This is a genomic window from Halomonas sp. SIMBA_159 (genome assembly GCF_046536035.1).
GTDB lineage: Bacteria > Pseudomonadota > Gammaproteobacteria > Pseudomonadales > Halomonadaceae > Vreelandella > Vreelandella venusta_A.
In genome coordinates this window covers 1-48,280 of sequence record NZ_JAWJBT010000028.1, presented here as the reverse complement: position 1 = coordinate 48,280, position 48,280 = coordinate 1, and the positions used below count along the sequence as shown (strand labels likewise).

Sequence of the window (48,280 nt, the reverse complement as noted above, 5' to 3'; positions counted from 1 at the left end):
CGCTAGGAGGTCTTACTCCCAGCGTCTATGCGGCGAACAGTTAACCCCAAGTGTCTACAAAAATGGGGCCATACCATATTCGAGACGGGTGAACGCTCTTGCAACGCTTTTATATGCTATTGGGCAATGAAGAAGGTAGTGACATGGCAGTAGAAGTAACAGAGACCAGCACTGCCCACTGGTACGTTATTCAGTGCAAAGGCAGCGAATCTTTTCGCGCAGCGGAGCATCTTTCGAACCAAGGTTACGAGGTGTTTCATCCGGTGCTGGATGTGAAACGCAAACGGCAAGGGAAGCTCACCACCGTCACTGAGCCACTGTTCCCCTACTACCTATTTATCTGCTTAGACCAAGTCGTCAGCAACTGGCGACCCATCCGCTCCACCCGGGGCGTACTGCGCCTACTCACCTTCGGCAACACTCCCATCGCCGTGCCCGACGCACTCGTAGAGACCCTCCGCGCCCAACCCCACCGCCAAGAAGGTAGCCACAGCTACTTCACCGCCGGAGAAAAAGTCACCATCACCGTCGGCCCCTTCAAAGACCTAGAAGCTATTTTCACCCGCTGCAAAGGCGAAGAGCGCGCCATCGTGCTACTCAACGTCCTCCAGCGCCCACAACACGTTGAGCTTTCCGTAGAGAGCTTGGAGAAGCAGTGATGGCGGCAACGCGCTCTGCCCACACGAAGCCACCCTTATAATTAATGAGACACCGATGCGGAGGTATCAGTTATTAAAGTCGAGCAGGATGTTTCCCTGACATAAATAAACTTTAGCTATCTCTTCACAATCAGCAGGTGCCGCAGGATGAATTGAATAACTAATGTCCTCATTCATACCAAAAGTATATAGTACTCGATTAGTCCATCGCCAATCATTATTAACAATCTGCGGAACTAGCACATCGATGATAGCACTAGCGTTAGTGACACTATTCGTAAGAGGCGCGTAGGGGATTTTTGATACAATGAGTAGCTCATTAGCTTCAGTCTCTCTATGCAACTGATTTATTTCTTGCACGGCCTGCGCTATCCAAAAATTCTCGAAGTCTTTTTGGGCTGACAGAGCGTTTCCATACACGACACTTGTTTTAAATGCATAAAAAATAAAAACAGCAACCGACACCAATAAAGCCCGTCGCACCCAGCTTGAAGTACAGAGTTGATAACAAATAGCAGCTGTTAGAGAAACATAAACCCCAGCCGCAACGAGTATTCTAGGATAAACCCTGACATTCTCTAACAACACTACTGGACCAAAAACAGCCAGTAGTGCAGCAAAATTAAAAGCACAAAAAAGAACTGCATACCACACACCCCATTGCTCATTAAGCTGTCGACAACTAACTACCAGGGCAACAAAAGATAGCAGCAGAGCAATAATCAACCAGATGCCTGCATCCACACCTAGCCATTCATGAGCATGTTGAAATATCAGGTGAAAGTTTTCGAAAACTTTTGGATAAAGCTGACTTACTTCAATAGTAGAAGAGCGCTCATTGCTGTAGTCTCCTCCGGAAAGAAGCTGCAAACTAACCCTATACAATACAAATGCCAAGCATGCCGAAATAAAACCTGATATAAAAACAAATAGCGACCTTCTCACATCTTCCTTAAAAAGGAGATAAGAAGACATTAAGCTTAGCGAAACCAAAAATACATTTAATGAAATTTGGTATGCATGCAATGATAAAAAAACCAACACAGAAGAAATCAAAAAAGAAGACAAATCTCGGCTTTTGTTAGTAGATAAAAGCATTACAGCAAAAAGAGAAAAAGCAACGCTGGCAGTCATCGCCACTGAATCAAATACGTAAGATATATTTTCTAGAAAAAAGTGATTCGCAAAAACTGGAAGCAATAAAATTACCGCAGCCAGCCTATTCATGCATAGCTTAAAACCTATGAAAGAAGTAACCAAAGCCATTATCACTAATGACAGTAGCTGTGGAATCGGCCAAACATCCAAAACCCTGCCATCTATTGTAAAAAGATTAATAAGATAATACGTGAAATATCTACCATCCACATCCCAATACAAATACCCAAAAAAAGCACGGTGGCGATCATCAACGTACAGATAATGAGCACTTATAATTGCAATAAAAAACAAAGAATAGCATAGCAAAAAAGCATAAAAAGTCGCTTTATGCTGCTTCCAAAATACAGAATCAACCATTATCACTTCCTTCACTAAACTCTTCTACTATATAAACTGGCCGCTGTTTAGACTCAATATAAAGCCGCCCTAAATACTCACCTAGAATGCCCGTTGAAATTAGCTGAACAGAGCCAAAAAACAGAATGGCAGACATCAAAGATGCATAGCCAGGCCAGTCGACTCCAAACGCTATCGTTCTAAAAATGATGAAAAGCATATACAGTAAACTGATGCTAGCGATGACTGCGCCAATATATGACCAAACTCTCAAAGGCCATGTTGAAAAACCCGTTAGCCCATCTAAAGCAAAATTCCATAACTTCCAAGCATTCCATTTTGTGTTACCAGCAAACCGGCCAGGACGGTTATACTCTACACCGATGGATGTAAAACCAGGCCAAGCAAACATACCTTTCATAAACCGATTGCGTTCTGGCATTTTCTGCAAGGCTTCTACAACTTTACGATCAATAAGGCGAAAGTCACCTGCATTGTGTGGAATTTCCGTATGAGACAGCCAATTAAAAACCCGATAAAACATACCAGCTGAAGCACGCTTTCCCTTGGTATCCTCTTCCCTAGAAGTTCTTAAACCAAAAACGGTGTCATAACCTTCTAGCCAAAGGCGGTGGAATTCGAGGATTAATTCAGGTGGGTCTTGCAAATCAACATCCATGGGCACAACCGCATCGCCGCGTGCGTAGTCAAACCCAGCTGTCATGGCGGCTTCTTTGCCGAAGTTTCTAGCTAATTTCACATATCCTACACGACTATCGTTTTCTTGCAGCTCACGAATAACATCAACAGTTTTGTCAGTAGAGCCGTCATCTATGAATATAATTTCTAATTTAGCTTCTAAACTAGACAGCTTATCATTGATTGCGCTTATAAACGGCCGTATCGATTCTTCCTCATTAAGCACTGGCACAATCAAAGAAACCAAATCACCTCGTTCTTTCTTAACATTTTCCATTTGTCTATACCCTCCCGTTGAACGCCCATAAAGATGATGCCAAGTATGTAATCACCGGCACACTTAGCGTAGCGATAGTTAGTGAGACCATATCTCTCAATCCGAAAAAAAGCAAAATAGATAATATAAAATTGTTTATTAAAAAACCACTTATAGCCACAACAAAGAACTTCCACATAACGCCATCAACTTTAAAAGTCAAATATCGATGACCATAAAAAGAGAAAAAGAAAGCAAGTAGAAATGCAACCGTATTAGCTAAATAGGGTGATGTATCGAAAAACCACAACATAGTGTTAGCAACAAATAAATGCACAACAGTGGCAATTAAACCCACTAACAAAAACCTAAACGGCTTTAAAGCATCTTTGTTTAAAAGCTCAAAAACACGGTTCATACAACACCTCACTCCCGAAAGCCAATTTTTGCATTGATTTATCAACTGTCAAAATAATCACTTACTTTTCGCCTATACCAGTACATTCTGAAAATATTCACCACCCCTAAAACTAAAGGCAGTGTATATACTGCATAAACTTCTAGCAGGCCCAGATCAAAGAAACCAACTAAAACAAATGACGTGACTACCAACGCAAAAATAAATAAATTGAAGTAAAATGCCAGACGCTCATAACCACATAAATTCACCATAACAGACTCAACAACCCCAAATTGAGCAGAGGCTATATAAAACCCTAGCGTAATAACAAAAAGGCCTGCCGCCACGTAATTGACTATATCATCTAAGAAAAATAGATACATGTAGATAAAAACCGTCAAGACAGGAAATAAGATAGCAATAATCTTTTTTACCTTCTTCCTCAAGCTAAAAATCAATAGCTCATCAGCTTTAGTCTCGCTGATCATCTTGGACAATTGCGCCATTGCGTTATTAACGACCCCTCTAGGAACTGCAGCCACAGAACTAAAAACAAGAGCCGCAATGGAAGCTACAATGGCAATTTCCTCGCCACCTGTCGCAGCAAACAACGAAGGTAAAATAAAGCTAACCCCTCCGCTGGCTGCATTTGAGAATCCAATAATCAAACTTGAAGCAATATCATTATTTTTTAAAAGAAAAAAGCTAACGCGTGTGTATGAATCGTATGAACCTACACCTCTCCAACACAGTATAAAGGCACAGGCTAAGAAATAAGAAAATGACAACAACAAGAACAAAGCTGCACTATCAACCTCGATACCCATTACAAATAAAGAAAAGTAAAGAGCTAAAAAAGCCACACCCACCAGCACATCATTAACTAAAAGCTTAAAAAAGTCTTTCTTAAAAATTAGATAATTTCTGAACACTTGGTAAACAGAAGAAACAACCGTTAACAACAACACCTGCTTTAAGTCAGGAACCAAAAGGAAAAAAGAAGCAACATAAATACTAATACCTGATATCAACCCACCAACAAAAATGGAAGAAGAGCCATAACTAAAAAGGACACCAACATCTTCTCTTACGGCCATCTCTTTAACTAACACAGTAGAAAAACCGACACCACAAATCATAATAAAAAACGACACTAAAGCATACTGCGTCGAGAATAATACGGCTTCCTCACCGGCTAATAAAAACATGGCAAAAGTAATCACGAAAACTCTAAACGCACCGGGTGTAGCAGCCGTAAGTATAGGCATGCAACGGGTAAGAAAGCTTGGCAGCTGTGCCATGTTTTGGCTCCACTACATTCATTAAATAGATAATTGTACTACCTAAATCATAGCCAAGTGAAATAAAACAATAATGTTGATGCGGCAGCAACCTTGACAGAGTCCCGCCAATAACATTACGTCAAGCGCCGTCTTTAATAGCGAAGATAACGGTCATCCATGGAGGAAGCTCGCCCTATTGTCTCTCAAATTAGGCCTTCATGGCTATTTTACAGGGCAGATTTCATCAGAAATCATAGACCATTTTGATCGGGTAGCTTTTCATAAACCAGCGCAACGAGCGGTGAAGAACCGACCAACGAACGACGCGAAACCCCAACCGAAGGTAAAACACGTAGGCACGAGGATTATCACTCCACACCTCTAGCGTCACTTGACGTATGCCCTGTGCCTTTATTAGGTCGAGCCAACTCAACATCAAGCAGCGTCCTACACCACAGCCTCTATAAGGCTCTTTGACGATAACGCGGTACGCATACGCCTCGAAACGCTGAAAGCGATAACTCATCACCTTATAAAGCAGAAAACGAAAGCACGCTTCGCCTACGCCAAAAACAGCGGCAAAGTCTCGATAGCTAGGATCATGTGGGCCGTCCCCCCTCATATAGAACTGCAAGTACCCTGCAATTTCGCTTCCAGAGCGAATAAATAGCGTGCGATTCCAGTTAACACTCGGAGTTAGCACCTGCTGCCGCCGGCTTGCTGGCCCTAGAATAGGCTTCCAAAAGGCAGGCGCACCGGAAGCGAAGCGCTGCTCTTCATCCGTCGTAAAAACACTGTATCGAGAGCAGGTCACGGTAAGCTCAGGCGGTACCATGCTGGCGCAAGAGGCAACGTTAGACGTCTGTTCGACGTGGAGAGGAGGGGCAGATAAAGGCAAGCAAATGTCCTTGTGTCACAGATTCAGACCGTGCTGCCCCTCCTTCCTGGGAAACAACACCACTGATAAGCACACAAAGTAAATCTAACCGCCTTTCCTGCATTAGAGGGCTACTAGTGTTCCAGCAATGTTACCTCATTAAAAATAATCAAAAAGTTGAAATTACAGTACGATATAAACGCTCTTTAATAATTATGATCGTCATGCCGCATGATAAAATAAGCACAAAAAAGCCACTCTTATCGAGTGGCTTGTGGCGTTTCCAGCAAAGGCAGCGCGTTAACTTCCCCACACCACAAAATACGGGTTCAGCTTCTCAGTAGGATTAGCGTAACTGAGCTGCTCGCCTTCCAAGGTTTCGACGCGTCCACCTGCATAACGCACAACCGCATGAGCGGCGCCGGTGTCCCAAAGGCAGGTAGGGCCTAAGCGCGGGTAAGCATCGGCTTTACCTTCGGCAATCAAGCAAAGCTTGAGCGAGCTGCCCATGGGGAGCATTTCATGTTCGCCTAATGTATCCAGCCAAGCCGCTAAATCTGGGCTGGGGTGGGAACGACTGCCCACGACGCGCCAGGTTGCGCCTTCAGCAGGCTTACCAGCCACTTGAATAGCATGACGCTGCCCATCTTCTTCAACCTTAAACGCGCCTAGCCCCTCAGCCGCCACGTAAGCGGTCCCCAATGCAGGGGCAGTGACCACACCGAGCATGGGTACACCGTTTTCAATCAGCGCGATATTTACGGTGAATTCACCGTTACGCTTAATAAACTCCTTGGTGCCATCGAGTGGGTCTACCAACCAATAACGGCCTTGAGCATCGACCCCCGAAAAGCCTTCCATGTCCTCTTCGGAAAGAATGGGCAGTTGTACCGGCAGCGCTTTCAAACCACGCACAATCACGTTATGAGCCGCTTGATCCGCTTCAGTTAGCGGGCTCTTATCTTCTTTCTCTTCGACGCTGAAGTCACGGGCATAAACGTTCATAATGGCATCGCCTGCCTCCCGCGCAATACGCTCTACCGCCTCCAACAGCACTTGATCGATCATCGCAGTCATCCCTTATAAAAGCTGTCATAAAAAACCGCCAACAACAGAGACATTCCCAGTAGTTGGCGGTATCACTCGATGGATTAGCTCTTATCAACCATCACTAATTAGCTGATAAGGCCACGCTCACGCAGTGCAACAATGACTGCATCGGCAGCTTCTTCGGCCTTCATCTCAGCGGTTTTCAAGTGAACATCCGGTGCTTGAGGCGCTTCATAGGCGGAATCAATACCAGTGAAGTTTTTCAGCTCACCGCGGCGTGCCTTTTTGTAGAGCCCTTTCGGGTCACGCGCTTCCACTACATCCAGCGGTGCATCCACGTAGATTTCGATAAACTCACCGTCTTCCAACAGATCACGCGCTAACTGGCGCTCGCTGCGAAAAGGTGAAATAAAGGCCGACATCACAATCAAGCCTGCATCGACCATCAGTTTGGCTGTTTCCGCCACGCGACGAACATTCTCAACGCGATCAGCATCGGTGAAGCCAAGGTCACGGTTCAAACCATGGCGAACGTTATCGCCATCCAGCAAATAAGTATGCTGGCCGTTACCAAACAGCTTCTTCTCCACCAAGTTAGCGATAGTCGATTTACCTGCGCCAGACAGGCCCGTGAACCATAAAACTGCAGGCTTTTGCCCTTTGGCCAAAGCACGCGCGTGCTTGTCGATATCCACATGCTGCATATGGATGTTCTGGCTGCGGCGCAGCGCGAAGTGCAGCATGCCAGCACCTACCGTATTGTTGGTCATACGGTCGATGAGGATGAAGCCACCGGTATCCTGGTTATCTTTATACGCATCAAACGCAACGGCGCGGTTCAAGCTAATCGTACAAACGCCAATCCCATTCAAGTCCAGCTGTTTGCCTGCCGTATGCTCAAGCGTATTCACGTTCACTTGGTACTTAATATCAGTCACGGTAGCGGTGACCATCTGAGTACCCAGCTTCATCAGGTAAGGGCGGCCCGGCAGCAGCGGTGCTTCATGCATCCATACCAGCGTGGTTTCAAACTGGTCGGCGGTGTGTGCGGGCTGGTCGACGCCAGAAATAATATCGCCACGGGAAATATCGATCTCGTCATCCAGCAGCAGCGTGATAGATTGCCCCGCGACCGCCTCCTCCAAGTCGCCATCGAACGTATAGATGCGCGATACCGTGCTGGCCTTACCCGAGGGCTGGACGCGGATTTGATCTCCAGGCCGCACAACGCCGCTGGCAACCATGCCGGTAAAACCACGGAAATCGAGATTCGGACGGTTGACCCACTGCACGGGCATCCGGAACGGAGAGCGCTGCAGGCGCTCGTCGTCTACCTCGACGGTTTCCAGGTAGCCCATTAGTGTGGTGCCGTGATACCAGGGCATCTTCGCGCTGTGCTCAATCACATTATCGCCCTTCAATGCCGACATCGGAATGAAGGTGATGTTTTCTAAGCCCAACTGCTTGGCGAAAGCGCGGTACTCATCAACGATTTGGTCATAGCGAGCTTTAGAGAAATCCACCAAATCCATTTTGTTGATAGCGACGATAATGTGGCGCGTCCCCATCAGCGACATCAAAAAGCTATGACGGCGAGTCTGCGTCAAAATACCGTGGCGTGCGTCCACCATCAGAATCGCTGCATCGGCAGTAGAAGCACCGGTCACCATATTGCGGGTGTACTGCTCGTGCCCTGGTGTATCCGCCACGATGAACTTGCGTTTCTCGGTGGAAAAGAAGCGATACGCCACATCAATGGTAATGCCCTGCTCACGCTCGGCGGCCAAGCCATCAACCAGCAGCGCAAAATCCATCTCGCCGCCCTGAGTCCCGTACTTTTTGGAATCAGCTTCAATGGCAGCAAGCTGGTCTTCGAACAGCAGCTTGGACTCAAACAGCAAACGGCCAATCAGCGTACTTTTACCGTCGTCCACGCTCCCGCAGGTGATGAAGCGCAGCAAGCCTTTATGCTCGTGGGACTTCAGGTATCCCTCGATATCTTCTGCAATCAGATCGGATGAGTGCGACATTAGAAGTACCCCTCTTGCTTCTTCTTCTCCATGGAGGCCGCGCTGTCGTGGTCAATCACACGGCCCTGGCGCTCGGATGTCTTGGTCAATAGCATCTCTTGAATGATCGCGGGCAGCGTGTCGGCTTCAGACTCCACAGCACCGGTCAGCGGGTAGCAGCCCAATGTGCGGAAACGCACCTTACGCATCATGGGCACTTCACCCGGCTCCAGTGGCATACGCTCGTCATCGACCATGATCAGCGCACCGTCACGCTCTACCACGGGGCGCTCAGCTGAGTAGTAAAGCGGTACGATGGGAATATTCTGTAGGTGGATGTACTGCCAAATATCCAGCTCGGTCCAGTTAGAGATCGGAAATACCCGAATAGACTCTTTGGGGTGCTTACGAGTGTTGTAAAGTTTCCACAGCTCAGGGCGCTGGTTTTTCGGGTCCCAGCGGTGCTGCGCGGTACGGAATGAGAACACGCGCTCTTTAGCACGAGACTTCTCTTCATCGCGCCGTGCACCACCAAATGCCGCATCGAAACCGTACTTGTCCAACGCCTGCTTCAAGCCCTCTGTTTTCATCACATCGGTATGAATAGCCGAACCGTGGGTGAAGGGGTTGATATCTTTCTCAACCCCTTCTGGGTTGATATGCACGATCAATTCCATGCCGATCTCTTCGGCCATCTTGTCGCGGAATTCATACATCGCCTGAAATTTCCAGCGCGTATCCACGTGTAAAAGCGGGAAAGGGGGCGGCGACGGGGCAAAGGCCTTTCGCGCCAGATGCAGCATTACCGCTGAGTCTTTACCGACGGAATAGAGCATCACCGGGTTTTCAGTCTCGGCGACCACTTCGCGCATGATCTGGATGCTTTCCGCTTCCAGCCGCTGTAAATGGGTGAGTGATGTCATCATCTTTCCCAACGTTGTGTGAAAAAATTGTTTTCAAGTGGCCGCAGACGGCGCTGCCTTGAAAACCTGCTAATACAGAGCAAACCTTAGCGGTGCTCCAAACCTAAATCCGCAGGAACCGCCACTAACGTTAAATTCGCTTGGCTACCAAGCCACTCCGTGAATTCCTGGCTAGCCGAAAACATTGCCCCATGAAACACCAAGACCGCTGGCTGAGGGAGCATCTTCAAAACCGAACTGTAATCGAAGGCAGTGGGAGGATGCTCAAAACAACGCATGTAGAGTTTGCCGCGCACACCATGGAGATACATCTGATAAATGTCACGGTGAGCGTGGGCCACACGCCGAACGCCGCCCTGCCATCGCTGCTCTGCACCCGGGCAGAGAGCGAGCGCTGGCGTGACCGTTTTATCGAACCACCGCCCTGCACGAGTGCGCTTTTTTGCTAATGCGTTCAACGCCCAGGGCTCGTGCTTTAGCCCTTCTGTTTCCCACCAATGCTCGATGGCACGTTGGGTTAAGCGAATTTCTAAACGTTCACTCACCAAATCAGCCAGCGCGGCACTGCTCCAGCCTGGCAGCTCCTGAGGTGCTGAACCATAAAGCGCTTCCCAAAGCAAAGCTTGCGCTGCAGCGCTCAATATATTGCCTTGCCCCTTCGAGCGGCCACGCGATTTCACAGGCACGGCCGCCCAGCCACCTTCACGGAAAGCTTTCCAGGCCGCCGATACCGTTGGAGCAGATAGCCCTGTTTGTTGGCTTGCCACTGCGACCGTATGACCATCTAAGCGTAGTCTAACAGCGCGTTTTCGACGCTCGCTTAGAGCCTCAGGCGATAAATGTTTAGCGCTCAATTTTAAATATAACCTTTTGTTTTAAAAAAAAAATTAAGAAACCGATAACACTATAGACGGTAATTATTAGACACCATCATAAAAGCCTGCGTAAAATCCAGCAAGTACACATTTATTTTCTATTGACATAAGGACCCCACATGACCCCCTGGGCCGTCTTGTTATCCATCACGTTATTATTAGTTTTACTGATCAGCGGCAAGGTAAAGCCTGCCATTGCATTTTTGACGCTGGCAGGCGGCTACCTTTTGGTGGGGTTTATCGATACAAGTACCTTACTGGTGCAGTACACTAACCCAGCGCTGGCCACCCTGCTGCTGCTTTTGCTGGTCTCGCTCGCGCTGGAGCGCTCGCCGTTATTGGACTGGCTGTCTCAACATTTATTAAAAGGCCACCCGAAGCTCGCGACCGCAAGGCTCATGGGCAGTACCGCCGTGCTATCGGCTTTTTTGAACAATACCGCCGTTGTGGCCGCCTTTTTAGGGGCCATTACGCGCCAGCAAGGCATTGCCCCTTCTCGGCTATTGATTCCGCTCTCTTACGCCTCAATTCTTGGCGGTATTACTACGCTAGTAGGCACCTCTACCAACCTCGTCGTGAACTCTTTCAACCTGAACGCCAGCGGCAGTGAGCTGGGCATGTTCCAATTTAGCCTAGTGGGCATCCCTGTTGCCTTAGTCACTCTCTCCGTGCTGCTATGGCGCGCCAATGCGCTCCCCCACCATCGCCTGGAAGATACCGAAGAGAAACTCTCTTATTTTCTTGCTGCCGATGTAGAAGCCGAGTCACCCATGATTGGCAAAAGCATTGAAGAAAACGGCCTACGCAGCTTGGATGGCCTGTACCTGCTGGAGATAGAGCGAAAAGGGCGCCTGATTAGCCCAGTAGCGCCCGATGAGCAACTTCAAGCAGACGACACGCTGGTGTTTACAGGTGAAGTAAGTAAAGTGCAGGCACTGCAGCGCTTCCCTGGGCTCAACCTCTTCGGGCACCAAGCCGATAACCTACTGGCTACCAACCTAGTTGAAGTGGTGATTTCTCATGAATCAGAACTGGCCAGTAAGACCCTGCAAGATGTCGATTTCCGCAGCATGTTCAGCGCAGGCGTGGTAGGCATTCGCCGGGGAGATAAACGTTTAGAAGGGCAACTGGGCAAGATTCCACTAAGGGTGGGCGACTGTTTACTGTTGGCAGTGAGCGCTGATTTCCGACAGCACCGTAACCTAGACCGTAACTTCCACCTGTTGAGCGGCAGCTTTACGCGACCACAGCTTAGCCGCAAAGAGAGCCTGATCACTTTAGGCGGCTTTGCGGGAGTGATCACTTTAGCTGCGGCCAACTGGCTACCGCTGTTTCACGGCTTACTCATTCTATTGGGCGCACTCCTGCTGCTGAACGTCATTAGCATGGCCGAACTTCGCAGGCGGTTCCCTTTCGAGCTGTGGCTCATCATTGGTTCCGCCCTTGCCATCGCCCAAGCGCTGGAAAATTCCGGCGCGGCTGCATTACTCGCCAGCGGTATGCAAGCCATGTTCAGCGGCTATGGCATTTATGCCGCGTTTATCGGCTGCTATTTACTGACGTTAGTCCTCACGGAAACGGTCACCAACAACGCCGCCGCCGCGCTGGCCTTTCCCATTGCATGGAGCACAGCACACGCGTTTGGGGCCGACCCGCTGCCTTTTGTCATGGCCGTTGCCTACGGTGCGAGTGCTTGCTTCCTGATTCCGTTTGGCTACCAAACCCACCTCATGGTGTATTCACCCGGGCGCTACAAAATCACCGACTTTTTTAAGATCGGTTTGCCCGTTAGCCTCACCTATTCAGCGGCAGTGCTGCTAATTACGCCGCTAGTATTCCCCTTTTAGTGATGGATAGATTTTTACAAAAAAGCCGCTGCAGCGAGAGCTGAGCGGCTTTTTTGATGCTTGGAGTTGCGTTATACGTCGTAACCCGCCTCGCGGGCAAGCGTAGTATTGGCCTGCAGCCAGCCTTCAATATGCCCGCAATCAAAGGTGCGGCCATGCATGCGGAATGCTTGCACGGTTTGGCCTTCCTGCATCAAGCGGTCGATAGCATCGGTCAGCTGAATTTCGTTGCCTGCACCCGGTGCCTGGTCGCGTAGTAGCTCCATAATGCGGTACGGCAGCACATAGCGGCCAATCACGGAAAGGCGCGAAGGTGCTTCTTCCGGCTTAGGCTTTTCCACCACGCCGCGCATGGTGGCACTTTCACCCGCCGCTGGCTCGTCGCAATCCACAATACCGTAACGGTAAACGTCTTCTTGCGGTACCGCTTCTACCATGATTTGGGAGGCATCGTTTGCATTCCAACGCTCTACCATACTGCCTAAATCACAAGCGGTGCTGCCTAACTGCGGTTTTACCAACACGTCCGGAAGGATAACGGCGAATGGCTCATCTTTATCTAACAGGTGGGCTGCACAGAAAATCGCATGGCCTAACCCTTTTGCATTGGGCTGACGAACGCTGGTCACTTTCAGTTGTTTCGGAGAAATTGCAGAAAGTGTTTCTAATAGCGCATCTTTACCCTTGCTGGCCAGTGAGTGCTCAAGCTCAAAATGAGCATCAAAATGGTCTTCGATGGCCGATTTTCCAGCACGTGTAACCAAAATAATTTCATTGATGCCAGCAGCCAGCGCTTCTTCTACAACATGCTGAATCAAAGGACGATCTACCACCGGCACCATCTCTTTAGGAATCGCCTTGCTGATCGGCAGCAGGCGCGTACCAAAACCGGCTACCGGAATAATCGCTTTGCGTACTTGAGTCATTAACCACTTCCTTTTTCATTACATTGCTGATGCCACTCATTTACTTTACGCAGCAGCTGAGCAGTACTGGGATCTTCTACATTGTCGTGTTGAGCCGGTTGCCCCACCAGCGTTTGGTAAAGGCTACTGGCTAATTGCTTTCCTAGCTCAACACCTGGCTGATCAAACGGATTAATGTTCCACAACACCGATTGTACAAATACTTTATGCTCATAAAGCGCCAGAAGCGCGCCTATCGACCACGCATCGAGCGATTTCAATAGTATAACCGAGTTAGGCTGATTACCCCGGTAGCCCTGGGCCATGTAACCCCTTAGCGCAGCAGGAATCGCATCATCCCCCAGTGCAAACAGCTGTGCTTGAGCTAGGCAGTTAGCCAAGGTCAATGCCTCCTGCTCTTTGAGCGCCGTATTGACATGGTCAAATCGAGTACCTAAACGACCCACCACCGCGACAAAATCAGCGCTAACGGTGTGCCCGCCTTGGTGTAACAACTGATAAAACGCATGCTGTGCGTTTGGCCCCACATCGCCCCACAAAATAGGGCAAGTGGCATGGTTAATCGAGCGGCCATCCAAGCCAACGCTTTTACCGTTTGACTCCATCTCTAGCTGCTGTAAATACGCCGCCAGGCTTTTCAGGCGGCCGTCGTAAGGCAGCACCGCATGGGTAGGAATATTTAAAAACTGGCAATTCCACGCACCCACTAACGCCATTAATGCAGGCAAATTTTCTGTCAGAGGGGTTGCCATAAAATGTTGGTCCATGGCGTGCGCGCCATCTAATAGAGCATCAAAATGCTCCATACCCAGCTGCATGGCAACACTGACGCCAATGGGTGACCACAATGAAAACCGACCGCCAATCCACTCTTTGAATTCCAGTTGATGCGTCAGGGGAATGCCAAACTCAGTCATTTTATCGGGTTTAGATGACACCCCCAGCAGTTGATAGCGGCGAATGGTCTCTTCTTCGACTTCGAGCGCATCGCTAAGCCACAACAGTGCCGTACGCGCATTGAACTGCGTATCGGCCGTGGTGAAGGATTTAGACGCCAACACCAGCAAGGTCGTGGCCGGATTAAGAGTCTCCATCAAGGGGAGTAACTGCGAGCCATCCATGGTCGAGACATAATGCACACCGATTTTTACCCGGCTAGGGCAGTCCGCCAGTGACTCACTCACCAATTTAGGGCCTAAATCCGAACCGCCTACACCGATATGCACAATGTCAGTGATCGCTTGCCCGGTGGCACCAAACCACTCGCCTTGGTGTACCCGATGTACTAAGTTCGCCATTTTGGCACGCTGCTGCTGGCAAAATTCCGCCGCTGCTTCCATCCCTTCGGGCGCTAACTTATTAGCTGGCCAGCGGGCCGCCATGTGCAGTGCCGGGCGTTTCTCTGAAGGGTTCACCACAGCGCCCACAAACAGTGCTTGGCGTTTCGTCTCAAGGCCACAGCTATGGGCCCACTCCACCAGTAAAGAGAGGGTTTCCTGCGTTAAACGCTGTTTGCTGAAATCGATATGCAGTGAGCCAAACGTATACGCCAACGATGCAGCGCGCTGCTGAGCGACATTGCCGTTGTCTAACAAGTCACTGAGGGATTGAGCCTGCAGGTGTTCCGCATGAGCGGCTAACGCGTTAAGGGGCGTATAAACCCGATGATGCAGGGCTGATAACGATGTATCCATGTGTCTTCCTTGATATAGCAAAAGGCGACGTAACCTCATCTGACCATGCAAGCATCACGCCAGCCCACTTCTCTATATTAATCGTAACCACTTACAGCTATATAACAACGGCAGCCAGGGCGGCAAAAACCGCCCTTCTACTGCTCTTCGTTAACCTTTCAATACACTTGAGAGAAGCGTAGTCGCACTTTCGATCAGATCTTCCAAATGTTGCGGTCCTTTGAAACTTTCCGCGTACACTTTGTAGAGCGATTCAGTACCGCTGGGGCGTGCGGCGAACCAACCGTTTTCAGTAGTCACCTTCAACCCACCGATGGCCGCTTGATTGCCCGGCGCTTTTACCAACACAGCGGTGATGGGGTCGCCTGCCAAGGTGGTGTCGGTGATACTCTCGGCGGTGAGGTTTTTGAACGCGGCTTTTTCTTCGGCGGTGCAGGCGGTATCTACCCGTTTGTAAAACGGCTCGCCAAAGCGTTCGGTGAGGATTTGGTAATACTCGCTAGGCGTTTTACCGGTAACGGCCATGATTTCAGCGGCCAGCAAGCACAGCGCGATACCGTCTTTATCGGTCGACCACGCTTTCCCTTCTTGAGTAAGTAGGCTCGCTCCAGCGCTCTCTTCACCACCAAAGGCTAACCAGCCTTCATGCAGGCCATCCACGAACCACTTGAAACCGACAGGTACTTCAAACAGCTCACGGTTGTGCGAAGCCACGACGCGATCGATCATCGACGAAGAGACCAGCGTTTTACCGATTTTCAGCGAATCGCTCCACTGCGGGCGATGGCTTATCAGGTAATCCACGCACACCGCCAAGAAGTGGTTCGGATTCATCAACCCGTTGGCGTCCACAATACCGTGGCGGTCGGCGTCTGGGTCGTTGCCAAAAGCGATATCGAAGCGGTCTTTAATCTTTAGCAGGTTCGACATGGCATCCGCGCTGGAGCAATCCATGCGGATCTTGCCATCGTGATCGGGCGGCATAAAGCTGAAGCTGTCATCAATGGTGGTGTTCACGACTTCCAGGTTCAGACCGAAATGCTCACCAATCGCCTGCCAAACGGGCAGCGCCGTGCCGCCCATCGGGTCCACGCCCAGCGTTAAGTTGGCTTTTTGAATCGCCGCCATATCCACCACGTGACCCAACTGCGCTACGTAATGCGCGGTGTAGTCATACTCCTGGGCGTGGGCAAGCGCCTCTTCTAACGGCACTAACGCAATATCGCTTAGCTGACGAAGCAGGTACGCATTGGCGCGCAGCTCAATCCATTGGGTCGCTTCGGTATCTGCTGGGCCACCGTGATGGAGGTTGTACTTAATACCGCCATCTTCTGGCGGGTTATGGGATGGCGTAATAATCAAGCCATCGGCTTTCGCGGCGGGCATTGCGTGGCGCTGCTGCGCGTTGTTCTGCAAAATTGCGTGGCTGACTAAAGGAGTTGCGGTGTAGCCATGGTCTTTTTCTACCATCACCGGCACTTTATTCGCCGCCAGCACCCTCAGCGCGCACTCCCAGGCGGGGCGTGAAAGCGCATGGGTATCCACGCCTAAAAACAGCGGGCCTTGGTAATCTTCTTCTTTGCGGTAATCCACTACCGCTTGAGTGATGGCGATAATATGCGCTTCGTTAAACGTACGCTCGGTGGCACGGCCACGGTGGCCTGAGGTGCCAAAAGCTACTCGCTCGCTAGCAATGCTGGCATCCGGAGTTTCATTAAAAAATGCCGCTACGATGGCTTCCATTTGCGTCTCCTTGCTCTGTTCGCCGTTTGGTCTTATGGATTAGTGAATGTGAGCAAGCTTTTTTTCCCATGCCCACGCATGGCGCACAATGGTCGCAAGGTCTGCATATTGAGGCTGCCAACCTAATGTTTTCTTTGCCAGCGTAGCATCGGCAACTAACCTAGCAGGGTCACCCGCACGCCGCTCGCCTTCCTCGACCACCAATTCGCAATCATCTTCCGCCACAACATCTTTCACAACGTCAATGACTTCTTGCACCGAATATCCTTGACCATTGCCTAGATTAAATCCAAGCGCACCAAACAACTCACCGGCTATCAACGCCTGTAAAGCTAACGCATGGGCGGAACACAAATCTTCAATATGAATATAGTCACGGATACAAGTGCCATCTTCAGTATCGTAATCTCGACCAAAGACGGTGATGGACTCACGTCTGCCGGAGGCTGCCTGCAAAATGAGCGGTATCAAGTGTGTTTCAGGGTCGTGGCACTCGCCTATGTCGCCTTCTGGATCTGCGCCGCACGCATTGAAGTAGCGCAAACAAATCGAGTTGACACCATAAGCAGTGGCGTAATCTTTCAGTAGCCGCTCAACCATTAACTTACTGGCACCGTAAGGGTTAATAGGCTGCTGCGGGTGCGCTTCATCAATCGGTACATACGCTGGCTCACCAAACGTCGCGGCAGTAGAAGAAAAAATGAAATTCTTCACGCCAAAACGAGCCATCACACCGAGCAAATTAAGCGTATTAGAAACGTTATTTCGATAGTACTTATCAGGCGCGTGAACAGACTCTCCTACCAAACTGCAAGCCGCAAAGTGCATAACACCGTCGAAATGGTGTGTGCGGAACAGCTGCTCTAAAAGCACTGTATCGGCTAAATCACCCACGACCAGCTCACCGAAGCGTGCTGACTCTCTAAAACCTGTCGTCAAATTATCGAGCACTACTACTGAGTGGCCACTACGATTGAGCTGTTTCACCATGTGGGAGCCAATGTAACCAGCTCCACCTACAACTAGAATATTCATACAGTACCTATGAGTTAACTTTTAACGACAGGTTTGGTAGCCAAGCGTTGTTTTAACGGCAAATATTGTAAAAAACCGTTAATCTCATCTTCAATCCAGTGCTGAGCAAAGGGCGGTAGTGCCATGTACGAGCATGCGCGCTGCTGCATCATTACATCAAGCTCTCGGAACACCTGTCCATCGATGGTGGGTTGGCTGCTCTCTTTGCCATAAACACTCAAGGTGACGTCACTTTCTGTTTTAAGCTGTGCCTGTTCATCTTCTAATGCGACGACAAGCAAGTTTCGTTTCCAACGTAGTGTATCTAGATGCTTTATGGATGAGCGACTAACAGCCATTGCCAGTACACCGGTATGCATACGCGCATTTAGGTGAGCCAAATCTGCTAGATAATAGTGCCAATCCAACGTGTTGTCGTTAGCAGGTATGACAGAAAAGGGATCATAGTACAGCGGTGTTCCAAGTGTTTTATTTAAAAAGTGATCTACGCCTTGTAGTACTGCAGTATCCTCATAAACAAAGACAATAACCTTGGAGTAAATTGATTTCAAAAAATCCCAATGGTTATGATTTTTAGCTAACAAACCCGGCCAACGAACACGTGCTTGACGATATTTCAGCATACGATTGAAGGTACGTATACTCCAATGCTGCTGTTCTAAAGTACTAACTAACTCTTTCACCAAAGGTACAGACACACGACTTAAATCACAGTGTCGATCCAACAACAAATGTAACACTTTGCTTTTCAGATAAAGATCGGCCATTAAATCATCATTAATGACCGTAGGCCCTTTGCGGTCGACCATAACAATATGGCAATCTGAGTTCCATCGTAAAACGTCAAGAAAACCAAGAGCGTTGTGGCCTAAAGAAAAAACGAGCGTTTTACCAGGGTTGGCGTAAGCAATATCACCTAATTGCAGATGCCACTTATGACGCATCAGCGCAACATCTGAGGCACCACCAATCAAGCCTTCAATATTCTCGTAACCCGCACCAACACGTTGAGTATCAAAAAGATCGCCATAAACAATGGTGTTCTCAAGGCGGTCGAGTTCAGCAAGCGCATGTGATTTGGCTTCTCGGTCAGAACCAATCAGCACCACCATCGGATTCGGAATACTCTTAATGTAATCAAAAGGGTTTTCTACGCTACCTACTAAGCTATGCCAGTGGTTAAGAGCAATATGCTTTTCTTGCAGCGAACTCTCTTTGAGATGTTGACGCACCCATTCTGATGATTCTAGCAAGCGTTCAAATTCGTCAATTTGCATTGGTGCAATTTGCGAAAGCTTGCTGCGAAGCTGAGTGGCACTATGACTCACCTTACGTACAAAAAAGCGATTTTCACCTAACAACTCTGCATAATCATCGTTATAATAAACCCGTGGTATACCCCAGCTATTAAACGTGTAACGCGTCATTAAGCGATCACTACGTTCAGCAGGCGGTACAAGATTTGCGACCATGGTTTGGAAGAACAGCTCGTCTGGCACCCAGGTACGGCGGTAAAACTTCTTTAAAATTGGCTTATTTTGATAAAGCGACCAAACTTTTTCCAGCGTGCTACGACGTAAACACCACCACTGCGAGCCCATATGAGCGGTATGCTTTAAAGGAGGTGTGCGCTTGATTTTTAACTTACGCTGAATTTTTAATGCCGTATCAAACAAAAAGGGCTGATAACGCCAGTTGAAAAAGTGAAACTTCGACCACCGCTGCTTCTGCAGGCCTGCCGTCACCCACGTGTATTTTTCAGCGTTGACAGCCTCAATATGATCTTTACCACTCTGTGCTAAAAATTGTTCAAGCAAGTGCACAGGCTTTGCAGGCATGCAAGAGCCTGAAATTAACATGAAATAGTCGCTATCAACATCATGCTGCTGTATGGCTTCCATGCAGTTAAGAGTCGCCTGAACAATCGACCACTCTCCCCACACTACTTTTACCCGCTTGGCAAAATGCACCTTGCCCGGCAACTGCTCTACACCCCACTGAGCCACCGCCGAAGGAAGGTCACCTTTAGCGGTCGCATCGTGATGTACATACACGTTACTACCGGCGCTAAGCAACGAGCAAAGTAAATCCTTTAACTGTTCCGGCTTCTCGTGGGCGAGCAGAATGAACGATACCTTCACTATCACCAACCTCCTAAATTAATAAGCCCGCGCTTTGCCAAGTCTTTCCATCCTTTGAAAGGCACAGAAACATGTTTATTGTATAGTACATCCTTATTATTAATAACATTACCATACTGCTTATACTCAGCAGAATCATTGTAATGCTGCTTAGCAACCATTTCTTGCTTCACTTTTTCATCTAATTGACTGATAAATTTAAAATGAAGCAACGCACCTGTCACCATACGTTCATCAACACATCTATTTAATCGCCTTGGCAACATCATGTGCATTGAAGAAATATACGCATAGTTCCACTTCCATTTCACCAACGGTACTTTATTGAGTGCAGGCGCTTGCGCAGGCGAATTTTTAGAAAAAACACGACGCCGCACCCCCCCTTGAACATAAAGATTACGATAGAAATGGCTATATTGTTTTGTATAACCAACGCCATCAAAATAAGGGCAAAAACCTAATGGATCTTTGCCTTCTTCATAATACGTTTCGGCGACGGGTCTATCACTGTACATATCTAGCATGATGGTGAAAAAAGAGTCTTGTTTAATAGACTCCATATACTGAGTCAGATCACGAAGATTTCTGCTTTCCATGTGTGGGTAGACAAAAAACTCGTCTGGATCGCAGGTAAAGCACCAGTGGCCACGGCCATACTTAAATAATAAGTAATTTAGCCAATGCATGCCAAAATTTGAATCCTTGTAACTACCATCTGTGTAGTAATAAGTAACATCAGGCTGGCTCGCTAAAAATGCCTCAGTATTATCCGTAGAACCGTTGTCAACAATAAAAAAATGGTTCACACCTAGCTGGCGATAAAAATCTAAGAAAAAAGCTAAACGATGCCCTTCGTTTTTCATTGTTGAGAATAATAAGATATCGTTTTTCGATATTACTTTGGACTTATCCCCCCTAAGAACAAGCTCTTTTCTTTTCTTAAAACTTGTATGCAAATAGGGAGCCAACTCCTTTAGCCAAGCTTTTTTATTTCTTAAAACTTTGAGCATCCTTAACCACACCTTCACAAATGTTAAATTAAGCCAAGCACAGCCTTATCAGCTTCATAATTCTCTTTCAGCAACTTTGACAGCTCTGCGCTAAAAGGTTTAAACGGTGTGCCTTTCGTGCGCTGCTGGTTATTATCCATCATATTCATTAACTTTTTAGTCATATGACGAGGATAATAGTCGCTCAACTGCTCTAAAATACGATATGCCTCTAATGAAATCTTAGAGCGACGTATTGCAGCCCCTTCACTTGCTGATGCGAATTCCTTGTCCAAACCTGTAAGATTTTTTAAATAGACACTTTCATTTTCAAAAACCTTCTCAAATAGTGTAACTTTTATTTTTTTTCCAACAGCTTTTTCAATATCTTCAATTAACGGAATCCAAGAAAAGGATCTGACATCAAAAGAGTCCAAATATTCGAAAAAACTCAAAAACCTATAGTGACGCAAGTACTCACAGTACCGAGATATCATATATTCTTCAGGATCTCTTATTGTGATATGTACAGCACTAACGGAACAGCGTGTCTTATACAACAACTTACTTAACCTGGCATAAGCATCAGGATAAATCAAGTTATCTTCAGGCTTGTCAGTACCACCTAATAAGTTCTCATCAGAGATAATCACACGACTTGCGCTTGCAACTACTCCTTTAATTTTATCCTCAAGCAAAACGCCATCATCGATCCTTGACGTAATTAGCTTTCTAATATCAGCAAGATCAATATAGGCAACATGCTCTTGCAGCAAAAGATCATTAGAGTTTGAAAGCCGAGACTGGAAGTGAGTGGTAGCTGTTTTATGAACACCTAAATGCAACGTGATATCATACATAATTCAAACCTGGCATAGTGAATGCTTGCTAAGTATTACTTCTTCTTTGCACCAATATTCCCAGTCAAACACTTCTGTCCAACCACTTATGAATACAAAGTCCAATTTTGCTTTGCTGGCAGCTTGATAGTCGTATTTACTATCACCTAGAAACAAGCTGGGCATCTGAATATTTTGTTCAGTTATTTCGCGAAGTAGAATTTCATCTTTAGTATCAGGACTGCCAAAAATACCGCCGTTAAATAGAGATGCAATACCACGTGCAGCGAATACTTCTCGCAATTCTACCTGATCGCCACCAGACACAATTAACCAACGCGCATTGGCAGTGAGCTCTCGCAATTCCAGCAAGCCTGGAGCAATTTCACAATTCAATAACCCTACACGTACTTCGGCTGCATATCGAGATAGAAGCTCTTCCAGCGTGGGGCCATCCTGACCTGGTTCAATTAAATGCTCCATAAAATAAGCAAACTTAGCATAGCGGGAAATACCCCCGTTTTGAACGTGGTAATCCACCAGCTTCTGTGCAGCCGCCTTGCCATAGGGCAAAGCGGCTCGATAGAAAGCATCGGTTTTAACGCGGTTGGAGTTCAGCACAACGCCATCGCAGTCAAAGACCAGCGTTGCGTAGTCTGTGATCGGATGTCTCATGCATGCCCCTGCTTACGCATCGCCGCCTCGACGTTAGAAACATCGTCAGGCACATCCACAGCTAGACTGCCGGGCTTAGTTTCAACCAGCCGGATCGTCTTATTCATTTCTAAAAAGCGCAGTATCTCGATATCTTCGCTATACTCCAGCTCGCTTTTACGCCCAAAGTTACGGAACGCCTGAAGTTCATCGCGGGTAAAGGCGTAAATACACACCTGTTTCTTATAACGCACGGGGGCACATTTAGCGTCTTTATAGCCAGGCAATGCCACACGAGACATATACACCAGTTTGTTGTCTTCAGTGGTGATGACCTTGGGTATATTAACGCTGTTCGGATCTTCCTGCTCGGTTACCCAGCTGAAGCCGTTAATTACATCGCCCATATTCGCCAATTTAGCATCACGCACTTTCAGAATATCAGCAGGGTCTACCAGTGGCTCATCCCCTTGTACATTAATATAGACATCCGCCGCTACTTGATCAGCAGCTTGGGAAAGGCGATCAGTACCCGTTAGAGCATCATCTGTAGTCATAACAGCCTTGAAGCCTGCTGCCTCCACAACTTCTGCTATTCGCTGGTCTTCAGTAGCCACATACACATTCTCAGTGCCCACTGCACGCGCTGAAAGTTCAGCTACCCATAGCACCATTGGCTTGCCTAGCAGAGGTACCAGGGGCTTGCCGGGATAACGACTAGACCCATAGCGTGCAGGAATCAATACAACACTACGCATGGTATTATCCTTATGAGTGTTTAAAGCGCGTACACAGATTCAGTATGTAAACCATAACGCGTCGGAGTAATGGCTACGATTTTAACGGCCTGAGCGGTGCTTTGATATTGCTCAAATAACTGTGCCATTTCTTGACTGCGCGGGTCATCTGCACCATAACCATCAAAGCCTGCCATAACAACCTTGCGGGCCTGCCCACTAGTCGCTACTGCTAGGGCATAAGCAACCACTAACGACGTGGGGGCCACACAAGCTGTTTCACCAAAAGTGAACGTACTGGCTTCAACTTTTAGTCCGTAATCAAGTACCTCTTTATTAACGAGAGATGCTTGTACTTCCTCGGGGAGCATGACAATCGGCGTGATAAGAGGCTGAGGTAACTTGGCATGTGCATCAGAATCCGCCAGCAGACGTACCGGGTGGCAGGCAACTCTCAAATCAATCAGCTCAGCATCAATCGAACTTTGGGTGTTGAGCGCTAAGACCAGTGGTTTTTCCTGGCGAATATAACGCTCTAGCGCCTTGCGATGACGTTCAACGCCTGGGCCTGTACCCAGCAGTAGCACATCACGGCCAGCAAAGGTCTCTTTAGGTGACCATGTGCCTTGGGCCTCATCACGATAGAAGTGGCGTGCCGCATCCAGCGTATTAAGGCTGAACTTCTTACCCCCTTCCACACGAAGATGCTCGATTACCGCCAGCACGTCTTCTTCATCGTACCGAGAGTCGCTAAGCATTTCCTGAATATAGGTGGGATGAATGCCGTATTTACCTGCCAGGTAGTAATAAGGGTTGGTGCCCCAGCCATAGTGCTCTTGCATAGGCTTGAAGTGTTTACGCAGTAGCGCCATCAGCGGCACCATGCTCACCGGCTTGTCTCGGCGTTCTGCCAACTCAATGGCCAGCTCTTCAGTGCGCGCATTGCCAGGGCCACGGCCCATGCCGGTTACGGTGGCATCTACCCAGGTCACGCCTTCTTCAATGGCACGCAAAGTATTGGAAAGCGCCAACCCTAAGTTATCATGGGTATGTATCCCCATGGGGCCATCCCACTCAGTACGCATCCACTGAATGATCTGAGCCGCCTGATCTGGGTTCATACTGCCCATGCTATCGGCAAAATATAGGGCGTCTAAAGGGTATGCCTTGGCTTCTCGAGCCAGTGCTTTGACCTCTTCTTCAGTGCGGTCGGCGACCTGCATCAGGTTAAATCCAACCTTGAAACCGCGCTCTTTGAGCCAGTTAACCGCAGGTAGGGAATCGGCAAACTCGTGTACGTGGCAGGCAATACGCACCAACTCTACTGGTGAGTTCGCAGCATCGTTGGGGAACAGACGCTCAAGCGCTTCCACCTGGGGCACTTTGCCCACCAGCTCACTGCCATTGATCATCACTCCCACGGTTAGCCCTGCCGGAATATCAAGGCCACGAATAAAGTCATCCGTTGTAAACGCACAAGGCCCCTGGAAACCTTGATTTTTCAGTGAGCGCAGACCTAATTCGACGATGTCTACTCCCGCAGCTTGCATAGCCACTAAGTATTCATTAATTAAGTCTTCGGAAAAATCCCAAGAATTATAATAACCACCGTCTCTAAGTGTGCAATCTAAAAACTTAGTGCTACTCATATTAAACTCCTTCTTTGAGCGTAATTTTTTTTTGATATTCTGATATTTTTTGCTTAATAAATTTCCCACTGGGTCGCTGAGTAGAAGCTTGCTCCATTATCTTAAGAGCAGTTTCTATATCTCCGGCTTCTTCAAAGGTGATTGCCATTTCTCGCAGAATATCAGCAGCATGTTTTTTACTACCAATTTTTTCAGGTAGTTCTTTAAACACTAAGGTTTGTGCTTTTTTCTTCATAACCTTCTCAATTTCCGAAAATTCAGCACCAGTGCTCTCAATAAAATTTTCTAACAACTTTTCATTATCACACGAAGAAAATCTTAAACTATGATTAGCGAGCTCTTTTAATGCTTGTTCATAATCTTTTATCTTCAAAACATTTTGAAACCATGGGGCTAATACAAAGGGTGTAGAATTTGCGGTCAAAGCTAACACTATAGAAAGATCATCCAATGCACGTCTAAATTCAACTACATAGACTTTATCAGCCCAACTAGAATTATCAAAGATATATTTCATTTCATCAAGATAAAGACGCGCCACCAATCGCGCCATTTTATCGTTTTGTTTTTTTAGAAAATAAAAAACGAAAAAAGCATAGAGCTTGGATTTATTGATAGCTGCGGCAGCTTTTAAAGGACTATTCTTATAATGTTCACCAGACAACAGCTTATCGACAGCGAATAAAAAAACATCGTGATCGTTCACGTATATAGATGTATTCCACATCGCTGTAAGCAATGAAAGCTCAAGATGTCCTCTGTCTTCTCGTATATTGCGACTTGCACGTAATGGAGACATTTCTTCAAAACATTTTTTAAGATTGTTGAGTGAAGAAACTGCCATTTTTGCGTTATCAGCCTCTACGGATTTGTATGCACAAATTACAGAACAAGCCGAGCGCACTGCTATATCTTCATTGGTTACGGAGATCATTCTGGAAACTAAAATCGCACGATTACGGTCACTAAATCTTTGGCTGCCAATCAAGTATTTTCCTAAATCAAAATTAGAGCTTACAACATTATAAATATATACTTGACTGCCTGAAACAATTTTAATTTTGCAAACAAAAGAATCAATTACATCAAAAAAATTTTTTACAACTATCTCTTCTCGTGCTACAGAATAAAAAAACTTTATCTTAGTGATTATTTTATCATCCCGCCCCAATAAAAAGAGCTTCGAATCCTTTTCAAAGTTTTCTCCTTTTATCACCAAGTCCAATTCATCATAAAAAATTTTCAAATCAGACATACTTCCTCGCAAAATAGTAATTTCGGCTGTTATCAAAACCAATAAACTTCGAATTCAAAATTAGAGGCTTTCCATCTCTCCCAAAGCAATAATATGTTAATGGTGGGAGCACTTGAAAACCACTTTTGGCAATTATTGTTTGAAAAAAACATTCATCTGGAATCCAAGCCCACTTAAAAAAAGAACAAACTCTTTTATCTCTACTTAATACGTACTTTACGGCACTATGGGTTAAACACCACCACTGACTACCAAAATGCACTTCTAAATCTTTTGGCACATTTCTTTTTAAACCAATGATTTTTTGAAACTTATAAAGCCAACGATGTAATTTTGGTGATTTTCTTTTATCTAAAAAATGGCGGTATAAATATCTGTCTTCTCGCAAGCCTGACTTTATCCAACTACTGTCTGAGCACTCTATAAAATTGGCACCAGTGTTTTCTTCTAAATGAAGCATGAGTTTTGATAACGGTTGAATAGGAAAGCAATACTCACTCAAAAGAAAATAGTAGTCCGTTGCTTTATCATTCTGAGCATAATCAAGCATCATTAGACTCGCTTTAACTAAGCCCCAACGCCCCCAGCCACAGGTCACACTTTTATGTAAAACATGGCAGTTGTTAACATTTACCAATGACGACTCCAAGTGCTTTTTCTTTTTTTTTCCTGAAGCTTTGTCAAAATGAACAACTATTTTACAGCTGGAGTCTTCGGATACTAATTTATTAACGAGCCTACATACTCTTTCTACACTGTCATGAGCCAAAATCAGAAAAGTTATGCTAAGAGACACTTCACTTCCTCATAAAGGCGTTTTCTTTCTGCAGTTTTATGGGCATTGAAAGCACCTTTATCTTTTCCAACAAAAAAATCGAATATTTCTGAAGCTTTATCAATCCGGCTCACTTCACAAGATTTATGACCATCAATAAAAGTTACTTTCTTTAGATAGCCCAATTCATTTGCAGCAATTGCAGGCGTTAAATATTCTTTATAGTAAAGATGCTTCAAAAACTTTACTTTTTCATCTTTTGAAAGAGAATCATTGGCTGAAATCAATCTTACCGAAGTAAAAAATCTTTTCCTCTTCTCTCGAACATTTGCAGTCGATTTACCATCATTATAAGATGGCTCAGACCATTTACTTAAAAACTCTTCCAAAGATGGATTCTCATAATGCAAAAGGTAAGCACCCTGAATTTTAGATGGCTTCACCTCTGCATCATACTTGGCATGATGAATACCTAATGTGCACATTAAATTAGGCTTTATTCCACTTTTTCCAACAGTATGTCCATTAAAATAACTTTGATTATCTTCACCCTTAAGACAACCCAAATCACACAAAAGATTAATTTTTTCTTTAGGTAGCTTTTCTTTGAAGAAGCAAGCACTTTTTCGAGCTTGCTTCTTAACACTTGGCATAACCTCCAAAGGTTCTAAAATCACATACTCTTTGTGTTTTAATGCCTCAGTATCACATTCAAAATAAAGCACTTCATCTGAATCCAAATGAAACAACAACCCATCAAAATCATGGCTAAACAAAATAAAATTCGCGAGGTTTATATTTATCTTCTGTCTCTCGTTCAAATTTTCAGGCCTACTATTTTTCCAGTAGTCTCCATAGGCTTGGAATAAATAAACATTTTCCGAGTCACAATAAAACGATTCCACCTCAATACTTGGAGAATCTAAAAACAAAAATATAATATCAGCACCAGCTTGAAAATTCATTTCAACAAAGCACCTGATGTTTTCAAGACTATCTTTAACCGTACTTGACACACAAATCATTACTTTATCTCCCCGTACCCATCAACATCAAGCGTTAATCGTTTTCTTTCATGGACAAAATATTCTTTATTTAAAACAGAAGCTAATCTTTTGAAATTTTTCTTATGCCGGTAGTAACCAAACCCTTTCCGTTTAGGGTGCCATAGATGCACCAAGGTACATCCTGCTTGGCGGCACTGCTCACCATACAGTGAAAAGTAGGCCCTGAACCCTATGTATTCAGTGATGTTGCCACTACCCATGTTTCGCTCGTACTCGGGTGGTTTTTCAGCGATGGGAAAGCGGCAAGCCAGGCGGTGCAATAGTTCGAAGTCTTCCGCGCCGTGTCCTTTAAAGCCCTCGTCGTGGCCGCCAATACTTAGCAAGTCTTCTCGGTTGGTCACTATGCAAGAACTGCCTTGTACTAAAAACTGCATGTGCTCAAGCGGAAGACTTTCCCATTGCCGAAAGCACCAGGCTTCTTTGTTTTGCTTCAGTTCGCTGATGAAATGCTGGGTGGCCTGCTCTGTTAGAAAGGCAACGGGCACACAGAAGAAGTTTTCAGGCCGGGTCGCCAGCTCCTGCTCTTTGATATGATTGAGCAAGCGTTGATAGACGCTTGGTGCTCCCAGAAAGTCGACATCGTGGAAAAGGGTGACCGGCGTGGTAGCTGCTTTTGCACCTCGATTGCGTGCTCTTGCTAGCGAGAACTTTTTAAAGCGAGTACGTAGGTGAAGGCTAGTAATAGGGCGAGCTGAATAGTGATGCTTAGCGACCAACCCATCTATCCATTTTCCGACAGCACCAGGGCTACCATCGTTTACGATGATCACTTCATAGCCACTGGGCAAACAGGTCAGGAGTTCGTCTAAACGAAGGAGTTCCCGTTCACCTACTTTTTTAGCGCGAATGGGAATGATAAGTGAGGCTTGTGACTGCATATCGTTCAATTATTACCTTTAATGGACCAAGCGGCTGTTAATCATCGCCATCAATTTCTTCAAGTGCGGCCTCTTTTTCACTTTTATATCGGTACGCCAGTTTTTTGGCTTTTTCCAACACATGAAGCTCATCATCCGACCACTGCTCTAAGGTCGCGAGTTCTAACCCATACTCTACACCAATCACCGTACGCTCAAATTTGGCAAGCTCTGCTTTTGCGCTTTTGCGTATACCATCTGGCGTAGCGTTCATGATGCTGGTGAGCTCATCGACTCGCGCTTTCGCATGTTGATGTGCTTTTCGTAAGACATCTAATTCATGCTTTTCCCAACTGTTTTGCTTTGCATGTTGAATTAGCACATGCAAACCATTCGCCCTTGGCCTCGCTTTTTGTAGCTCTTTCTGGATTGCGTTTATTTGAAGACTGGTCAACGTAGCAGGATCTACATCAAAAGACTGTTCGTTAAGCGCCTCCATAATACCGGTATCGTCAGTATCTTGATGGTAATCCGATATAGCGTCGTTGATGTCGTCATACCAGGTTGCGCCCCCTTTTTTCAGATAGATCCCAGCTTGGCATAAATCACGCAGAATTCCCTCACCATGAGACACCATGATCAAAGAGGCCTTACCGACACGTTCTTTGAATAAGGCTTGTGCTTTCGCTTTAAAGGCGCGGTCACCCACGGCGGTCGCTTCATCAGAGATATACACATCAAAATCAAACGCCAATGAAAGTCCAAACGATAACCGTGAGCGCATACCGGATGAATAAGTACGCACAGGCTCATCAAATGCTTCGCCTATCTCGGCAAACTCTTCAACGAAGCTAATGATTTTCTCGATATCGTGACCACGGCCTTGCGTGCGTGCGACAAATTTTGCATTTTGCCGCCCGGTCATGTTGCCTTGCATCCCGCCTGACAACCCTACAGGCCAAGATACGCGGCTGTGCCGGATGACTTCTCCACGCTCAGGTGTGTCCATACCCGCTATTAATTTCAAAAGCGTTGATTTACCAGCACCATTAGCGCCGATTAACCCCACGCTCACCCCGGTGGGTATGGTGAGGTTGATGTCTTTAAGCACCCAGTCGCTACCATGATGGTTGTGGTAACGCTTATAGAGGTTACGGATTTCGATCATTTGCCTGTGAATCGTGAGGTGTGAATGGTGAGTAGTAAGTGGTGAATGCTTGGTTACATCTCACTCACTACTCTCACTTCTTTGCCTTTGCGCTTATAGAGGCTTTCGAGTTCACCTTTGAGCACTATGCGCGCAGCCCGTTCACCGTGGACTAAGCGAATCGTGTGGGGCCAGCGGCGCATGCGTTTGACGAAGTTGAGCAGGTCTTTTTGGTCGGCGTGGGCGGAGTAACCGCTGATGGAGGTGACGCCTGCTTTGATGTCAATTCGCTCTCCGTCTATTTCTACCCAACCGCCACGTGGGCCATACTGCTGTATGGCGCGGCCTGGTGTGCCTGCGCCTTGGTAGCCGACGAACAGCACTTGGTGGCGCTCATCGCCTAGCATGGCTTTTAAGTAGTTCATGATGCGCCCGCCTGCACACATGCCGCTGGCGGCGATCACTACGGCGGGGCGGCCTGTGTTGGCTAAATACGCTACCGTTTGCTCGTGGGCTCCGTGGCTTTCTACGGTGTAGAGGTTATCGAAGTTGAGCGGGTGGCGGCCGCTGCGAAGGCGGCGCTGGGCTTCTTTGTCCCAGTAGGGTTTTAGCTGGCGGTATACCTGGGTAAAGCGGGCGGCGAGCGGTGAATCGACAATGATTTCTAGCGCTTGCCACTGGCTTTTGGGTAAGCCGCGTTTGGCGTTGCGCTCGGCTTCATAAATGATGCCTTCCAGCTCGTAGAGTAGCTCTTGGGTGCGGCCTATGCTGAAGGCAGGCACCATGACCGTGCCGCCGTTAGTGAGTGCTTGCTCGATGGCATGTTTCAGCGTGGCGCGGCGCTGGCGGCGGTCGGGGTGTTGGCGGTCGCCGTAGGTGCTTTCGAGGACTAGCTGTTCACAGCCATAGGGGGATTTAGGTGCGGGGAGTAGCGGTGCATAGGGGGCGCCTAAATCGCCGCTGAAGATGACGCGCTCTTTTTGGCCATCAGGGTATTGGTGCGCTACTTCTGCGTAGCTGGAACCGAGAATGTGCCCTGCCCGCTTGAGCTTTACCCGTGTGGTACTGCTGCCTGCTACAACAGTATGCCACTTGCCGTAAGGCATGCTAACGATTTGGCTTTCTAGTTGCTGCTGGAAACGCTCAATGAGTTGGGCATTGCGGGTGAAGCCGATTTTTAGAGCGTCTTCAATCACTAGGGGCAACAGTTTGGCCGAGGGGATGGAGCAGATGATGGGCCCTTTGAACCCGGCCGCCAGTAGGTAAGGCAAGCGGCCTACGTGATCAATGTGTACATGGGTGATAACTAGCGCTTTAACCGTGCTGATATCGAATTCGATTTGTAGCTGCTGAAAGGCGTCTTCTTTGGCGTCTTCGCCTTGGAATAGCCCGCAATCGATGAGCAGTGAGTGTTCGCTATCGATGGTGAGCTGGTGGCAGCTTCCGGTGACGCCTTTGGCTCCGCCGTGGTGTGTGATGTTCAGCATAAAATTCCTTTTCGTGCTTTTTTAACAGGTAACGCTATTGCTTTATAATCCTGTGGCGCGGCCGTCGCGGGCTAAAGCCCCCTCTCACACACTATTCAAAACTCACTACTTACTATTTACCCTTCACCACTCACCAATAACTCTAATCCCGATGATCCTTCACAATCATCATCAGCATGCTGAGGATGAACGCGAGGAAGATGGTGATAATGGCGAAGACGCTGCTGTTATAGAGGCGGTTGGGCTCGGTGGGGTATTCCGGCATGAGCGGGCTTTGTAGCACGCTGACTTGCTTGAGCTGGCGGGCGGCTTCTAAGCGGGTGTTTTCAAGTGCGGCCAGGGCGCTGGAGTAGGTTTCCTGGGCGAACTGGGCTTGTAGCTCTAGGGTTTCGTACTCGGCAGAGACACGGTTGAGCGAGTTGCCGGTGGCTTGGGCCAGGCGGTCGCGCTGCTCTACGATTTGGTCGCGGAGTGCTGCAATGCTGCGCTCTACTTGGCGTAGCTCTGCCGATTGTGAGCTTTGAAAGCTGGCCAGGGCATTGCGCTGGGCCTGCAGGCGGGCTAGGTCGCCTTCTAGCGTTGCCACAACTTGGTTGATGCTTTCTACCGTGGCAGTGGGCGATACCAGGCCGTATTCGTTCTGGAAGGCTAGCAGCTGGGCGCGGGTCTCTTCAAAGCGCTCTTCCAGGCGCACCATTTGCCGTTCTAAGAAAACCACCTGTTCGTCGGCTAGGCGGTGGCCCATTTCGTTCATGTGATTTTCGCCAGCGTCTAGCAGCAGTGATGCCATGTCGTGGGCGAATTCCGGGGTGTAGCCTTGAACATGAATATTCAATACGCCTGCGTATTCATCTAGCTCTACCTCTACCCGACGTAGGTAATACTCATGGAGGTCTTCGATGGGCACATTGGGGTCACGCAGCTTGGCGAAGAAGTCGCCGTGCTCGCTGTAATGCTGGCGAATGCCTAGTTGTTCATCTAACAGCCGCAGCATATCGACCGAGAGCAGGTGCTCACGCAGTAGCAACAAATCAGCGGTATTGCCTGCCCCGCCCCCCATTAACGATGAAAGACTAAATTCTGGCGTGGCGACCTGGGGGCTTTCTAGCACCACGGTCGCACGGGAAACGTAGCGCTCATCAGCGATTACAAACCAATAAAAACTAACCAATACAATAGCGATAAAGGCTAGCGCCCAGTGCGGCGACTGCTTGATAAAACGGGTAACGGATAGCTGCATGGGTTATTTAGCCTTTAACCGATCAACAAAACGGAGGTGCATGATTAGCCCTAGCGCGTTTAGGGAGAGAGTGACGAACCAAAAGTAAAGCATGCTAGTGCCATGAATGGTTCTGTAGCTTTCAAAGAAACCTAATCGCAGGGTTTCTAGCGCATGCGGTATTGGGTTGAGCATTAAGTATTCAAGCAACCAATGGGGCATTTGGTTTAAAGGAAATATTACACCTGAAATAATCAATAGAGGAAGAGAGAGCATCCTCACAATCTTTCCTAGCTCTGGGATCATAGTTGCTGCTACAGAAACAACTAGCCCTGCTCCTAAGCCTAAACACCATAAAGATAACCACGCATAAAAGGCACGAAGTGCATTATCTGGGTAAAGATCAAGCCCTAAAAGAAGCCCGCCACCAATAAAAATGAGAAACACAAAGCTTCTCAACATACCTTCTAAAAAATTACGAACTAATACGGGGTCAACCGGCTGTACCTGACGATAAGCAAACAGCGCACTGTTGGCGTCGACGGCCCCCATCCCGCGAAGCATGCCCTCCCGCGCCAGTGAAAACCCCATAAGGCCAACAATCATCCAAGGAATAAAGGGAGCATTCGAAATGAGCCGATCACCGCTAATAAAGCTGCGTATGCCCACCATAATGGCTATAAATGCCACAGGTTCGAAGATCATCCAGAACCAGCCCATGCGGTCGCTCATGGTGCGGGAAATCGCTTCACGCATAAACATGGCGTACCACACGCTGCGGGTGACTTGCCAAGGGGTACGCGCCCCTCGCGGGGCGCTATTACTATTTGCCATAGTGCTTCTTTTAAATTAGTAAGCGGTGAGTGGTGTGCATGATGTTCATTCACCACTCACCATTAACTATTAACTGCTCACCATTAACTATTCACCAACAACCCATCACAAATCCAACGCGACGCGAGTGGCTACGGCAATTTGGAACAGTATTTGTGACAGCGTGGAAGCTAGCTGCAGGTTGTGGGTGGGCGCTTCTGGCATCACAAGAATTTCATCACCCGGGCGTAATGGGGTATTGCGGGCATTTTCCACTGCGCCGTTTTGGCGAACCAGCAGGATATGGTCGTCGTCGGCACGCTGGGTAAACCCGCCGGCGCTCTCAATATAATCAATCACGCTAATGCCGGGGCGATACACCGCTGCTTGGGGTACCAGCACTTCACCGCTGATGAGGATGGAGTCGCTGATTTCTGGAATGGTGATCACATCGCCATCTTGCAGGCGGATATCGGCAATGCGGTCGTTGTAGGCCACCACCAACCTGCCGCTGGGCTCTAGCTCGCGGGCGCGCTGAATGAAGTTTTGGATTAGCTCGGCTTCTTGGGCGCGAATTTGGGCTTCTTCGTTAGTGCTGGATTCCGCGCTTAGGTAGGTGGTTTCCAGGCGGCGCAGGCTATCTTCCAGCGATTGCTGCTGCTGCTGCCTCACGCTTTCACGCTGTAGTGAAATGCTTTCCACAGCGGTCATGTTTTCCGGCACGGGAATGGCATCTAATAGTTCGCTTAAACGGGCATTGCGGGGTAGCGCAAAACGCGAAGGGCCATAGTAGCTGCCTTCTACTTCTACCACGATGGTTTCGCTGCGCTGGTCGGCGCTAAACGCCACTTCATCACCGCTGCGAATGGTTTGGCTGTAGAACTCGTTAATCGGGAAGTACTGTGCCATAGGGCCATCGGTACGGTTACCGCGTAGCAGTACATGCGATACGCCGCTTCTGAGGCGGGCAAGCTCCACTAGCTCCGCACCGCTTAGCTGGTTGCCAATAAGCTCGTAGCGGTGTTCACGGTGAACATCGCCCACTACGGCAATGGCCGGGCCGCGCTCTTCCACCACAATGGTGTCACCATCCTGGAACTGCGGGCGCGCAATGCTGCCGTTGATCAGGAAGTCGTAGAGATCTACCGTGGCCACGGTTTGGTTGTTACGCATCACGCGGATTTGGCGATAGCTGCCTAGGTCTTGGTCGATACCGCCCGCTTGGTCTAGGAAGTAAAGTACAGAGTCGTTGGGGGTACCTGCAAAGCGGCCAGGGTTTTGCACGTAACCGGTGACAAACACCGCCACGGGCTGCACTCCCTGTACGTTGGTGTATACCTGTACGTTTTCGGGGTACACCGAGGTAATAGCACCACGAACGCGGCTATCCACTTGCTGGCTGTTCTGGCCTTCTACATTGAGCGGGCCTGAGCCAGGAATAAAGATGTTGCCTTGGGCATCTACTGGCAGTACACGGTCAAACTCAAACGCGCCCCAGGCACGCACGGTAATTTGGTCGCCGGGTTTTACTTGGTAATCGGCATTGAGGCCATCGCCCATCGCCCCACGAAAGCCACCGGTAAACAGATTGGCACCAAAGGGCGGCAGCGCATCGGGGTTTTGCTGAGGCTGGTTCGCTACCGGGCCGTAAGTGCCGCTACGCCAGTCGGCGCGGGGATTGTCGTTCACCTGCTCGACGGGCTGCTGGCTGGCTTGGTCTTCAGGCAAAATAGTATTAGGCAGGCTAATGCTTTGTGCCCAGCTTGCGCTGCTAGCGGCAGTGCCCAGCAACGCTAGGGATAGCACCGCTAACGGGCGCGTGAGAGAAAGCCGTTTCATTACACGTTGCAAACTCATTAATAGCGCCCTTGTGTAGTCCCTTGAGACATGGAAGATGGCGTTGTCAACGACATCGCCCCTTGCTGGCTTTCTGGCAGCAGCATGCGCTGGTTCACCCAGCCGTTAGGCGTTGCACAGGTAAGTGCTGTACGAGCGGCACCGCTGCCCTGCTCGATGACGCGCAGCTTACGGCACTCTCTACCGCTGGCTGCCAAATAAGGCGCATCTGCCACAATTTCGACGTTATCGCCCCAGGGGCTTTGCACCAGGTTAAGCACGGCACCGGCAGGCGCTTGGGCAAGAAAGCCGTTGAGGTTTTCATCTTGCAGCGGCTTGGCGGAGTCGTTGCCTAGCACGTATTGAACCTGCTGTTGGTTGCCGCTGGGGTACGTGGCGCAGCCGCTAACCACGGCAACGCTTAACGCTGCCAACAGCATGCGAGCTGGCCGCGCTATAAAAAATGGGGAGTTTGACATGGTGATTTCCAATAAAAAGGCACGCTACCGCCCAGGGATTGTAACGGACGTATTCCCTTGCCCTACGCTGTGCGGATGAAATGTAATTAACCTGTGCTATTAAAAAGCACTCGGCATTGTAAGGGATTAACTGCTGAGGCTCTACATTGACAAGCCTTGTACAGGTGATTAATTCTATTTAGTGACCACTTTATTCAGGGTTTACATAAAAAAGTCGGCTTGGTGGCCGGCTTTTTATATATCGTTAAAACAATTAGTTAGAGGATTCAGCTACTTGGTTAACGTACGCTCCCCACAATGCCGCCAACAAGAAGGCATACATCATTACGCCACTGTTGTGCTCCATAAATACCTGGGTTAAGCCGAAATCCATAAACGTGACGGGCAGCAGCACTCCAGCGGTCGCGACTGAGCGTGTGGATAAATGGCTAGCCTGAAGGTGGCGGGCAAACAGACGCATGGGCACAAGGTAGAGCGCCAGCAGAACGACAAGCCCCAGCAAGCCGCGCTTAGCGAACGCATCAATAAACTCGTTATGGGCATGGCCGTACTGAGCGGCTTCGGTACTGATCACGCCTACTTCGCCAAATTCAGCCATCGCACTGGCGTAACCGTTACTGCCCCAGCCGGTAAGGGGTTTTTCCTGAATCAACTGGGCGGCCCCTCGCCACATTTCAAATCGTGAACCAACAGAGGTAGAGCGATTCTCACCGGATATATACAGCGCAACATCGTTGAAAGCTTGATGTATACGTTCCTGAACACCAATCTGCGGTACTGCATATACGGTTGCCCCCCCTGCTATGATCGCCGCCAGCACAGCAAGTTTTAGCTTCTTAGAAAGCTGGGAGCCGTAAGCACGGTAGAGCACAAGCAAGACAATGGGGAAGCCAACCCACCCCCCTCGACTACCAGAAAACAAAGAACCCAGTACACCACCCGCAGCGCCAAATGCCAGTAACGCCACCCATATTAGGCGATGACGCTGAATCACAGCCCAACCAAGCCCAGCCATACACAGCACGCCAAGCAACATGCTGAGATTGCCGAATTGAATCACATGGGTATGGCCTTGGGCACGCCCCACGCCTTCTACCAATTTCTGCCAGCCACCCCAGCTGCCTGCGGTGATGGCGCCTATGGCGACTCCTCCCCACAGGTAAGCGAGCCTAGGCGGGTAACGCAGCACCCATAACAGCGCCGGGATCGCTAGGATAAAGCGGCTAGGTTTATCTAACCCTCTACTTCCTTGTCCATCCCACCAGGCTTCCAACATGGCAACGGTCGCGTAAGCCAGTAGGGCAGCGATCACCCAGAGGTCTTGTTTTGAGAGAACAGGCAGGCGACGGGCGATGATGAGTCCTACCCCGGCAATGAACAACATCACCGAGCCAATGGAGTAACCACTGGGAACAATAAGGCAGACTGCCGTTAATAAACCGACAGCAACGCTGGTGAGCTGAGTGGGAAGGTAGGTAGCTCTACTAGCAGAAAAATGGGTTGGGGACGTCATGAAGCTACTGATCCTGGCAACTAGGGAGCACGTTAGGCAGGTAAGTGCCTGAAAAGTGCAATACTACCACACCCTACCTACGTGCTCGCTGGCCGCCATGAACAATAACCAGATACTTTTCAACGACTAATAAGCATTTTTATTGATAAACCCTTTGAAAACGGTCAGTACAATGATTTTCAAATCTAGCCACAGCGACCAGTTGTCGATGTACCAGAGGTCGTACTCGACCCGGCGCTGCATTTTTTGCAACGTATCGGTTTCTCCACGCAGCCCGTTTACTTGCGCCCATCCGGTAATACCCGGTTTCACTTTGTGGCGACGCATGTAGGACTCCACTAGCTCTTTGTACTGCTCGTTGTGCGCCAACGCATGGGGGCGCGGGCCTACAATCGACATGCGGCCTTGCAGCACGTTATAGAATTGCGGCAATTCGTCTAGCGAGGTGCGCCTTAAAAACGCGCCTATCGGCGTGATACGGCTGTCGTTCTTTTTGGCTTGGGTGACCTGGCCTTCACCTTCTTGGTGAACGTGCATCGAGCGGAATTTATATACTTTAAACTGCCGACCATTGGAGCCTTCGCGGTGCTGCTTAAACAGAATAGGCCCTGGCGATGTGAACTTAATGGTCAGCGCAATCGCTAGGCAAACAGGCAAAATCATGAGAGATATCAGTGAGCCAATCACGATATCTTCGCTGCGTTTAATAAAGCGCGACATCCCGCTCATGGGTGAGACGCTAAGATCAATGGCGTAGTGGCCCGCCACCTCGCTCATGCGGTGATTCAGCAAGTGCATATCTTCAAACGCGGGAATAAAGCGCACTTCCGCCGTGTGGTTACGCAGCGCAAAAAATAGCGTGCGCACCACCTGCCCCATTTCAAATGGAACGCAAATCCATACCTCTCGCGCTTTAGAGCGGCTAATACGACGAACGATGCGCTCAATACACTCATCGTCCATTTGTTCTTTGATCCGTTCTACGCCAGCAATCGTATGGCCTTCCCATGAGGCACTGCGGATTCCTTCCGCCACACTAAGTACATTGGTAGCCGGACCAATCAGGAAAACAGGCCGCCGAGCCCCGCCGCGCAAGCGCACATGCTGCAGGGCGAGCTGCACGAGCATGCGTGCGCCCCCTGCAAATAGAAACGAGATAGCAAGCGTTAACCCTATCCATAACCGCGAATAGCGGTTAGCCGCATGGGAAAAATAGATGAGCGAGGCAGCGGTGACACCCACTGCTACCCATACCAACAATAGCTTGCCTAACATTTGCCCTACCGGTGTGATTCGCCAACGGCGGTAGCTGCCCGACATGCTATTAATCACCAATACCAGCAGACCAATGCAAATGAGGGCAAGCACATAGCGTTCATGCAGGTGCAGTGAACCAAACCGAATCCAATGCGCTAACCAGCCTCCGGCAAAAATGGCAAATACATCAAAAAAGGGAAATACCACCTGCGGAGGAAAACGCTCCGAAAACGTCATCGTCTTTGGCTTACCCATTGCGGCCACCCTTTATGCATCCATTCATCAACATGTTTTTTCGCTTTGCTGCTTGCTCAAAATTTCATTCACCCCTTGGGTGAAAACCTGCTGGTCGCTAAATTGATGGCGTACATTTTTTGCCTGTTCGCTAAGCGCCACCCGCACCGCCTCTGGCTGGGCATAAAAGGTTTCAATGGCAGTCACTAGCCCCTCCACGCCATCCTCATAAAAGTAGCCGTTTCTGCCCTCTTGGAGATACTCTTTTGCGGCATGTAGCTTTTCATTGGCAATCACCGGCACGCCACAGGCCAGCGCCTCTACCGCTACCAAACCGAAACTCTCCCTGACCGAGGGAAATACAAACACGGAAAAACTAGCCAGCACCTCTGGCAATTGCTCTCTGGGCAGTGCCCCGGTCAACGTGGTGATATCCGATACCCCTACCTCATTGGCCAATTTCTCTAGCGCAGCCCTCTGAGATCCATCCCCCACTATCACTAACCGCTTATTAGGAATGGTTAGCCTGGCAAATGCTTCCACCAGCGTTTGGCAATTTTTGCCTGGCTCTAGGCGTGATACACAGCCAACAGTAAATACCTCCGATGCCGCCGCCGGAGCGGCACGTTCGGACGCGGCGAAGTGTTCACCGACGCTATCAGGATAGACCTTGATAATGCGCGATAGCGGCACGTTCAACTGAGTGCTGATTTGCTGGCGAAAATGCTCAGAAGGGGCCACGCAAAGATCCACGCTACCCTTCAGCTTATCAAACAAGCTGCGAAACAGTCGGGACCCCGCAATTTGCGCGAGGTCGGTTCCATGAAAACGTAGCACCAAAAAGAAGTGCTTGGGTTTCGCCAGAGAAAGTAAGTATAGCAGCGGTAAAAAATAGACCGGATAGTGGACTTCCAGCAGCGTTCCTGTCGGCTTGTTGTAGAGCGAACGGGCACAACGCGTTAGCAAACCAGCGTACAGCTTGATTTTGCTAAGCTTGCTGGTGGGCTTTTCACGAATGGCGACTAATTGAACGTTGTCGCTGCCCAGCGCTTGCCGCCACGCGTGCTCGGTCGACTTTACAAAAGTGCCGTAATGAGGCGCGGCTTTGGTTGGATAAAGGTTCGTCCATAGCAACAGGCGTTTCATGAAACGTGACCTTTCAACCCAAGATACTGGACAATACGACGCCCTAGTTCGCTATTGTGATTTGGCTGGCCCAGCGGTTCTTGTTCTGCAGAAACGTTGATTAACCCATCTAACGCAGTAAACAATGCTTGTTTATCGGAGCAAAAAGCAAGTGAGGGGTATTGACCAGTAAATGCTCTGGCGGTATCCAACTGGTGGTCGTTACGATGCTCGCCCAGCGCGTGTTGGCGAGGCATAAAGACACCGCGCTTACTGTGATCCAAACATGACAAAATACTCCCCATACCCGCGTGGGAAACGATACCTTGCGCTTGGCAAAACCAGTGATAGTACTCTTCACTGGAGAGGGTTTTAACAACTTGCATATCAGGGTGAGTAAAACGGCTCTCTTCTCCTACCTGGGCAACGACCTGTCCTGAGTAGCCGCGGCTATTGCGCCACTCGGCAAAGCTTTCTAACAAGCGGTCAAAGGGTAGCTGAGTTCCTACGGTAATAAAGATCATAGGACTTTCCCCCAATAGCTGAGACGCTTGTCGTTCGCGGCTAAGTGCTCCCATTGGGTGAGGCAAATATCACAAAAGAAGCGAGCAATCTTGCCGGAAAATGAGAGCTGCTGATAGTTGGCCATGCTATCCACCCAAATGGCTTTCTTACCCGTCGCCTTGGCGAGAAAACACAGCAATAAGCCAGGTAACGCGCCAGTGGATATCACCACATCTGGTTTGGCGGCTTTCAGCACCCCATAGGATTGCCGCAGTGCCGAGAGTAGCGCTTTTATACCACTGCCTCGGTGTATGTTTGGGCAGCAATAAGCGGGAACGCCTTCCACAGAGAGTCCCTGCTCCGTACTGGCAAAACTGAAAGAAGCACTACACTGCTCAACCTCTTGGGCGAGCTGCCCGTAAAGCCGCTTGAGCTGTATGAAGTGGCCTCCAAAAGAGCCTACTAACAGAATGTTCATACTTCCTCCTTGAAGGTCGGCAACCTAGTTTTGAGTTGGTAGAGGTAGCCGATCAATAGCGCTGTTGCACTAGAGGCAATACCTGAATTCACGACATGCCCTGCTGCGAGACTCACTCCTACTATGGTGATAATGAGCAGCCAGAAGCTAATACCATATCTTGGCTGTAACTTGAGTAGCTGGGTGGCCCACACAGCTCCCAAGAGCCAAGGTAAATAAAAGAGCACACCGCCCACCACGCCAAACGTGATGAACACATCGATAAGATCTATCTCGACCAGTGAGCCACGAACAGCCAGTAACTGATCTACGCCGACACCGAACAGCACGTCCCAAAACCCAAACGGCACGATAACCAGCTCAATGGCCTCACTTAAAAACGAGAGCCGCCCACTCAACAATGCTCCCCAAAAGCCTCCGTGTAGCTTGTAGAGAAAGAGCATACGGTCTAACAGCCCTGCGGCTTGTATAAACTGGTAACCAAACACAACAACAGCGGCACCTCCTACCAAAGCCAACAGATATACCGTAGGAATGCGCCTTACTTTAAAATAGCCATTATGAATTAGCGAAAACACGAAGACCAAGCAGATGCCCAGCATGGCGACTTTGGTGGCTTTCATCAGGAAAAATAGCAAGAAGACAATAAACACACCGGTGAGGCACCAAGCACCGCGCGTTTCAGCTAAGCGAAATAGCACAATACTGGCAGAGGCAAGCATCAGATAACTCATCTCATTGCCTGCGATGATGAACCCTTTGCCGCCAATCCCCCCGGCATACTGTGACTCACCTACCCCAAACACGCCTAACGTGACGTTCACAGACATGACCATAAAGTAAAAAAACATCAGCCACGCAAACTTCTGCGGGCTCCAAAAGCTTGCTGTACGCTTGGCTTCACCCACTAAATAGAACAGCAGTGCTAATGTTAGTAGCCCCCTAACCGCCCAGGTCACACTCTCTAGCGCATGCCCATAGGTAAACGCCTGATAAAAGAGACAAAGGACTATCAACGCAGCACACAGCAGTGCATATAAAAACTGCTTAACGTGATAAATCATCAATATGACCAAAATCCCTATAAAGCCTAACGCTTTATAGGGAGCGGAAATACTCGGTAGAGATACGCTTTGGTAATAAAAATAACCATTCAGCGTATCCACCACTGGCCATGTGATAAGAAAGCATAGCAACAGAAAGTCGATACACTGTTTTAGTTTAAGGTTCATGACTGGCTCCGGCGGGCAATGAATGCTTCAAAGGCCCTTCATTACTGGGCACGCCGATACGCAAACGCCACTTGCTTAACAAACACGCTAAATATCGCAGCCAAAGGAGCTAATAGCAGCGCCACTAACACCCCAAATGCCAAGATGAATGTCTTGCCTATGCCAACAGGTTCAAGGCTTTGCACAGCTTGCTGGGTAGCATCGCCAGGGTCAATACTCTCAATACGACGTTCGATCTGCAGTCTTTTTTCAAAGAAAGAGGCTTCTAACTCGCGCGCGTTTTCACTATTAGACACCTGAGCTGCCTCTAGCGCCTGCGTGTACGCTTCCTGCTGAGCGTTGAGTCCTGTTGTCAATCTTTCGACCAATCGCTGCTGGTCTTGCTGAATAGAGCTGACTAACCCTTCGTGAAACTGCTCAATCATTGGCTGATTGTCAGACTCCGATTCACTAATAATACGCAGTAATAGCGTATTTCTTGGGTTCGTCACTTCAATATCAAAGGGAATCTCTTCTATAGCTTCATCTTCCAATAACTGCCTACGCTGTTGTTCGATAAAGATATTTTCTAATTTTGCGATGACCTCTTCAGGCGTTTCCAGGCTTTCACGCTCACCTTCCAAGGTTTCATAAGAAGCCACAGCGTACATCGTGGCAAAGCCATATTTGACGGGTTTCAGCCAAATCGCCATCAGCGTTAGCAGCATGACACATATCACACATACCAACATGACTTTCCACTGCTTTAACAGTAGCACTACAAAACTTACTAACGTCATATCATCTGGCTGTGTCACACCATTTATCTGTGAGTCCATTCTTTCCCCCTCATTCCTATTCTCCATTTATCGCACTGCATTTATGCTGATTTGGTCTGTTTAGCTTTGTCGGCGAGACTTTGATTACATTGCTCGCCTTTATTATTTATGTGTCAACGCCCTACGCCGTAATATGTAATGCCTTTTTTCACCATACGTGAAGGATCAAACAAATTACGGCCGTCCACAATCACTGGCTGAGACAACGCTGCTTTGATCAAATCGAAATCCGGCGCTTTGAAAGACTGCCAATCGGTAACGATCACAAGCGCATCTGCGTCTTTTAACGCGCCTTCTTTGGTTCCGCATAGCGTTAAGTCTTCACGGTGACCGTAAATACGCTGTGCTTCTTCCATTGCCTCAGGGTCGTACGCCTGCACTTTTGCGCCTGCTTGCCAGAGAGATTCCATAACCACACGGCTAGGCGCTTCGCGCATATCATCCGTATTGGGTTTGAAAGCAAGCCCCCATAGCGCTACAACTTTACCCTCTAGCGCGCCATTGAAGTGACGGTCGATTTTTTCAAATAAAGTGTTTTTTTGACATTGATTACGCTCTTCTACCGCTTTGAGCACCTTGGCATCAAAACCGATCCCCTCGGCGGTGCGGATTAGCGCCTGAACATCTTTGGGAAAACAGGAACCGCCATATCCAGCGCCTGGGTAGATAAAGTGATACCCAATACGGGGGTCGCTGCCTATGCCTTGACGAACCATTTCTATGTCGGCACCGAGGCGTTCTGCTAGATTCGCCATCTCGTTCATAAAACTAATTTTCGTGGCCAGCATGCAGTTAGCAGCGTACTTCGTTAGCTCAGCACTGCGCACATCCATGGTGATGATTTTGTCATGGTTGCGATTAAACGGTGCGTAGAGCTCACGCATAATATCAATGGTCGTGCTCTCCGTGGTGCCAATGATAATGCGGTCTGGCTTTTTGCAATCTGCCACCGCACTCCCTTCTTTCAAAAATTCGGGATTAGAAACCACGTCGAAGGGAATATCAGTATCACGCTTTGCTAATACGGCGACCACTTTAGCGGTCACTTTATCCGCCGTACCAACGGGCACTGTTGATTTGTTAACTACGACGACTGATTTTTCGATGTGCGTGGCAATAGTCTCTGCCACCTTGAGCACATACTGGAGATCGGCACTGCCATCTTCATCGGGGGGCGTACCTACCGCAATGAACTGTACATCTCCGTGCTTGACACCTTTCTCAGCTTGGGTGGTGAACGTTAAGCGGCCCGCGGCATAGTTCTCTTTTACCAGCGCCTCTAAGCCGGGCTCATAAATAGGAATATCACCCTGTTCCAAGCGTGCGACTTTTGCAGCGTCAACATCTACGCAAATGACATTGTGACCCACATCAGCAAGAACGGCACCTTGCACCAGCCCCACATAGCCTGTTCCAAACACGGTTACGTTCATACTTTCCCTATCCACTCACATAGCTAGCTAATCGACACGGCCCGACACAATGCTCTAAGGCATCGGCCGCCAGCGGTAAACGTGAGCTATCATACCTGTTCTCGGCTGCGCTGTAATGCTGTGCCATTTTTTGCAACACAACCGATTGATTTTGGGTCAGCATGCAGCAACTGGCTAGATGAAAATTGTAGTCTTAAAGCATAAAAAACCGGCCCCTAGAAAGGGGCCGGTTCATTATCTACTGCAGGGGTTACAACTTTAAGCTTGGTTTAACCAAGGCTTAGAAGTGGTAACGAGCGCCTGTCAGGTAGTACAGGTCATCGCCGTCAGCATTAACTTCAGAGTTAGTGCCATCCAGAGTTACGTTGATGGACTGCTGATCGGGCTGTTGCAGCTCAAGGAACACGTCAAAGTTGCTAGAAACTTTGTAGTAAGAACCCAGGGCCCAAGAAGTACGGCTATCAGCATTCTGGCCATCCGGATCTACGTCGTAGATGTCGCCAGTGAATGCCCAAGGACCGGTAGTGTAAGTAGCGCCCAGGCCTACTTTATCAAAACCACCGCCTACTTCATCGCTGTTCTCACGGCCTTCGTAGCCCAGACGAACAGAGAACTGATCGTTTACAGCGTAAGAACCAATCAGGCCACCCAGTAGTTCACCGTTGCCACCACCGTTGCTGCCGTTGTTCGGGTCAACGCGACGCACGTCTTCAACAAAACCCAGACCTACAGTGAACGGGCCTTGTGCGTAACGAACACCACCTTGCGGTGCGATTACGGTACCTTCGCCGTTCGGGTTAGAATCGCCACGAACGCTGTAGTGTTTCAGCTGCAGGAATGCAGTGAAGCCTTGCAGGTCAGGCGTGTAGTAACCGATAGAGTCGCCGCGAGACTGTTTACGGTGGCCAGCGAATTCTAGGCCACGGTCGATGTACACGTCGAACGGCAGAGTTACGAACTGGTTGTAGAAGCTGTCGAAGTTACCAGCTTGGAATGTACCGTACTGCTTGCTTTGCAGACCGATGTAGCTCTGGCGGACTTCGTTGAAGCCACCGTCGGTGTCGTTCTCGTCACCAGTGAAGCGCCACTCCAGACGACCGAAAGCGGTCAAATCAGAAGTCACTTCCTGGCTCATGCGCAGGCCCAAACGAGAGTAAACGTCTACAAACTCTTCGCCGTTGTCTTGGAAGTTGCCGTTGGAGTCATACTCCGGGCCGCCACCAGCAACGCCCATAGCGATACGGCCGTAGACGTCCAGTTTGGTGCCGTCTTGGTCATATACGGTAGCTGCTTGAGCGGCAGCGGAGGCGCCCAGGGCACCAACAATAGCAGTCGCTAAAAGTGTCTTTTTCATGATGTAGGTTCCTTAACTAGCTTACTGTTTCGATCGTTATTACTGGCCTTCAAATGAAGCCAGTAAGTGGCTTGCGGGCCATGCTCTTTTTCTCATCCGCCGGTTTTTCCCGGTGGTATGCGACATGTCCTCAACAAAGCCTTGTTATAGTCCAATGCTCGCAGGTCAAACTCTATACCGGGATTCCAGGGAACGCAATAGAAAAAAACAGTGTTTTTTTACGATTTGTGATTTTTTTTGGAACCCTTACTCACGTTCTAGGTCTCAGTGGCCTTCGAACTTCTGCTGCAAACCTTTCAGCTTCTCTTCCAAGCTAAGCGGTTTTTTCTGCTCGTTTTTTTCCGCTATGACTTCTTTTACATGCTGGCGACGAGGAGAGTGAGTGGCTTTTGACGATGCCGCTGCGCTCTTTTCCGCTGGGCTTTTTGAGGGTGGTGATGCCCGCTCTGCCGCCTCAGTGCCAGGGTGGTCTTTACGTCGTTCGCTGGCATGCTGCGCGGCTTCTTTATCTACTTTACCAGATGGCTTGCCGTCTAAATCCACGCGCTCTGCCCCCTCACGCATTGATTTCACGTAGCGCGGCAAATTGACGTAATTTGCCAGCGCACGGCGAATCAATTTGCCCGACCAAGCCTCGCGTTCAGCAAGGTCTTGATGAATCCCTACCTTGAGCGGTTTGGTGTGCCCTTTAAAAAAGGCCTCCGGGTAGCGCTGATACCACTGTTTTAGCAATGCTTGCGGTGAAGGGGGCGCTTCGGCTTTTTCAGCCGCAGGCTCGCTCACCGATGGCTGTTCTGGATCTAACCCCCGAGGCTCTGGCACCGCTGCCTGCTGAGCTACTTCTGCGTACTCTTTAACAGGCGACGGCTCCACTGTTGGCGCTGAGTGACTGGCCTCCAACGACGCTAACTGCTGTTTCAGCCGCTGATTTTCCGCGCGCAGTGCTGTAATTTCGGCATTTTTTTGTTCGAGCCGTGTTTCTAACGTTTCTAGTAAATGCAGTACGCTGGCGGCCATAACCCCCTCCTTTGACCTGATCAGTCGCTGACGCGCTCGTACACAACGAAATCGTAGTGTGGCTGCCCTTCTGCTGGCTGGCCGGGCACGCGCTGAACTTCTTTCCATTCATCCATGGAAAAGTCTGGAAAATGGGCGTCACCCTCAACTTCTATATCGACTTCTGTAATGTAGAGCCGCTGGGCAAAGGGTAACGCTTGACGATAAATCTCCCCGCCCCCCATTACCATGATTTCTTCTGCGGCTTCGATGGTGGCGTGCTGGTCAGCCAGTTCCAGCGCGACCGGCAGTTCATGGCATACGCGGGTGCCTTCTGCGGTGAAGCTGGTGTCCCGAGTAACCACGATGTTGAGCCGGTTAGGCAGTGGCTTACCGATTGATGCATAGGTTTTACGGCCCATGACCAATGGCTTCGCTTGGGTCATACGTTTAAAAAATTTTAAATCTTCAGGCAAATACCACGGTAGGTTGCCATCTACGCCAATGACACGATTTTTGGCCATGGCCACAATCATGGCAATCGGCACCAGTGATTCGTAAGTGTTGGCTGACTGACTCATACGGCCACCTTTGCTTTGATGTGTGGATGCGACTCGTAGCCTTCGATGTGAATATCGTCGAAGGTGAAATCAAACAAGCTAGTGACATCAGGGTTGAGTGCGAGCGTCGGCGGTGCCATCGGCGTGCGGGCTAGCTGCTCTTGGGCTTGTTCAAGGTGGTTGCTGTATAGGTGCGCATCGCCCAGCGTGTGAACGAACTCGCCGGGCTGTAAGCCGGTGACTTGCGCCACCATGCTGAGCAGCAGCGCGTAGCTTGCAATATTAAACGGCACGCCAAGGAAAATATCCGCACTGCGTTGGTAAAGCTGGCATGAAAGCCGCCCATTGGCTACGTAAAACTGGAACAGGCAGTGGCACGGTGGCAGCTTCATTTCGTCTACCTGACCAGGGTTCCAGGCCGATACGATCAAGCGGCGCGACTGTGGATTAGTGCGAATCTGCTCTAGCACGTTGGCAATTTGGTCAACGCTGCCACCGTTAGGGCTTGGCCAGCTGCGCCATTGGTAGCCATATACGGGGCCTAGGTTGCCGTTTTCATCAGCCCATTCATCCCAAATACGCACGCCGTTCTCTTTGAGATAGCCAATATTGGTATCTCCTTTAAGGAACCACAGCAGCTCGTGAATAATGGAGCGCAGATGCAGCTTTTTCGTCGTCAACAGTGGGAAGCCACGTGAGAGATCAAAGCGCATTTGATGGCCAAACACCGAGCGGGTACCCGTGCCCGTGCGGTCGCTGCGGTCAACGCCTTGCTCCAGCACGGTGCGCATCAGGTCCAGGTAAGGCTGTTCAAGCGCGGGTAACGTTGATGTCATTGCAGGCGTGGGCGTTGTTGCAGTCACAGAAATTCCAGGTTAACAGCTAATGTGGGACTGTATTCTAGGCTCACAGCTGCGTATTGGCTACCAGCTCAGAGAGGGAATACCGCACCCTGAAAAACCAAGGCACGGATCAAAGCTCCTGGATTGCCCCTAAAAAAGTAGACACCTTTTTTCGAGAGAAGGTGTTATGAAATACAAATGTAGCCCCAGGTATTCA

General features: G+C 48.8%; 43 protein-coding genes. 2 read left to right on the top strand and 41 right to left on the bottom strand.

What is annotated here, in order from left to right; all coding sequences use genetic code 11:
- Window positions 1-143: 143 nt before the first annotated feature.
- A complete protein-coding gene (rfaH, locus tag R0J87_RS16535; protein WP_498887549.1) occupies window positions 144-659 on the top strand; it encodes a transcription/translation regulatory transformer protein RfaH in 516 nt (171 codons plus the stop codon).
- A gap of 66 nt (window positions 660-725) precedes the next feature.
- On the opposite strand, the gene R0J87_RS16530 is transcribed toward rfaH, so the two are convergent.
- From R0J87_RS16530 to R0J87_RS16490, 9 genes are all read right to left on the bottom strand, one after another.
- Window positions 726-2,177 (bottom strand): glucosyltransferase domain-containing protein, encoded by a 1,452-nt coding sequence (locus tag R0J87_RS16530; protein ID WP_498887542.1) that lies wholly within the window; start codon window positions 2,175-2,177, stop codon window positions 726-728.
- Entirely contained in the window at window positions 2,170-3,132 is a 963-nt protein-coding gene (locus R0J87_RS16525) for a glycosyltransferase family 2 protein (RefSeq protein ID WP_498887541.1), read from the bottom strand. Before R0J87_RS16525 ends, R0J87_RS16530 begins: the two co-directional genes overlap by 8 nt.
- A 4-nt stretch (window positions 3,133-3,136) precedes the next feature.
- Entirely contained in the window at window positions 3,137-3,529 is a 393-nt protein-coding gene (locus R0J87_RS16520) for a GtrA family protein (RefSeq protein ID WP_498887539.1), read from the bottom strand.
- Between the two features lie 41 nt (window positions 3,530-3,570).
- Complete coding sequence (locus tag R0J87_RS16515) at window positions 3,571-4,812, bottom strand: hypothetical protein (protein ID WP_498887537.1); 1,242 nt, start codon at window positions 4,810-4,812, stop codon at window positions 3,571-3,573.
- A gap of 226 nt (window positions 4,813-5,038) precedes the next feature.
- A complete protein-coding gene (locus tag R0J87_RS16510; protein WP_498887535.1) occupies window positions 5,039-5,692 on the bottom strand; it encodes a GNAT family N-acetyltransferase in 654 nt (217 codons plus the stop codon).
- Window positions 5,693-5,971: 279 nt separating this feature from the next.
- Window positions 5,972-6,739: a 3'(2'),5'-bisphosphate nucleotidase CysQ gene (cysQ, locus tag R0J87_RS16505; protein WP_498887534.1), complete on the bottom strand. Its 768-nt coding sequence runs from the start codon at window positions 6,737-6,739 to the stop codon at window positions 5,972-5,974.
- 107 nt (window positions 6,740-6,846) lie between these two features.
- On the bottom strand, window positions 6,847-8,751 hold the full coding sequence (gene cysN, locus R0J87_RS16500; RefSeq protein ID WP_498887532.1) for a sulfate adenylyltransferase subunit CysN: 1,905 nt from the start codon (window positions 8,749-8,751) through the stop codon (window positions 6,847-6,849).
- On the bottom strand, window positions 8,751-9,653 hold the full coding sequence (gene cysD, locus R0J87_RS16495) for a sulfate adenylyltransferase subunit CysD (RefSeq protein WP_404463335.1): 903 nt from the start codon (window positions 9,651-9,653) through the stop codon (window positions 8,751-8,753). The genes cysN and cysD overlap by 1 nt, the downstream gene beginning before the upstream one ends.
- A gap of 86 nt (window positions 9,654-9,739) precedes the next feature.
- The gene (locus R0J87_RS16490) at window positions 9,740-10,507 is read right to left on the bottom strand and encodes a helix-turn-helix domain-containing protein (protein ID WP_498887531.1); all 768 of its coding nucleotides are present in this window, start codon (window positions 10,505-10,507) and stop codon (window positions 9,740-9,742) included.
- A gap of 140 nt (window positions 10,508-10,647) precedes the next feature.
- Here R0J87_RS16490 and R0J87_RS16485 point away from each other — a divergent pair, with 140 nt between their 5' ends.
- Entirely contained in the window at window positions 10,648-12,375 is a 1,728-nt protein-coding gene (locus tag R0J87_RS16485; protein ID WP_498887529.1) for an SLC13 family permease, read from the top strand.
- Between the two features lie 71 nt (window positions 12,376-12,446).
- Here R0J87_RS16485 and R0J87_RS16480 read toward each other — a convergent pair whose 3' ends face one another.
- The 32 genes from R0J87_RS16480 to R0J87_RS16325 form a co-directional block, all read right to left on the bottom strand.
- The gene (locus R0J87_RS16480; RefSeq protein ID WP_498887527.1) at window positions 12,447-13,301 is read right to left on the bottom strand and encodes a UTP--glucose-1-phosphate uridylyltransferase; all 855 of its coding nucleotides are present in this window, start codon (window positions 13,299-13,301) and stop codon (window positions 12,447-12,449) included.
- A complete protein-coding gene (gene pgi / locus R0J87_RS16475) occupies window positions 13,301-14,995 on the bottom strand; it encodes a glucose-6-phosphate isomerase (protein ID WP_498887526.1) in 1,695 nt (564 codons plus the stop codon). Before pgi ends, R0J87_RS16480 begins: the two co-directional genes overlap by 1 nt.
- Before the next feature lie 150 nt (window positions 14,996-15,145).
- Window positions 15,146-16,774 (bottom strand): phosphoglucomutase (alpha-D-glucose-1,6-bisphosphate-dependent), encoded by a 1,629-nt coding sequence (gene pgm / locus R0J87_RS16470; RefSeq protein ID WP_498887548.1) that lies wholly within the window; start codon window positions 16,772-16,774, stop codon window positions 15,146-15,148.
- Window positions 16,775-16,777: 3 nt separating this feature from the next.
- Complete coding sequence (gene galE, locus R0J87_RS16465) at window positions 16,778-17,773, bottom strand: UDP-glucose 4-epimerase GalE (RefSeq protein ID WP_498887524.1); 996 nt, start codon at window positions 17,771-17,773, stop codon at window positions 16,778-16,780.
- Between the two features lie 14 nt (window positions 17,774-17,787).
- Window positions 17,788-19,914, bottom strand: a complete 2,127-nt coding sequence (locus R0J87_RS16460; RefSeq protein WP_498887522.1) for a beta-1,6-N-acetylglucosaminyltransferase — start codon at window positions 19,912-19,914, stop codon at window positions 17,788-17,790.
- A 2-nt stretch (window positions 19,915-19,916) separates the two neighbouring features.
- On the bottom strand, window positions 19,917-20,924 hold the full coding sequence (locus R0J87_RS16455; RefSeq protein WP_498887520.1) for a glycosyltransferase family 2 protein: 1,008 nt from the start codon (window positions 20,922-20,924) through the stop codon (window positions 19,917-19,919).
- A 23-nt stretch (window positions 20,925-20,947) separates the two neighbouring features.
- On the bottom strand, window positions 20,948-21,763 hold the full coding sequence (locus tag R0J87_RS16450) for a hypothetical protein (protein WP_498887518.1): 816 nt from the start codon (window positions 21,761-21,763) through the stop codon (window positions 20,948-20,950).
- 3 nt (window positions 21,764-21,766) lie between these two features.
- Window positions 21,767-22,417, bottom strand: a complete 651-nt coding sequence (locus tag R0J87_RS16445; RefSeq protein ID WP_498887517.1) for an HAD family hydrolase — start codon at window positions 22,415-22,417, stop codon at window positions 21,767-21,769.
- Window positions 22,414-23,154 (bottom strand): 3-deoxy-manno-octulosonate cytidylyltransferase, encoded by a 741-nt coding sequence (locus R0J87_RS16440; protein ID WP_498887515.1) that lies wholly within the window; start codon window positions 23,152-23,154, stop codon window positions 22,414-22,416. The genes R0J87_RS16445 and R0J87_RS16440 overlap by 4 nt, the downstream gene beginning before the upstream one ends.
- Before the next feature lie 20 nt (window positions 23,155-23,174).
- A complete protein-coding gene (locus R0J87_RS16435; RefSeq protein ID WP_498887545.1) occupies window positions 23,175-24,683 on the bottom strand; it encodes an aldolase catalytic domain-containing protein in 1,509 nt (502 codons plus the stop codon).
- 100 nt (window positions 24,684-24,783) lie between these two features.
- Window positions 24,784-26,037 (bottom strand): hypothetical protein, encoded by a 1,254-nt coding sequence (locus tag R0J87_RS16430; RefSeq protein ID WP_498887513.1) that lies wholly within the window; start codon window positions 26,035-26,037, stop codon window positions 24,784-24,786.
- Window positions 26,030-26,833, bottom strand: coding sequence for a beta-1,6-N-acetylglucosaminyltransferase (locus tag R0J87_RS16425; protein WP_498887512.1), 804 nt, complete (start codon window positions 26,831-26,833; stop codon window positions 26,030-26,032). Before R0J87_RS16425 ends, R0J87_RS16430 begins: the two co-directional genes overlap by 8 nt.
- Complete coding sequence (locus tag R0J87_RS16420) at window positions 26,818-27,777, bottom strand: hypothetical protein (RefSeq protein WP_498887510.1); 960 nt, start codon at window positions 27,775-27,777, stop codon at window positions 26,818-26,820. The genes R0J87_RS16425 and R0J87_RS16420 overlap by 16 nt, the downstream gene beginning before the upstream one ends.
- A 59-nt stretch (window positions 27,778-27,836) precedes the next feature.
- On the bottom strand, window positions 27,837-28,757 hold the full coding sequence (locus R0J87_RS16415) for a glycosyltransferase (RefSeq protein WP_498887544.1): 921 nt from the start codon (window positions 28,755-28,757) through the stop codon (window positions 27,837-27,839).
- A gap of 37 nt (window positions 28,758-28,794) precedes the next feature.
- A complete protein-coding gene (locus R0J87_RS16410) occupies window positions 28,795-29,904 on the bottom strand; it encodes an ABC transporter ATP-binding protein (protein ID WP_498887509.1) in 1,110 nt (369 codons plus the stop codon).
- A 53-nt stretch (window positions 29,905-29,957) separates the two neighbouring features.
- Entirely contained in the window at window positions 29,958-31,370 is a 1,413-nt protein-coding gene (locus R0J87_RS16405; protein WP_498887507.1) for an MBL fold metallo-hydrolase RNA specificity domain-containing protein, read from the bottom strand.
- A 142-nt stretch (window positions 31,371-31,512) separates the two neighbouring features.
- Window positions 31,513-32,610: a KpsE/RkpR family capsule polysaccharide export protein gene (locus R0J87_RS16400; protein WP_498887506.1), complete on the bottom strand. Its 1,098-nt coding sequence runs from the start codon at window positions 32,608-32,610 to the stop codon at window positions 31,513-31,515.
- 3 nt (window positions 32,611-32,613) lie between these two features.
- On the bottom strand, window positions 32,614-33,423 hold the full coding sequence (locus tag R0J87_RS16395; RefSeq protein WP_498887504.1) for an ABC transporter permease: 810 nt from the start codon (window positions 33,421-33,423) through the stop codon (window positions 32,614-32,616).
- Between the two features lie 105 nt (window positions 33,424-33,528).
- Window positions 33,529-35,259, bottom strand: a complete 1,731-nt coding sequence (locus tag R0J87_RS16390; protein WP_498887503.1) for a polysaccharide biosynthesis/export family protein — start codon at window positions 35,257-35,259, stop codon at window positions 33,529-33,531.
- Window positions 35,259-35,717 carry an RT0821/Lpp0805 family surface protein gene (locus R0J87_RS16385; protein WP_498887501.1) on the bottom strand — a complete coding sequence of 153 codons (459 nt, stop codon included), beginning with the start codon at window positions 35,715-35,717 and terminating at the stop codon, window positions 35,259-35,261. The genes R0J87_RS16390 and R0J87_RS16385 overlap by 1 nt, the downstream gene beginning before the upstream one ends.
- A 253-nt stretch (window positions 35,718-35,970) precedes the next feature.
- Complete coding sequence (locus R0J87_RS16380) at window positions 35,971-37,230, bottom strand: O-antigen ligase family protein (protein ID WP_498887500.1); 1,260 nt, start codon at window positions 37,228-37,230, stop codon at window positions 35,971-35,973.
- Between the two features lie 126 nt (window positions 37,231-37,356).
- Window positions 37,357-38,742 (bottom strand): undecaprenyl-phosphate glucose phosphotransferase, encoded by a 1,386-nt coding sequence (locus tag R0J87_RS16375; protein ID WP_498887498.1) that lies wholly within the window; start codon window positions 38,740-38,742, stop codon window positions 37,357-37,359.
- Between the two features lie 27 nt (window positions 38,743-38,769).
- A complete protein-coding gene (locus R0J87_RS16370; protein ID WP_498887496.1) occupies window positions 38,770-39,867 on the bottom strand; it encodes a glycosyltransferase in 1,098 nt (365 codons plus the stop codon).
- The gene (locus R0J87_RS16365; protein ID WP_498887494.1) at window positions 39,864-40,370 is read right to left on the bottom strand and encodes a glycosyltransferase; all 507 of its coding nucleotides are present in this window, start codon (window positions 40,368-40,370) and stop codon (window positions 39,864-39,866) included. Before R0J87_RS16365 ends, R0J87_RS16370 begins: the two co-directional genes overlap by 4 nt.
- Window positions 40,367-40,828 (bottom strand): oligosaccharide biosynthesis protein Alg14, encoded by a 462-nt coding sequence (locus R0J87_RS16360; RefSeq protein WP_498887492.1) that lies wholly within the window; start codon window positions 40,826-40,828, stop codon window positions 40,367-40,369. Before R0J87_RS16360 ends, R0J87_RS16365 begins: the two co-directional genes overlap by 4 nt.
- Window positions 40,825-42,060: a hypothetical protein gene (locus R0J87_RS16355; RefSeq protein ID WP_498887490.1), complete on the bottom strand. Its 1,236-nt coding sequence runs from the start codon at window positions 42,058-42,060 to the stop codon at window positions 40,825-40,827. Before R0J87_RS16355 ends, R0J87_RS16360 begins: the two co-directional genes overlap by 4 nt.
- A 41-nt stretch (window positions 42,061-42,101) precedes the next feature.
- Window positions 42,102-42,767 carry a lipopolysaccharide biosynthesis protein gene (locus R0J87_RS16350; RefSeq protein WP_498887488.1) on the bottom strand — a complete coding sequence of 222 codons (666 nt, stop codon included), beginning with the start codon at window positions 42,765-42,767 and terminating at the stop codon, window positions 42,102-42,104.
- Window positions 42,768-42,991: 224 nt separating this feature from the next.
- The gene (locus tag R0J87_RS16345; RefSeq protein ID WP_498887487.1) at window positions 42,992-44,311 is read right to left on the bottom strand and encodes a UDP-glucose dehydrogenase family protein; all 1,320 of its coding nucleotides are present in this window, start codon (window positions 44,309-44,311) and stop codon (window positions 42,992-42,994) included.
- Between the two features lie 280 nt (window positions 44,312-44,591).
- Window positions 44,592-45,665 (bottom strand): porin, encoded by a 1,074-nt coding sequence (locus R0J87_RS16340; RefSeq protein WP_498887486.1) that lies wholly within the window; start codon window positions 45,663-45,665, stop codon window positions 44,592-44,594.
- A gap of 264 nt (window positions 45,666-45,929) precedes the next feature.
- On the bottom strand, window positions 45,930-46,682 hold the full coding sequence (locus tag R0J87_RS16335) for a ProQ/FINO family protein (RefSeq protein ID WP_498887484.1): 753 nt from the start codon (window positions 46,680-46,682) through the stop codon (window positions 45,930-45,932).
- Between the two features lie 20 nt (window positions 46,683-46,702).
- Window positions 46,703-47,242 (bottom strand): dihydrofolate reductase, encoded by a 540-nt coding sequence (locus R0J87_RS16330; protein ID WP_498887482.1) that lies wholly within the window; start codon window positions 47,240-47,242, stop codon window positions 46,703-46,705.
- Window positions 47,239-48,057 carry a thymidylate synthase gene (locus R0J87_RS16325; RefSeq protein ID WP_404346048.1) on the bottom strand — a complete coding sequence of 273 codons (819 nt, stop codon included), beginning with the start codon at window positions 48,055-48,057 and terminating at the stop codon, window positions 47,239-47,241. The genes R0J87_RS16330 and R0J87_RS16325 overlap by 4 nt, the downstream gene beginning before the upstream one ends.
- Window positions 48,058-48,280 lie beyond the last annotated feature (223 nt).

Bases quoted from the DNA above. Each gene is read 5' to 3' on its own strand.
- rfaH (WP_498887549.1), top strand. From the start codon at position 144: ATGGCAGTAGAAGTAACAGAGACCAGCACTGCCCACTGGTACGTTATT.
- R0J87_RS16530 (WP_498887542.1), bottom strand. From the start codon at position 2,177: ATGGTTGATTCTGTATTTTGGAAGCAGCATAAAGCGACTTTTTATGCT.
- R0J87_RS16525 (WP_498887541.1), bottom strand. From the start codon at position 3,132: ATGGAAAATGTTAAGAAAGAACGAGGTGATTTGGTTTCTTTGATTGTG.
- R0J87_RS16520 (WP_498887539.1), bottom strand. From the start codon at position 3,529: ATGAACCGTGTTTTTGAGCTTTTAAACAAAGATGCTTTAAAGCCGTTT.
- R0J87_RS16515 (WP_498887537.1), bottom strand. From the start codon at position 4,812: ATGGCACAGCTGCCAAGCTTTCTTACCCGTTGCATGCCTATACTTACG.
- cysQ (WP_498887534.1), bottom strand. From the start codon at position 6,739: ATGATCGATCAAGTGCTGTTGGAGGCGGTAGAGCGTATTGCGCGGGAG.
- cysN (WP_498887532.1), bottom strand. From the start codon at position 8,751: ATGTCGCACTCATCCGATCTGATTGCAGAAGATATCGAGGGATACCTG.
- cysD (WP_404463335.1), bottom strand. From the start codon at position 9,653: ATGACATCACTCACCCATTTACAGCGGCTGGAAGCGGAAAGCATCCAG.
- R0J87_RS16485 (WP_498887529.1), top strand. From the start codon at position 10,648: ATGACCCCCTGGGCCGTCTTGTTATCCATCACGTTATTATTAGTTTTA.
- R0J87_RS16480 (WP_498887527.1), bottom strand. From the start codon at position 13,301: ATGACTCAAGTACGCAAAGCGATTATTCCGGTAGCCGGTTTTGGTACG.
- pgi (WP_498887526.1), bottom strand. From the start codon at position 14,995: ATGGATACATCGTTATCAGCCCTGCATCATCGGGTTTATACGCCCCTT.
- galE (WP_498887524.1), bottom strand. From the start codon at position 17,773: ATGAATATTCTAGTTGTAGGTGGAGCTGGTTACATTGGCTCCCACATG.
- R0J87_RS16455 (WP_498887520.1), bottom strand. From the start codon at position 20,924: ATGCTCAAAGTTTTAAGAAATAAAAAAGCTTGGCTAAAGGAGTTGGCT.
- R0J87_RS16450 (WP_498887518.1), bottom strand. From the start codon at position 21,763: ATGTATGATATCACGTTGCATTTAGGTGTTCATAAAACAGCTACCACT.
- R0J87_RS16445 (WP_498887517.1), bottom strand. From the start codon at position 22,417: ATGAGACATCCGATCACAGACTACGCAACGCTGGTCTTTGACTGCGAT.
- R0J87_RS16440 (WP_498887515.1), bottom strand. From the start codon at position 23,154: ATGCGTAGTGTTGTATTGATTCCTGCACGCTATGGGTCTAGTCGTTAT.
- R0J87_RS16435 (WP_498887545.1), bottom strand. From the start codon at position 24,683: ATGCAAGCTGCGGGAGTAGACATCGTCGAATTAGGTCTGCGCTCACTG.
- R0J87_RS16430 (WP_498887513.1), bottom strand. From the start codon at position 26,037: ATGTCTGATTTGAAAATTTTTTATGATGAATTGGACTTGGTGATAAAA.
- R0J87_RS16420 (WP_498887510.1), bottom strand. From the start codon at position 27,777: ATGAATTTTCAAGCTGGTGCTGATATTATATTTTTGTTTTTAGATTCT.
- R0J87_RS16415 (WP_498887544.1), bottom strand. From the start codon at position 28,757: ATGCAGTCACAAGCCTCACTTATCATTCCCATTCGCGCTAAAAAAGTA.
- R0J87_RS16410 (WP_498887509.1), bottom strand. From the start codon at position 29,904: ATGATCGAAATCCGTAACCTCTATAAGCGTTACCACAACCATCATGGT.
- R0J87_RS16405 (WP_498887507.1), bottom strand. From the start codon at position 31,370: ATGCTGAACATCACACACCACGGCGGAGCCAAAGGCGTCACCGGAAGC.
- R0J87_RS16400 (WP_498887506.1), bottom strand. From the start codon at position 32,610: ATGCAGCTATCCGTTACCCGTTTTATCAAGCAGTCGCCGCACTGGGCG.
- R0J87_RS16395 (WP_498887504.1), bottom strand. From the start codon at position 33,423: ATGGCAAATAGTAATAGCGCCCCGCGAGGGGCGCGTACCCCTTGGCAA.
- R0J87_RS16390 (WP_498887503.1), bottom strand. From the start codon at position 35,259: ATGAGTTTGCAACGTGTAATGAAACGGCTTTCTCTCACGCGCCCGTTA.
- R0J87_RS16385 (WP_498887501.1), bottom strand. From the start codon at position 35,717: ATGTCAAACTCCCCATTTTTTATAGCGCGGCCAGCTCGCATGCTGTTG.
- R0J87_RS16380 (WP_498887500.1), bottom strand. From the start codon at position 37,230: ATGACGTCCCCAACCCATTTTTCTGCTAGTAGAGCTACCTACCTTCCC.
- R0J87_RS16375 (WP_498887498.1), bottom strand. From the start codon at position 38,742: ATGGGTAAGCCAAAGACGATGACGTTTTCGGAGCGTTTTCCTCCGCAG.
- R0J87_RS16370 (WP_498887496.1), bottom strand. From the start codon at position 39,867: ATGAAACGCCTGTTGCTATGGACGAACCTTTATCCAACCAAAGCCGCG.
- R0J87_RS16365 (WP_498887494.1), bottom strand. From the start codon at position 40,370: ATGATCTTTATTACCGTAGGAACTCAGCTACCCTTTGACCGCTTGTTA.
- R0J87_RS16360 (WP_498887492.1), bottom strand. From the start codon at position 40,828: ATGAACATTCTGTTAGTAGGCTCTTTTGGAGGCCACTTCATACAGCTC.
- R0J87_RS16355 (WP_498887490.1), bottom strand. From the start codon at position 42,060: ATGAACCTTAAACTAAAACAGTGTATCGACTTTCTGTTGCTATGCTTT.
- R0J87_RS16350 (WP_498887488.1), bottom strand. From the start codon at position 42,767: ATGCTGCTAACGCTGATGGCGATTTGGCTGAAACCCGTCAAATATGGC.
- R0J87_RS16345 (WP_498887487.1), bottom strand. From the start codon at position 44,311: ATGAACGTAACCGTGTTTGGAACAGGCTATGTGGGGCTGGTGCAAGGT.
- R0J87_RS16340 (WP_498887486.1), bottom strand. From the start codon at position 45,665: ATGAAAAAGACACTTTTAGCGACTGCTATTGTTGGTGCCCTGGGCGCC.
- R0J87_RS16335 (WP_498887484.1), bottom strand. From the start codon at position 46,682: ATGGCCGCCAGCGTACTGCATTTACTAGAAACGTTAGAAACACGGCTC.
- R0J87_RS16330 (WP_498887482.1), bottom strand. From the start codon at position 47,242: ATGAGTCAGTCAGCCAACACTTACGAATCACTGGTGCCGATTGCCATG.
- R0J87_RS16325 (WP_404346048.1), bottom strand. From the start codon at position 48,057: ATGACATCAACGTTACCCGCGCTTGAACAGCCTTACCTGGACCTGATG.